Annotated in this window: 70 protein-coding genes, 2 rRNA genes and 2 other annotated features (2 of these 74 only partly in view); all 72 genes read right to left on the bottom strand. The window is 39.7% G+C overall.

What is annotated here, in order from left to right; translation table 11 throughout:
* A protein-coding gene (locus MKX37_RS00855) for an Mrp/NBP35 family ATP-binding protein (RefSeq protein ID WP_002009718.1) crosses the window boundary here: on the bottom strand, positions 1–201 show its beginning. 867 nt of this gene lie to the left of the window's left edge; only the first 201 of its 1,068 coding nucleotides appear in the window; the start codon lies at positions 199–201; the stop codon falls past the left edge of the window.
* A 144-nt stretch (positions 202–345) separates the two neighbouring features.
* The gene (gene cwlD / locus MKX37_RS00850) at positions 346–1,059 is read right to left on the bottom strand and encodes an N-acetylmuramoyl-L-alanine amidase CwlD (protein WP_002009721.1); all 714 of its coding nucleotides are present in this window, start codon (positions 1,057–1,059) and stop codon (positions 346–348) included.
* A gap of 66 nt (positions 1,060–1,125) precedes the next feature.
* Entirely contained in the window at positions 1,126–1,554 is a 429-nt protein-coding gene (locus MKX37_RS00845) for a DUF2521 family protein (RefSeq protein ID WP_002029335.1), read from the bottom strand.
* Positions 1,555–1,716: 162 nt separating this feature from the next.
* On the bottom strand, positions 1,717–2,109 hold the full coding sequence (gene rpsI, locus MKX37_RS00840) for a 30S ribosomal protein S9 (protein WP_002009728.1): 393 nt from the start codon (positions 2,107–2,109) through the stop codon (positions 1,717–1,719).
* A 21-nt stretch (positions 2,110–2,130) separates the two neighbouring features.
* On the bottom strand, positions 2,131–2,568 hold the full coding sequence (gene rplM, locus MKX37_RS00835) for a 50S ribosomal protein L13 (protein WP_002029337.1): 438 nt from the start codon (positions 2,566–2,568) through the stop codon (positions 2,131–2,133).
* A 152-nt stretch (positions 2,569–2,720) separates the two neighbouring features.
* Complete coding sequence (gene truA / locus MKX37_RS00830; RefSeq protein WP_002169325.1) at positions 2,721–3,464, bottom strand: tRNA pseudouridine(38-40) synthase TruA; 744 nt, start codon at positions 3,462–3,464, stop codon at positions 2,721–2,723.
* A 14-nt stretch (positions 3,465–3,478) separates the two neighbouring features.
* A complete protein-coding gene (locus MKX37_RS00825; RefSeq protein ID WP_002124692.1) occupies positions 3,479–4,273 on the bottom strand; it encodes an energy-coupling factor transporter transmembrane component T family protein in 795 nt (264 codons plus the stop codon).
* On the bottom strand, positions 4,261–5,142 hold the full coding sequence (locus tag MKX37_RS00820; RefSeq protein ID WP_002124690.1) for an energy-coupling factor ABC transporter ATP-binding protein: 882 nt from the start codon (positions 5,140–5,142) through the stop codon (positions 4,261–4,263). Before MKX37_RS00820 ends, MKX37_RS00825 begins: the two co-directional genes overlap by 13 nt.
* A complete protein-coding gene (locus MKX37_RS00815) occupies positions 5,118–5,960 on the bottom strand; it encodes an energy-coupling factor ABC transporter ATP-binding protein (RefSeq protein WP_078422334.1) in 843 nt (280 codons plus the stop codon). Before MKX37_RS00815 ends, MKX37_RS00820 begins: the two co-directional genes overlap by 25 nt.
* Positions 5,961–6,064: 104 nt before the next feature.
* Positions 6,065–6,427, bottom strand: a complete 363-nt coding sequence (gene rplQ, locus MKX37_RS00810) for a 50S ribosomal protein L17 (protein WP_000331490.1) — start codon at positions 6,425–6,427, stop codon at positions 6,065–6,067.
* A 35-nt stretch (positions 6,428–6,462) separates the two neighbouring features.
* Positions 6,463–7,407, bottom strand: a complete 945-nt coding sequence (locus tag MKX37_RS00805; RefSeq protein WP_002009743.1) for a DNA-directed RNA polymerase subunit alpha — start codon at positions 7,405–7,407, stop codon at positions 6,463–6,465.
* A 180-nt stretch (positions 7,408–7,587) separates the two neighbouring features.
* Positions 7,588–7,977, bottom strand: coding sequence for a 30S ribosomal protein S11 (gene rpsK / locus MKX37_RS00800; RefSeq protein WP_002009745.1), 390 nt, complete (start codon positions 7,975–7,977; stop codon positions 7,588–7,590).
* Between the two features lie 24 nt (positions 7,978–8,001).
* Positions 8,002–8,367: a 30S ribosomal protein S13 gene (gene rpsM, locus MKX37_RS00795; RefSeq protein ID WP_002009746.1), complete on the bottom strand. Its 366-nt coding sequence runs from the start codon at positions 8,365–8,367 to the stop codon at positions 8,002–8,004.
* 21 nt (positions 8,368–8,388) lie between these two features.
* The gene (rpmJ, locus tag MKX37_RS00790) at positions 8,389–8,502 is read right to left on the bottom strand and encodes a 50S ribosomal protein L36 (protein WP_000868344.1); all 114 of its coding nucleotides are present in this window, start codon (positions 8,500–8,502) and stop codon (positions 8,389–8,391) included.
* A gap of 35 nt (positions 8,503–8,537) precedes the next feature.
* Positions 8,538–8,756 carry a translation initiation factor IF-1 gene (infA, locus tag MKX37_RS00785; protein ID WP_001029884.1) on the bottom strand — a complete coding sequence of 73 codons (219 nt, stop codon included), beginning with the start codon at positions 8,754–8,756 and terminating at the stop codon, positions 8,538–8,540.
* Positions 8,757–8,824: 68 nt separating this feature from the next.
* Positions 8,825–9,571 (bottom strand): type I methionyl aminopeptidase, encoded by a 747-nt coding sequence (gene map / locus MKX37_RS00780; protein ID WP_000582542.1) that lies wholly within the window; start codon positions 9,569–9,571, stop codon positions 8,825–8,827.
* Positions 9,571–10,221, bottom strand: a complete 651-nt coding sequence (locus tag MKX37_RS00775) for an adenylate kinase (RefSeq protein ID WP_002124689.1) — start codon at positions 10,219–10,221, stop codon at positions 9,571–9,573. Before MKX37_RS00775 ends, map begins: the two co-directional genes overlap by 1 nt.
* 54 nt (positions 10,222–10,275) lie before the next feature.
* Entirely contained in the window at positions 10,276–11,577 is a 1,302-nt protein-coding gene (gene secY, locus MKX37_RS00770) for a preprotein translocase subunit SecY (RefSeq protein ID WP_002124688.1), read from the bottom strand.
* Positions 11,577–12,017 (bottom strand): 50S ribosomal protein L15, encoded by a 441-nt coding sequence (gene rplO, locus MKX37_RS00765; protein WP_002009754.1) that lies wholly within the window; start codon positions 12,015–12,017, stop codon positions 11,577–11,579. Before rplO ends, secY begins: the two co-directional genes overlap by 1 nt.
* A gap of 33 nt (positions 12,018–12,050) precedes the next feature.
* Positions 12,051–12,233 carry a 50S ribosomal protein L30 gene (rpmD, locus tag MKX37_RS00760; RefSeq protein WP_002009757.1) on the bottom strand — a complete coding sequence of 61 codons (183 nt, stop codon included), beginning with the start codon at positions 12,231–12,233 and terminating at the stop codon, positions 12,051–12,053.
* A 13-nt stretch (positions 12,234–12,246) separates the two neighbouring features.
* Positions 12,247–12,747 carry a 30S ribosomal protein S5 gene (gene rpsE / locus MKX37_RS00755; RefSeq protein WP_002009759.1) on the bottom strand — a complete coding sequence of 167 codons (501 nt, stop codon included), beginning with the start codon at positions 12,745–12,747 and terminating at the stop codon, positions 12,247–12,249.
* Positions 12,748–12,768: 21 nt separating this feature from the next.
* Positions 12,769–13,131 (bottom strand): 50S ribosomal protein L18, encoded by a 363-nt coding sequence (gene rplR / locus MKX37_RS00750; protein ID WP_002009761.1) that lies wholly within the window; start codon positions 13,129–13,131, stop codon positions 12,769–12,771.
* A 31-nt stretch (positions 13,132–13,162) separates the two neighbouring features.
* Positions 13,163–13,702 (bottom strand): 50S ribosomal protein L6, encoded by a 540-nt coding sequence (gene rplF, locus MKX37_RS00745; protein WP_002009762.1) that lies wholly within the window; start codon positions 13,700–13,702, stop codon positions 13,163–13,165.
* Positions 13,703–13,734: 32 nt separating this feature from the next.
* Positions 13,735–14,133 (bottom strand): 30S ribosomal protein S8, encoded by a 399-nt coding sequence (gene rpsH / locus MKX37_RS00740; RefSeq protein WP_002009764.1) that lies wholly within the window; start codon positions 14,131–14,133, stop codon positions 13,735–13,737.
* Positions 14,134–14,162: 29 nt separating this feature from the next.
* The gene (gene rpsN, locus MKX37_RS00735; RefSeq protein WP_001085700.1) at positions 14,163–14,348 is read right to left on the bottom strand and encodes a 30S ribosomal protein S14; all 186 of its coding nucleotides are present in this window, start codon (positions 14,346–14,348) and stop codon (positions 14,163–14,165) included.
* 33 nt (positions 14,349–14,381) lie between these two features.
* Positions 14,382–14,921, bottom strand: a complete 540-nt coding sequence (gene rplE, locus MKX37_RS00730) for a 50S ribosomal protein L5 (protein ID WP_002091528.1) — start codon at positions 14,919–14,921, stop codon at positions 14,382–14,384.
* A 26-nt stretch (positions 14,922–14,947) separates the two neighbouring features.
* Entirely contained in the window at positions 14,948–15,259 is a 312-nt protein-coding gene (gene rplX / locus MKX37_RS00725) for a 50S ribosomal protein L24 (protein WP_000558201.1), read from the bottom strand.
* A gap of 38 nt (positions 15,260–15,297) precedes the next feature.
* Entirely contained in the window at positions 15,298–15,666 is a 369-nt protein-coding gene (gene rplN / locus MKX37_RS00720; RefSeq protein WP_000615912.1) for a 50S ribosomal protein L14, read from the bottom strand.
* Between the two features lie 43 nt (positions 15,667–15,709).
* Positions 15,710–15,973: a 30S ribosomal protein S17 gene (gene rpsQ, locus MKX37_RS00715; protein WP_002091526.1), complete on the bottom strand. Its 264-nt coding sequence runs from the start codon at positions 15,971–15,973 to the stop codon at positions 15,710–15,712.
* A 20-nt stretch (positions 15,974–15,993) separates the two neighbouring features.
* Positions 15,994–16,194 carry a 50S ribosomal protein L29 gene (gene rpmC / locus MKX37_RS00710; RefSeq protein WP_002091523.1) on the bottom strand — a complete coding sequence of 67 codons (201 nt, stop codon included), beginning with the start codon at positions 16,192–16,194 and terminating at the stop codon, positions 15,994–15,996.
* The gene (gene rplP, locus MKX37_RS00705; protein ID WP_000928969.1) at positions 16,184–16,618 is read right to left on the bottom strand and encodes a 50S ribosomal protein L16; all 435 of its coding nucleotides are present in this window, start codon (positions 16,616–16,618) and stop codon (positions 16,184–16,186) included. Before rplP ends, rpmC begins: the two co-directional genes overlap by 11 nt.
* A gap of 1 nt (position 16,619) precedes the next feature.
* Positions 16,620–17,279: a 30S ribosomal protein S3 gene (rpsC, locus tag MKX37_RS00700; protein ID WP_002009771.1), complete on the bottom strand. Its 660-nt coding sequence runs from the start codon at positions 17,277–17,279 to the stop codon at positions 16,620–16,622.
* Positions 17,280–17,282: 3 nt separating this feature from the next.
* The gene (gene rplV, locus MKX37_RS00695) at positions 17,283–17,624 is read right to left on the bottom strand and encodes a 50S ribosomal protein L22 (RefSeq protein ID WP_002009773.1); all 342 of its coding nucleotides are present in this window, start codon (positions 17,622–17,624) and stop codon (positions 17,283–17,285) included.
* Positions 17,625–17,641: 17 nt separating this feature from the next.
* Positions 17,642–17,920, bottom strand: coding sequence for a 30S ribosomal protein S19 (gene rpsS, locus MKX37_RS00690; RefSeq protein ID WP_000124452.1), 279 nt, complete (start codon positions 17,918–17,920; stop codon positions 17,642–17,644).
* A 60-nt stretch (positions 17,921–17,980) separates the two neighbouring features.
* On the bottom strand, positions 17,981–18,811 hold the full coding sequence (rplB, locus tag MKX37_RS00685; RefSeq protein WP_000511584.1) for a 50S ribosomal protein L2: 831 nt from the start codon (positions 18,809–18,811) through the stop codon (positions 17,981–17,983).
* A gap of 28 nt (positions 18,812–18,839) precedes the next feature.
* Entirely contained in the window at positions 18,840–19,130 is a 291-nt protein-coding gene (gene rplW, locus MKX37_RS00680; RefSeq protein ID WP_001205557.1) for a 50S ribosomal protein L23, read from the bottom strand.
* The gene (gene rplD, locus MKX37_RS00675) at positions 19,130–19,753 is read right to left on the bottom strand and encodes a 50S ribosomal protein L4 (RefSeq protein ID WP_001127261.1); all 624 of its coding nucleotides are present in this window, start codon (positions 19,751–19,753) and stop codon (positions 19,130–19,132) included. The genes rplW and rplD overlap by 1 nt, the downstream gene beginning before the upstream one ends.
* Positions 19,754–19,778: 25 nt before the next feature.
* Complete coding sequence (gene rplC, locus MKX37_RS00670; RefSeq protein WP_000160209.1) at positions 19,779–20,411, bottom strand: 50S ribosomal protein L3; 633 nt, start codon at positions 20,409–20,411, stop codon at positions 19,779–19,781.
* Positions 20,412–20,445: 34 nt separating this feature from the next.
* Positions 20,446–20,754 (bottom strand): 30S ribosomal protein S10, encoded by a 309-nt coding sequence (rpsJ, locus tag MKX37_RS00665; protein WP_001040595.1) that lies wholly within the window; start codon positions 20,752–20,754, stop codon positions 20,446–20,448.
* Between the two features lie 400 nt (positions 20,755–21,154).
* The gene (gene tuf, locus MKX37_RS00660; protein WP_002009778.1) at positions 21,155–22,345 is read right to left on the bottom strand and encodes an elongation factor Tu; all 1,191 of its coding nucleotides are present in this window, start codon (positions 22,343–22,345) and stop codon (positions 21,155–21,157) included.
* A 117-nt stretch (positions 22,346–22,462) separates the two neighbouring features.
* The gene (fusA, locus tag MKX37_RS00655; RefSeq protein ID WP_002113318.1) at positions 22,463–24,541 is read right to left on the bottom strand and encodes an elongation factor G; all 2,079 of its coding nucleotides are present in this window, start codon (positions 24,539–24,541) and stop codon (positions 22,463–22,465) included.
* Between the two features lie 206 nt (positions 24,542–24,747).
* Complete coding sequence (gene rpsG / locus MKX37_RS00650; protein WP_001137492.1) at positions 24,748–25,218, bottom strand: 30S ribosomal protein S7; 471 nt, start codon at positions 25,216–25,218, stop codon at positions 24,748–24,750.
* Between the two features lie 29 nt (positions 25,219–25,247).
* Positions 25,248–25,670 carry a 30S ribosomal protein S12 gene (gene rpsL, locus MKX37_RS00645; RefSeq protein WP_001142341.1) on the bottom strand — a complete coding sequence of 141 codons (423 nt, stop codon included), beginning with the start codon at positions 25,668–25,670 and terminating at the stop codon, positions 25,248–25,250.
* 114 nt (positions 25,671–25,784) lie between these two features.
* A complete protein-coding gene (locus MKX37_RS00640) occupies positions 25,785–26,033 on the bottom strand; it encodes a 50S ribosomal protein L7ae-like protein (RefSeq protein WP_000121833.1) in 249 nt (82 codons plus the stop codon).
* A 113-nt stretch (positions 26,034–26,146) separates the two neighbouring features.
* The gene (gene rpoC, locus MKX37_RS00635) at positions 26,147–29,758 is read right to left on the bottom strand and encodes a DNA-directed RNA polymerase subunit beta' (RefSeq protein WP_002009783.1); all 3,612 of its coding nucleotides are present in this window, start codon (positions 29,756–29,758) and stop codon (positions 26,147–26,149) included.
* 37 nt (positions 29,759–29,795) lie between these two features.
* Positions 29,796–33,329 carry a DNA-directed RNA polymerase subunit beta gene (rpoB, locus tag MKX37_RS00630; protein ID WP_002113316.1) on the bottom strand — a complete coding sequence of 1,178 codons (3,534 nt, stop codon included), beginning with the start codon at positions 33,327–33,329 and terminating at the stop codon, positions 29,796–29,798.
* 291 nt (positions 33,330–33,620) lie between these two features.
* Complete coding sequence (locus tag MKX37_RS00625; RefSeq protein WP_002124684.1) at positions 33,621–34,220, bottom strand: class I SAM-dependent methyltransferase; 600 nt, start codon at positions 34,218–34,220, stop codon at positions 33,621–33,623.
* Positions 34,221–34,296: 76 nt separating this feature from the next.
* The gene (rplL, locus tag MKX37_RS00620) at positions 34,297–34,656 is read right to left on the bottom strand and encodes a 50S ribosomal protein L7/L12 (protein WP_002009788.1); all 360 of its coding nucleotides are present in this window, start codon (positions 34,654–34,656) and stop codon (positions 34,297–34,299) included.
* Positions 34,657–34,723: 67 nt separating this feature from the next.
* The gene (gene rplJ / locus MKX37_RS00615) at positions 34,724–35,224 is read right to left on the bottom strand and encodes a 50S ribosomal protein L10 (protein ID WP_002009790.1); all 501 of its coding nucleotides are present in this window, start codon (positions 35,222–35,224) and stop codon (positions 34,724–34,726) included.
* Positions 35,225–35,263: 39 nt separating this feature from the next.
* Positions 35,264–35,409, bottom strand: a sequence feature (ribosomal protein L10 leader region).
* 49 nt (positions 35,410–35,458) lie between these two features.
* On the bottom strand, positions 35,459–36,151 hold the full coding sequence (rplA, locus tag MKX37_RS00610; RefSeq protein WP_002009792.1) for a 50S ribosomal protein L1: 693 nt from the start codon (positions 36,149–36,151) through the stop codon (positions 35,459–35,461).
* 180 nt (positions 36,152–36,331) lie between these two features.
* On the bottom strand, positions 36,332–36,757 hold the full coding sequence (rplK, locus tag MKX37_RS00605) for a 50S ribosomal protein L11 (protein ID WP_001085872.1): 426 nt from the start codon (positions 36,755–36,757) through the stop codon (positions 36,332–36,334).
* Between the two features lie 168 nt (positions 36,758–36,925).
* Complete coding sequence (nusG, locus tag MKX37_RS00600) at positions 36,926–37,459, bottom strand: transcription termination/antitermination protein NusG (protein ID WP_002009795.1); 534 nt, start codon at positions 37,457–37,459, stop codon at positions 36,926–36,928.
* A 131-nt stretch (positions 37,460–37,590) separates the two neighbouring features.
* The gene (secE, locus tag MKX37_RS00595) at positions 37,591–37,770 is read right to left on the bottom strand and encodes a preprotein translocase subunit SecE (RefSeq protein ID WP_002009797.1); all 180 of its coding nucleotides are present in this window, start codon (positions 37,768–37,770) and stop codon (positions 37,591–37,593) included.
* A 32-nt stretch (positions 37,771–37,802) separates the two neighbouring features.
* The gene (gene rpmG, locus MKX37_RS00590) at positions 37,803–37,949 is read right to left on the bottom strand and encodes a 50S ribosomal protein L33 (RefSeq protein ID WP_012260172.1); all 147 of its coding nucleotides are present in this window, start codon (positions 37,947–37,949) and stop codon (positions 37,803–37,805) included.
* A gap of 128 nt (positions 37,950–38,077) precedes the next feature.
* Positions 38,078–38,737 (bottom strand): RNA polymerase sporulation sigma factor SigH, encoded by a 660-nt coding sequence (locus MKX37_RS00585; protein ID WP_002009799.1) that lies wholly within the window; start codon positions 38,735–38,737, stop codon positions 38,078–38,080.
* A 67-nt stretch (positions 38,738–38,804) separates the two neighbouring features.
* Positions 38,805–39,317, bottom strand: coding sequence for an NYN domain-containing protein (locus MKX37_RS00580; protein WP_002169327.1), 513 nt, complete (start codon positions 39,315–39,317; stop codon positions 38,805–38,807).
* Positions 39,318–39,320: 3 nt separating this feature from the next.
* Positions 39,321–40,064 (bottom strand): 23S rRNA (guanosine(2251)-2'-O)-methyltransferase RlmB, encoded by a 744-nt coding sequence (gene rlmB, locus MKX37_RS00575; RefSeq protein ID WP_002091503.1) that lies wholly within the window; start codon positions 40,062–40,064, stop codon positions 39,321–39,323.
* The gene (locus tag MKX37_RS00570) at positions 40,061–40,468 is read right to left on the bottom strand and encodes a Mini-ribonuclease 3 (RefSeq protein ID WP_002009804.1); all 408 of its coding nucleotides are present in this window, start codon (positions 40,466–40,468) and stop codon (positions 40,061–40,063) included. Before MKX37_RS00570 ends, rlmB begins: the two co-directional genes overlap by 4 nt.
* A 2-nt stretch (positions 40,469–40,470) precedes the next feature.
* Positions 40,471–41,868, bottom strand: a complete 1,398-nt coding sequence (cysS, locus tag MKX37_RS00565) for a cysteine--tRNA ligase (protein ID WP_002091500.1) — start codon at positions 41,866–41,868, stop codon at positions 40,471–40,473.
* The gene (gene cysE, locus MKX37_RS00560; RefSeq protein ID WP_002169329.1) at positions 41,849–42,514 is read right to left on the bottom strand and encodes a serine O-acetyltransferase; all 666 of its coding nucleotides are present in this window, start codon (positions 42,512–42,514) and stop codon (positions 41,849–41,851) included. Before cysE ends, cysS begins: the two co-directional genes overlap by 20 nt.
* A 137-nt stretch (positions 42,515–42,651) precedes the next feature.
* Positions 42,652–42,897 (bottom strand) — a binding site (T-box leader).
* 47 nt (positions 42,898–42,944) lie between these two features.
* Entirely contained in the window at positions 42,945–44,402 is a 1,458-nt protein-coding gene (gene gltX / locus MKX37_RS00555; protein WP_002091496.1) for a glutamate--tRNA ligase, read from the bottom strand.
* Between the two features lie 89 nt (positions 44,403–44,491).
* Positions 44,492–44,968, bottom strand: coding sequence for a 2-C-methyl-D-erythritol 2,4-cyclodiphosphate synthase (ispF, locus tag MKX37_RS00550; RefSeq protein ID WP_000488386.1), 477 nt, complete (start codon positions 44,966–44,968; stop codon positions 44,492–44,494).
* A 113-nt stretch (positions 44,969–45,081) separates the two neighbouring features.
* The gene (gene ispD, locus MKX37_RS00545) at positions 45,082–45,762 is read right to left on the bottom strand and encodes a 2-C-methyl-D-erythritol 4-phosphate cytidylyltransferase (RefSeq protein WP_002009811.1); all 681 of its coding nucleotides are present in this window, start codon (positions 45,760–45,762) and stop codon (positions 45,082–45,084) included.
* A 16-nt stretch (positions 45,763–45,778) separates the two neighbouring features.
* The gene (locus MKX37_RS00540; RefSeq protein ID WP_002063406.1) at positions 45,779–46,882 is read right to left on the bottom strand and encodes a PIN/TRAM domain-containing protein; all 1,104 of its coding nucleotides are present in this window, start codon (positions 46,880–46,882) and stop codon (positions 45,779–45,781) included.
* A 160-nt stretch (positions 46,883–47,042) separates the two neighbouring features.
* Entirely contained in the window at positions 47,043–48,116 is a 1,074-nt protein-coding gene (gene disA, locus MKX37_RS00535; protein ID WP_000392162.1) for a DNA integrity scanning diadenylate cyclase DisA, read from the bottom strand.
* Between the two features lie 3 nt (positions 48,117–48,119).
* A complete protein-coding gene (gene radA / locus MKX37_RS00530) occupies positions 48,120–49,496 on the bottom strand; it encodes a DNA repair protein RadA (protein WP_002169331.1) in 1,377 nt (458 codons plus the stop codon).
* A gap of 94 nt (positions 49,497–49,590) precedes the next feature.
* Positions 49,591–52,026 (bottom strand): ATP-dependent protease ATP-binding subunit ClpC, encoded by a 2,436-nt coding sequence (gene clpC / locus MKX37_RS00525; RefSeq protein WP_002063405.1) that lies wholly within the window; start codon positions 52,024–52,026, stop codon positions 49,591–49,593.
* Positions 52,027–52,048: 22 nt separating this feature from the next.
* Positions 52,049–53,113: a protein arginine kinase gene (locus MKX37_RS00520; RefSeq protein ID WP_078422333.1), complete on the bottom strand. Its 1,065-nt coding sequence runs from the start codon at positions 53,111–53,113 to the stop codon at positions 52,049–52,051.
* 4 nt (positions 53,114–53,117) lie between these two features.
* Positions 53,118–53,666 (bottom strand): UvrB/UvrC motif-containing protein, encoded by a 549-nt coding sequence (locus MKX37_RS00515; protein WP_078422332.1) that lies wholly within the window; start codon positions 53,664–53,666, stop codon positions 53,118–53,120.
* A 169-nt stretch (positions 53,667–53,835) separates the two neighbouring features.
* Positions 53,836–54,297: a transcriptional regulator CtsR gene (gene ctsR, locus MKX37_RS00510; protein ID WP_002029353.1), complete on the bottom strand. Its 462-nt coding sequence runs from the start codon at positions 54,295–54,297 to the stop codon at positions 53,836–53,838.
* Positions 54,298–54,510: 213 nt separating this feature from the next.
* Positions 54,511–54,626: ribosomal RNA gene (gene rrf, locus MKX37_RS00505) — 5S ribosomal RNA — on the bottom strand.
* Between the two features lie 49 nt (positions 54,627–54,675).
* Positions 54,676–57,206, bottom strand: a 23S ribosomal RNA gene (locus tag MKX37_RS00500) (it continues 390 nt past the right edge of the window).

Genomic DNA, 57,206 nt, shown 5'->3' with positions numbered 1-57,206 from the left:
TTTTACTAACTTTACAATTCCAGACTGCAACTGCATTTGTTCCGCTGTACCCGTCTTTACAATTGCAATTTTAACACTTACATGTTCCTTCTCAGGCTTGACTGTCACCTCTTTAATTGCATTTGTTTCTTTTAACGTTTTATGTATAAACGGATCTACAATCCCTTCCAATGCTTCCACTACCTGCTCTTTTGTTACCATAATTAGCCCAGCCCCCTGTATGAAAAATAACGTATTGTTAATTAAATTTATCTCTCTTTATTTTTAAAATAAATGCGTTTACATTTCCAGTATAACATATTTTCGGAAAACTTCGTTAACGAGAGAAACTCGAAAAAATCCTCCTTATTCTGGAGGATTTCCTTTTTCCGTAAAATAACGTAATATACCACGATATATTGCAGCAGCTACTTTTTGTTGGTATTTCTCCGAATTTAACATATATCTTTCATTCACATTCGATAAAAAGCCCGCCTCAATTAAAGCACCTGGTGTTTTGGCATACTTCAATAAATACACGTGAGGAATTGTTTTAGCAGAACGATTCGTATTTTCTAAGCTTGTTCTCAATTCAGCTTGTATAAATTTCGCAGCCCGTTCATTTTCAATCGAAGAACGATAGTAGAACGTTTGTGCGCCTTTAGATCCACTACTAGTTAGGGCATTTAAATGAATACTCGCAAAAAAGTCTACATCAGGCTTATTAATGATCTCAACACGCTTTTTTAAATCCTCTGCTTTACGTCTACTATATGACTTTGTATCTTTATTAGCTAAATCATAATCTCCTTCACGCGTTAAAATAACTAAAGCACCTTGTTCTTGTAAATAATCTTGTACCTTTTTTGTAATCTCAAGTGTAATGTCTTTTTCTACAATATCCTTTCCACCAACAGCCCCTCCGTCTGGCCCACCATGCCCAGCATCTAGTACAATCACTTTCCCTGATAAGGGTAAATTCCAAGCTCGCCACGATTTTGTAATTTGAAATTCTTGTTTAACTAAAAAAAACAAAACAACCGCAGCGAGCGCAAAAGAGATAATTCGAATTCTCTTCATACCTTTCCTCCTCCAGCTAGTCCCTCTAATTACTTATATGGGACAAGAGGAAAGTTTATGCTTGTCTTAGTGTAGCTTTAATCGATATCTTCTTTCGCCTTTTTCATAGCCTTCCTGCCACCACAAGCCGATAAACTGCTGGCAAGATTCAAAAAGCAATTCCTCGTCTTGCAACTTAATTTCACGTATAGTCATACTCGTTAAAAATTGAAATAACGTTTCAGTTAATTGTTGTTCTTCTTCTAAAGCCCTATATTTCACATCAAAGAATGATTCGCCATGATAACCAAATTTACTGTATCTCGCTCCTAATAAATAAGATTCTATCCCTAGTTCAATGCAATAATCTTCATACTGACGATGAAGTTCTTGCATCTGAAAGGCATCACGAATATTTAAACGCAATGTTTTTAATGATAATTCTCGCAGCATCTTCCGCTCGTATTTTAACTGCTTTTCTTTTTGTTTTTCTTGTAAGCTGACAATGACATTCATAGTACTTATAAACCTCCCTAATACGTATTAGTCTAAACTTCTAAAGAAGAAGCATACGTAGGACGGTAGCACTAAAATATTCCAAGCTAAAAAAATTACAAAAGAAGAATTAAACATAAAAAAACCCCAACCAAAATGGTTGGGGTTTGTAGTTCGCAAAAATTAACGTTTTGAGAACTGAGGTGCACGACGTGCGCCTTTAAGACCGTATTTTTTACGCTCTTTCATACGTGCGTCACGAGTTAATAGACCCGCACGTTTTAATGTTAGACGGTATTCTGGATCAGCTTTTAATAAAGCGCGAGAAATACCGTGACGAATAGCACCAGCTTGACCAGTGTATCCACCACCATTTACGTTTACAAGTACATTGTAGTTACCTAAAGTTTCTGTTGCAACTAGAGGTTGTTTCACTACTTCACGTAATGCAGCAAATGGGATATAGTTTTCAAAATCACGACCGTTAATAATAACGCGTCCTTCGCCTGGAACTAGGCGTACGCGCGCTACTGAACTCTTACGACGTCCAGTGCCATAGTATTGAACCTGTGCCAAAGTAAGCCCTCCTTTAATTAATTATCCGCGAAGTTCGTAAACTTCTGGTTGTTGTGCTTGGTGTGGATGCTCTGCTCCAGCATACACGTTTAATTTCTTAGAAACTTGACGTCCTAAACGTCCTTTTGGAAGCATGCCTTTAATTGCAAGCTCTAACATTTGTACAGGGTAGTTTGTACGCATTTCTAGAGCTGTTCTTTGCTTAAGTCCACCTGGGTGGTTAGTGTGACGGTAGTAAATTTTATCGTTTAATTTATTACCTGTTAAATGAATTTTCTCAGCGTTAATAATAATTACATGATCACCCGTGTCAACGTGTGGTGTAAATGTTGGTTTGTGTTTACCACGTAAAATGGATGCTACTTCAGTAGATAGGCGACCTAAAGTTTGACCTTCAGCATCAACCACATACCATTTACGCTCAACTTCGTTAGCTTTTGCCATAAAAGTCGTACGCATGTGTTTCCCTCCTCGTTATCTTTTCCATAGAAAAAATCTATTGTTTATCTTAAACACGATTTCCTTCCGGGGCTAATCGTGGTTTTAGAAACAATACCATATGTTATGATATACTTTTGAGTTTCTAATGTCAAGCAAATGTTACACCAGGATTAGTTGTTATAGTTTACCTGCCATAAGTAAAGTCCATGACCTGGAGCCATCTTTCCAGAAAACTGGCGATTTTGTTTCGCTAAAATCTCTGGAATACTATCCGGATCAAGCTTTCCTTGACCTACGCTAAGTAACGTACCAACAATAATTCTGACCATATTATATAAAAATCCATTACCTACAAAGCGAAAAATTAATTCATCGTCTTGCTCAATTAATTCGATTTCATAAATTGTTCGTACTTTATCTTTTTTGTCAGTTTTTGCCGAACAAAAAGAAGTAAAGTCATGCGTTCCAATAAAATAAGGAATCGCTTTTCTTATAGAGTTTATTTCGAGTGGATATGGATATTGATATACATAATTTCTACGGAATACATCCGCAGTCTTTGATAATAATACACGATAGCGATATTCTTTTTTCTCGACACCGTAACGTGCATGAAATTCTTCTGTTTTCTTCTCTACCTGCCTGATAATAATATCATCCGGCAACATTGTATTTAAAGCATTACTCCATTGCCACTCTTCAAGAGACAAAGGTGTATCAAAGTGTATCACTTGTCCTTTGGCGTGAACGGTAGAATCCGTTCTGCCTGATGCCTGCACACGAACAAGTTCTCCTTTATGCAACTTCTGCAATGCTTTCTCTATTTCTTGTTGAACAGTCCGATGCTGTGGTTGAATTTGGTAACCACAAAAATGAATGCCATCATATGCAACTGTACATTTTATTCTTTCCATTTCTCTATTCTCCATTACGACCGCACCCATGCCAAAATACAAGCTAAACAAAGTAAGCTTACAATTGTTACTGTATCACTTATTTTCCAGCGTAGTTGCCTAAATTTAGTACGTCCTTCGCCACTTTTATATCCACGAGATTCCATCGCAATCGCTAAGTCCTCTGCACGCTTAAAAGCACTGATAAATAATGGAACGAGTAGTGAGATAATAGCTTTCATCCTATCTTTTATCGGTCCCCCGGCGAAATCAATGCCACGTGACGCTTGTGCTTTCATAATTTTACTCGTTTCATCCATTAATGTCGGGATAAAACGTAGTGAAATTGACATCATTAATGCGATTTCATGAACAGGAACTTTTATACGCTTGAACGGCTTTAATAACGTCTCCAACCCATCTGTAATTTCAATAGGTGTCGTCGTTAACGTTAATAATGTCGTCATTAAAATAATAACGAAGAATCGTATAGAAATGTATATTCCTTGCTCTAATCCTTTTTCATGTATCGAAAACCAACCAAGCTGGAATAGTACTTCCCCTTCTTTATTTGTAAAAATATGCAGGAAAAATGTAAAAAGAAAAATCCACAGAATTGGTTTTAAGCCCGAAAGTACATAACGAATCGGCACTTTTGCAAAAAATAAAGCAATGAGTGCATATAAAAATAAAAATCCATATGAAATCGCATTATTTGCTAAGAAAACAACAAATACATATAAAAAGACAATCAACAGCTTCGTACGAGGATCCAGTTGATGAATGAGTGACTGACCTGGAATATATCTCCCAATAATCAACTGCTGCATGATTCATGACCACCTTTTCGTAACACCTGTACAACTTCATGAGTAAGATCCTCTAAAGATAAGGTAGCCTTCGAAATTGAAATACCAAACTTCTCTTCAATTGCACGTTTATACTTTAAAGACATTGGAAGATCCACACCGATTTGTTCTAATTCATCAGCATATGAAAATACTTCCTCTGCTCTTCCTTGCAAAAAGACCGTTCCTTTATGCATGACCACTATTTGATCTGCATACTTAGCGGCATCCTCCATATTATGGGTAACAAGAATGACTGTAAGCCCCTGTTCCTTATGCAAATTGTAAAACATCTCCATGAGCTCGTGCTGTCCTTTTGGATCAAGCCCTGCTGTAGGTTCATCTAATACAAGCACTTCGGGTTCCATCGCAAGTACGCCTGCTATTGCAACACGCCTCATTTGCCCACCGCTTAATTCAAACGGAGAACGTGCTAATAACTCTATGTCCAATCCAACAAGCTGGATTGCATCTTTCGCCTTTTGTTTTGCCTCTTCTTCAGATACACCAAAATTAGTCGGTCCAAAACAAATGTCCTTTTCAACTGTTTCTTCAAATAGTTGATGTTCTGGAAACTGAAAGACAACCCCTACTTTTTTTCGTAGCGGCTTAAGCTTTTTCTCTTTCTTCCCTGCTGAAATTAAATGTTCACCAATTTGAACCGTACCATTTGTCGGCTGCAATAAACCATTTAAATGTTGAATCATCGTCGACTTACCTGAACCAGTATGACCGATAATGGCATAATAGCCCCCACTTGGAAACGACACGTCTACATCATAAAGTGCGCGTCTTTCAAATGGAGTTTTATATTGATAACGATGTTCTACTTTTTGGAATGTAATCTCCAAAGTTCGTTCACCAAGCTTTCCATTGTAAGATGCGTATTTTGCAAGTGAATTTCATTTCTTTTTAATAATTCTGCTATTTTCACCGAAAAAGGTACATCTAATCCAATCTCTTGGAGCATATGAGAGGATTTGAAAATTTGCTCTGGAGTACCTTCCTCTAATATTTCTCCCTTGTTCAAAATAATAATACGGTCTGACTGTGCCGCTTCTTCTAAATCGTGCGTAATCGATAATACCGTAATACCCTTTTGATCAACAAGTTGTCTGACCGTTTCTACTACTTCACGTCTCCCCTGAGGGTCTAACATTGAAGTTGCTTCATCTAGTATTAAAATAGATGGTTGAAGTGCTAGAACACCTGCTATTGCGACTCGCTGCTTTTGTCCACCAGATAACGAATGGGGTTCTTCATTTAAAAAATCTTCCATACGGACAAGTTGCAGAGCTTGTTCTAGTCTTTCTATCATCTGCTCCCTTGGCATTCCGATGTTCTCTAGGCCGAATACAACGTCATCTTGTACTGTCGTTCCAACAAATTGATTATCTGGATTTTGAAATACCATGCCAATTTGCTTTCGAACATCCCATACTGTTTCCTCTGATAAAATCATTGTATCATTTAAAGTAATTTTCCCTGATTCCGGTAAAAATAAGCCATTCAATAATTTTGCAAGTGTAGACTTCCCTGAACCATTTTGTCCAATAACAGATACCCATTCTCCTTCATATAAGGAAAACGAAACATCTTTTAATGCATAAGAGGCTGTCCCAGGATATTGAAATGATATATTTTCTGTCCGAAGTTTCTCTTTTTTCAATACAAGGCACCCTTTCTTTCGTCAAGTTAGCCTATTTTTATACTTAAAAAAAAAGGGCCATGACCAGTTACTTGAAAAGAACTGTCCTGCCCTTTTAATCATCATTATACTAACTCGATAATTACCATTGGTGCTGCGTCTCCGCGACGTGGACCAATTTTTGCAATACGAGTGTATCCGCCTTGGCGCTCAGCATAGCGTGGAGCTACATCAGCGAATAATTTTTGAAGTGCATCTTGACCAGTCTCAGCGTTAGCAACCTCATTACGGATGAAAGCTGCTGCTTGACGACGAGCATGAAGATCTCCGCGTTTACCTAAAGTGATCATTTTTTCCACTACAGAACGAAGTTCTTTTGCACGAGTTTCTGTCGTTTGGATGCGCTCGTTGATAATTAAATCAGTAGCTAAATCACGTAACATAGCTTTACGTTGCGCACTTGTACGGCCTAATTTTCTGTATGCCATTCGTAGTTCCCTCCTTTGTTGATGGGTTTAAATCCTCAGTCGTCTTTACGTAAACCTAAACCTAATTCCTCAAGTTTATGTTTAACTTCTTCTAAGGATTTACGTCCTAAGTTACGAACTTTCATCATATCTTCTTCTGTTTTGTTCGCAAGCTCTTGTACAGTATTAATTCCTGCACGTTTTAGGCAATTATAAGAACGAACAGAAAGATCTAGTTCTTCGATAGTCATCTCAAGAACTTTTTCTTTTTGATCTTCTTCCTTCTCGACCATAATCTCAGCATTTTGTGCTTCGTCAGTTAAACCAACAAAGATATTTAAATGCTCAGTTAAGATTTTGGCACCTAAAGAGATAGCTTCTTTTGGCCCGATGCTTCCATCCGTCCATACATCAAGCGTAAGCTTATCATAATTAGCCACTTGTCCGACACGTGTCTTTTCCACTTGGTAAGTCACACGTGATACTGGAGTATAAATAGAATCAATAGGAATTACTCCTATTGGTTGATCTTCGCTTTTATTTGCATCAGCTGGCGTATACCCACGGCCACGCTTTGCAGTTAAACGCATGCGGAAATGCGCATTTTTTGCTAACGTCGCAATGTGTAAATCTGGATTTAAGATTTCAACATCACTATCGTGAGTAATATCAGCAGCTGTGACAATACCTTCGCCCTGTACATCGATTTCCAACGTCTTCTCTTCTTCAGAGTAGATTTTAAGAGCTAACTTTTTCAAGTTTAAGATCATCGTCGTAACGTCTTCTACTACGCCCTCAACTGTTGAAAATTCGTGTAAAACGCCATCGATTTGGATAGCAGTTACAGCGGCACCAGGGAGTGAGGATAAAAGAATACGACGTAAGGAGTTACCCAAAGTAGTACCATATCCACGCTCAAGCGGTTCAATCACGAATTTGCCATACTTAGCATCTTCGTTAAGTTCAACCGTTTCGATTTTCGGTTTTTCGATTTCAATCATTAACTAAACCCTCCTTCAAAACGTCGAAACCCCGGTTAAACAAAGGAAGAACCTCTGTTTAACCGAAAGTCCCCCTTAGGCAGTTCCCGATTGTGCACAACAAGCGATGTTTCTGTACGAAATTTCTCGATAATGCATCATATCCATTATAGACAAAAGGGAAAATTCTATACAGAAAAATTACACACGACGACGTTTTGGTGGACGACATCCATTATGAGGAACTGGAGTAACATCTCTAATTGCTGTTACTTCTAGACCTGCCGCTTGAAGAGCACGAATTGCAGCTTCACGACCAGCACCAGGACCTTTAACAGTAACCTCTAAAGTTTTTAAACCATGCTCCATTGCAACTTTAGAAGCAGCTTCAGCAGCCATTTGCGCAGCGAATGGAGTAGATTTACGAGATCCACGGAAACCAAGTGCACCAGCACTAGACCAAGAAAGTGCGTTACCATGAGTATCTGTAAGTGTTACGATTGTGTTGTTGAAAGTAGAACGAATATGAGCTATACCAGCTTCAATATTCTTTTTCACACGTTTTTTACGAGTGTTTGTTTTACGTGCCATTGTTAGTTCAACCTCCTTTACTTATTATTTCTTTTTATTTGCTACTGTACGACGTGGACCTTTACGTGTACGAGCATTGTTTTTAGAGTTTTGACCACGAACTGGTAAACCACGACGGTGACGAAGACCACGGTAAGAACCGATCTCCATTAGACGTTTAATGTTAAGAGATACTTCACGACGAAGGTCTCCCTCAACTTTAATACGATCGATGATATCACGGATACGTCCTAATTCATCTTCCGATAAATCACGAACTCGTGTTTCCGAAGAAATACCAGCTTCTGTAAGAATTTTTTCAGCAGTTGTGCGACCAATGCCGAATACGTAAGTTAAAGAAATAACAACGCGCTTGTCACGAGGAATATCTACACCTGCGATACGTGCCATTTTGAATGCACCTCCTTCTGATTAACCTTGTTTTTGTTTATGTTTAGGGTTTTCACAAATAACCATTACTTTTCCACGTCTACGAATAACTTTACATTTTTCGCAGATTGGTTTAACTGACGGTCTTACTTTCATGTCTCGAACCTCCTTAAAGATTACGGAGTGCTATATTATTTAAAACGGTACGTAATACGACCACGATTTAAATCGTACGGAGATAATTCTACCGTAACTTTGTCTCCTGGTAAAATACGAATGAAATTCATACGGATTTTACCAGAAACGTGAGCCAATACGACATGCCCATTCTCTAATTCTACTTTGAACATAGCATTTGGCAACGTTTCAAGAACGGTACCTTCGACTTCAATTACATCATCTTTAGCCATTCAATAGTTCTCCCTTCTTCAAATCAGTAACATTTTACACTGCTCTGAAATCCCGGAGAGCCAGCTACTTATAAAGTGGTAAGGATTTCGTATCCTGCTTCTGTAAGAGCAATCGTGTGCTCAAAATGGGCACACCATTTACCATCTACCGTTACCACTGTCCAGTCATCAGATAGTGTTTTTACATATCGTCTTCCTTGATTCACCATCGGCTCAACACAGATGACCATTCCCGGCTTTAATCTAGGGCCTCTATTTGGTGGACCATAGTGCGGGATTTGAGGGTCCTCATGTAAGTCTTGCCCGATTCCGTGACCAACATACTCCCTAACGATCGAGAACCCATTCTCTTCAGCATGTGTTTGAACCGCATGCGAGATATTTGATAATCTTTCGCCTGGTTTTACTTGTTCTAGACCAAGATACAACGATTTTTCTGTGACATCAAGTAGCTTTTGAACAGATTCAGAAATGTTTCCAACTGGATACGTCCATGCAGAATCACCATGGTACCCATTGTATTTCGCACCAATATCGATACTGATGATATCGCCCTCTTCGAGCTTACGCTTCCCTGGAATCCCGTGTACAAGCTCTTCATTTACAGAAGCACAAATGCTCCCCGGAAATCCGTTGTATCCTTTAAAAGATGGCGTAGCACCATATTTTCGAATCGTCTTTTCCGCTATTTGATCGAGCTCTTTCGTTGTAATTCCTGGAGTAATATGTTGTTTCAACTCTTGATGAGTTAAAGCAACGATCCTGCCAGCTTCTCGCATGATTTCTATCTCGCGAGGAGTTTTGCAGATGATCATTACGCTAAGTCTCCGATGAGAACATCGATATCAGCAAATACTTTATTGATATCTTGCTCACCATTAATGCTTTGTAAGTAGCCAAGCTCCTCGTAGAAATCAAGCAAAGGTTTTGTTTGCTTAATATTTACATCTAAACGATTTGCTACAGTTTCTTCATTGTCATCAGAGCGTTGATATAATTCGCCACCACATTTATCGCACACATCAGCTTTTGCTGGCGGATTGAATTCTAAGTGGTAAGTCGCACCGCATTCTTTACAAATGCGACGGCCTGTAAGGCGTGTTAATAACAACCCTGAATCCACATTAATGTTTAAAACATAGTCGATTTTTTTGCCAAGATCTTTCATAATCTCTTCAAGAGCTGATGCTTGTGCAACAGTTCGTGGGAAACCATCTAATAAGAAGCCTTTAATACAGTCTTCTTGGCTTAAACGTTCACGAACAATTCCAATTGTAACTTCATCTGGAACAAGCGCACCTTTATCAATAAAAGATTTTGCTTGTAAACCAAGTTCAGTTTCAGCCTTCATAGCTGCACGGAACATATCTCCTGTTGAGATGTGAGGGATGTTATACTTGGCAATAATCTGTTCGGCTTGTGTACCTTTACCAGCACCAGGAAGCCCCATTAAAATCAAGTTCATCCTTGTTCCCCCTCAGTACATGAGCATGTAGGGAAGACAGTTCTTCCCACTTACTCACTGCTTGATAAACCCTTTGTAATGGCGTTTTACCAATTGGCTTTCTAGCTGCTTCATTGTTTCTAAAGCAACGCCGACAACGATTAACATACTCGTTCCACCAATCTGTGCAGATGGAGGAAGATTTCCCAATTTCGTAAAGATAACTGGTAAGATTGCAATCGCTGCTAGGAAAATTGATCCCACAAAGGTCAAACGATACAAGATTTTTGTTAGATATTGTTCTGTATTCTTACCCGGACGAATACCTGGAACATATCCACCTTGCTTGTTTAGATTCTCTGACATTTGCTCTGGATTAACCTGAACAAATGCATAGAAATATGTGAAGGCTACAATGAGCGCAACATATATGATCATTCCCACTGGGTGAGAATAGTTAAAGTTTGCAATAATCCACTGCGACACATCATGTTTCGGGAAGAACTGTGCAATAGTTGGAGGCGTAATTAAGAATGAAACAGCAAAAATGACTGGAATAACACCCGCACTATTTACCTTAAGTGGTAAATGAGTGTTTTGTGCTCCAGCATGATTCCCATTCCCTCCTGTTACACGCTTCGCGTATTGAATTGGGATCTTTCTAACAGCCTGTTGAATGAAAATAACACCAACAATAACCGCTAGCACAGCTAGTAAAATCAATGCAACTTTAACGATACTCATGAACAATTGATCTCCGATATTTTGAAACTGTTGTTGATACACTTGAGATATAACACTTGGGATCGCTGCGGCAATACCGCCAAAGATAAGAATGGAAATACCATTACCTACACCTTTAGCTGTAATCTGTTCACCTAACCACATTAAAAATGCAGTACCAGCAGTCAGTACCGTAGCAATGTATAAATAAGTGCTCCAACCTGGATTCAAAATTAATTGCCCACCTACCATACCGTTAAAACCGATTGACATACCAAACCCCTGAATAAACGCAAGAACAATTGTAAAGTAACGCGTGAATTGCGTTAGTTTACGACGGCCCATTTCGCCTTGCTTCGACCATTCCGAAAATTTAGGAACAACATCCATCTGCAATAATTGCACGATGATGGATGCTGTAATATACGGCATGATTCCCATCGCGAAGATGGAGAAGTTTTTCAAGGCGCCACCGCCAAATGTATTTAGGATACCTAAGGCATTTAATTGATCTTGTGCTTTCAGTACGTCTCCATTTGTAAATGGCACTGGGATAAACGTGCCAATCCTGAATACGACTAACATCGCTAAAGTGAATAATATTTTACGTCTTATCTCAGCAACGCGCATAAAGTTGGAGATTGTACGAAACATTAGATCACCTCAACTGATCCGCCAGCTGCTTCAATTGCTTCTTTAGCACTTGAAGAGAACTTGTGCGCTTTAACAGTTAATTTTTTCTCTACTGCTCCGCTTGCAAGAATTTTAACACCGTCGTTTAATTTGCTGATAACGCCAGTTTCCAGCAATAATTCAGGTGTTACTTCTGTACCATCTTCAAAACGATTTAACGTTGATAAGTTTACAATAGTAAACTCTTTACGGTTAATGTTTGTGAAGCCGCGTTTTGGTAAACGACGGAATAGTGGAGTTTGACCACCTTCGAAGCCAAGACGAACACCGCCGCCAGAACGTGCGTTTTGTCCTTTATGACCTCTACCAGCAGTTTTACCGTTACCAGAACCGATACCACGACCGACACGGTTACGTACTTTACGAGAACCTTCTGCAGGTTTTAATTCATGAAGTTTCATTCCCAGGCACCTCCTTATATTAATGAGTTATCCTTAAGCTTCTTTTACAGAGATAAGGTGAGAAACTTTGTTGATCATACCAAGAATAGCAGGAGTTTCTTCCTTAACTACAGTTGAATTCAACTTTTTAAGACCTAAAGCTTCTACCGTCGCACGTTGATCTTGTGGACGACCAATTACACTACGAGTGAGGGTAATTTCTAACTTTTTCGCCATTTGTTTTCCCTCCTTAACCTAGTAGCTCTTCTACAGATTTACCGCGTAATTTTGCAACATCTTCAGCGCGCTTAAGTTCGCTTAATCCGTTCACAGTAGCGCGAATCATGTTGATTGGTGTGTTAGAACCAAGAGATTTCGAAAGAATATCTTGTACACCAGCTAATTCTAGTACCGCACGAACAGGTCCACCAGCAATAACACCAGTACCCTCAGCAGCAGGTTTTAAGAATACTTCACCAGCTCCAAAATGACCGTTGATTGTGTGAGGAATTGTTGTACCAACTAATGGTACAGCGATTAGGTTTTTCTTAGCGTCTTCGATAGCTTTACGGATTGCGTCTGGTACCTCTTGTGCTTTACCAGTACCGAATCCAACATGACCGTTTTTATCGCCAACTACAACTAGTGCAGCAAAGCGGAAACGACGACCACCCTTAACAACTTTCGCGACACGATTTATCGTAACTACACGTTCTTCAAGTTCTAATTTACTTGGGTCAATGCGTTGCATCAATTTTCCCTCCTTTGACCATTAAAATTGTAATCCAGCCTCACGAGCAGCTTCAGCTAGAGCTTTAACACGGCCATGGTATAAGTAACCACCGCGATCAAATACTACTTCTTTAACGCCTTTCTCTACAGCACGCTTAGCAACTGATTCTCCAACTTTCGTAGCAGCTTCAGTATTGCTAGTACCGTTAAGAGCAAGGTCTTTATCAAGAGTAGATGCACTTACTAATGTTACACCATTTACATCATCAATAACTTGAGCGTAAATATGTTGGTTAGAACGGTACACGTTTAAACGTGGACGTTCTGCAGTACCAGTAAGTTTAGCACGTACACGTGCATGTCTTTTCTTACGAGTCGCATTTTTAGCAGCTTTAGTGATCATTCTTGTCACTCCTTTCTTTCACCTAACGGGTTTACTTAGCAGTTTTACCTTCTTTACGACGAACAACTTCGCCTTCGTAACGAATACCTTTACCTTTATATGGTTCAGGAGCACGTACAGCGCGGATGTTAGCAGCAAATTCGCCAACACGTTGCTTGTCGATACCTTTAATTACGATTTTAGTTGGTACAGGTACTTCAACTTCAAGTCCTGCTTCTGGAGTCATTTCTACTGGATGAGAATAACCTACGCTTAAAACAAGTTTATCTCCTTGTTTTTGAGCACGGTAACCAACACCGACTAATTCAAGTCCGCGTACGAAACCTGTAGTTACACCTTCAACCATGTTTCCGATTAAAGCACGAGTTGTACCGTGTAATGCACGGTGTTCCTTCTGTTCAGATGGACGCTCAACTGTTAGTGTATTTTCTTCAATTTTGATAGACATATCAGTTTTGAAAGTACGAGTTAATTCACCTTTAGGGCCTTTTACTGTTACAGTATTGTCTTCTGCAACTGTAATAGTAACACCTGCAGGGATTTCAAGAATCTTTTTACCAATACGAGACATGTGGTCACACCTCCGTTCGTTTTAAATATATATTACCAAACGTATGCTACTACTTCTCCACCAGTTTGTAATTGACGAGCGTCTTTGTCTGTCATTACTCCCTTAGATGTAGAAACAAGAGCGATACCTAATCCGTTAAGTACACGTGGTACTTCATCAGCTTTTGCGTAAACGCGTAAGCCAGGTTTACTGATACGTTTTAATCCAGTGATTACACGTTCATTGTTTGCACCATATTTCAGGAAAATACGAAGGATACCTTGTTTGTTATCCCCAATGTATTCTACATCACGAATGAAACCTTCACGTTTTAAAAGTTCAGCGATCTCTTTTTTGATTTTAGAAGCAGGAACCTCTAATTTCTCATGACGTACCATGTTCGCATTACGGATGCGAGTAAGCATGTCTGCAATTGGATCTGTCATCACCATGTGTTTTACCTCCTTCCCATTTGTGGGTTTTACCAACTAGCTTTTTTAACACCAGGAATTTGACCTTTATATGCAAGTTCACGGAAACAAATACGGCAAAGCTTAAATTTGCGGTATACAGAATGCGGACGACCGCAGCGTTCGCAACGTGTATACTCTTGTACTTTAAACTTAGGAGTACGCTTTTGTTTCGCGATCATAGATTTTTTAGCCACGTTTTCGCCTCCTCTACTTAGCGTTGGCTTCCATTATTTTTGGAATGGCATACCGAATTGTGTTAAAAGTTCACGAGCTTCTTCATCAGTTTTCGCTGTAGTAACGATTACGATGTCCATACCGCGGACTTTACTTACTTTATCATAATCAATCTCAGGGAAAATTAGTTGCTCTTTAACACCTAATGTGTAGTTCCCACGACCATCGAATGATTTCTTAGAAACACCACGGAAATCACGTACACGTGGTAAAGAAACTGATACTAATTTGTCGAAGAACTCATACATTTGTTGTCCGCGTAAAGTTACTTTCGCACCGATTGGCATACCTTCACGAAGACGGAAACCAGCGATTGATTTTTTAGCGCGAGTTACAACAGGTTTTTGACCTGCGATTTGCGTTAATTCTTCTACTGCATTGTCTAAAGCTTTTGAGTTAGATACCGCGTCACCAACACCAGTGTTGATTACGATCTTTTCGATTTTCGGTACTTCCATCACAGATTTATAGTTAAACTTGCTCATTAGAGCAGGAGTAATTTCCTTTTGGAACTTCTCTTTAAGGCGATTCAATGAAGTGACCTCCTTTCTTAAGAAAATTATTTATCTAATAATTCACCAGATTTTTTTGCAATACGAACTTTTTTACCATCTTCTACTTTGAAGCCTACGCGAGTAGGTTCGCCTGTTTTCGGATCTAATACCATAACATTAGAAACGTGAATAGGTGCTTCTTTCGTAATAATTCCACCTTGTGGATTTAATTGAGATGGCTTAGAGTGTTTTTTAACGATGTTAACACCCTCAACGATAACACGGTTTTGCTTTGGGAAAGCCACAAGGATAACGCCTTGTTTTCCTTTGTCTTTACCAGTGATTACCTGAACTTTATCACCTTTTTTTACATGCATCTTAATTCTGCACCTCCTTAGCAAGGCAATACCTTAAATTATAGAACTTCTGGAGCTAAAGAAACGATCTTCATGAAGTTGCTATCACGTAATTCACGAGCTACTGGTCCGAAGATACGAGTACCACGTGGGCTCTTATCGTCTTTGATGATAACCGCTGCGTTTTCATCAAATTTAATATAAGAACCGTCCGGACGACGAGCTCCGCTCTTCGTACGTACCACTACTGCCTTAACAACGTCACCTTTTTTAACAACGCCACCTGGTGTTGCTTGTTTTACCGTAGCAACGATAATATCACCAATATTAGCATATTTACGACCAGAGCCGCCTAATACTTTAATTGTTAAAAGTTCACGTGCACCAGAGTTGTCAGCAACTTTCAAACGAGATTCTTGTTGGATCATGTTATGAAACCTCCCTTCGGACTAAAAATTCCGATTCGTCTATTTAGATAACAACCGCTTCTTCAACGATTTCAACTAAACGGAAACGCTTAGTAGCAGAAAGCGGGCGAGTTTCCATGATTTTAACGATATCGCCAAGTTTTGCTTGGTTTTGCTCATCATGGGCTTTGTACTTTTTAGAATACTTAACACGTTTTCCGTACAAGGAATGAGTTTTGTAAGTTTCAACTAAAACTGTAATCGTTTTGTCCATTTTATCAGACACAACACGACCAGTATAAACTTTGCGTTGGTTACGTTCGCTCACTATGCAAACCTCCCCTCAATTTATCGATTAATTCCGATCTCTCTTTCACAAACTACAGTTTTCATACGAGCAATCGCTTTACGCACTTCACGGATGCGAGTTGGATTCTCTAATTGTCCTGTAGCAAGTTGGAAGCGAAGATTGAACAATTCTTCCTTTAAAGCTTTAACTTTTGTTTCGATTTCGGCAGTGGTTAATTCACGAATATCATTAGTTTTCATTAGATTCACCACCATTTTCTTCACGTTTTACGAACTTACATTTCACAGGTAGTTTGTGAGCTGCAAGACGTAATGCTTCGCGTGCTACCTCTTCAGATACACCCGCGATTTCAAACATAATTTTCCCAGGTTTTACTACTGCTACCCAGCCTTCTGGTGCCCCTTTACCGGAACCCATACGTACTTCTAGAGGTTTTGCAGTGTAAGGTTTAGAAGGGAAAATTTTAATCCATACTTTACCGCCACGTTTCATGTAACGAGTCATTGCACGACGAGCAGCTTCGATTTGACGGTTTGTAATCCATGAAGCAGCTTGTGCTTGTAAACCGAATTCACCGAAAGCAATTTCAGTTCCACCTTTTGCACGACCACGCATTTTACCACGATGCTCTCTACGATATTTTACGCGTTTTGGCATTAACATATTATTTTCCTCCTTCCTCAGAAGCTTTCTTTTTTGTAGGAAGGACTTCTCCACGGTAGATCCATACTTTTACGCCTAATTTACCGTATGTTGTATCAGCTTCAACTGCTGCATAGTCAATATCAGCGCGAAGTGTATGAAGTGGAACAGTTCCTTCACTGTAAGATTCTGCACGAGCGATATCAGCCCCGCCAAGACGACCAGAAACCTGTGTTTTAATACCTTTTGCTCCTGCACGCATAGCACGTTGAATAACTTGCTTTTGTGCACGACGGAATGATACACGGTTTTCTAATTGACGAGCGATGTTTTCGCCCACTAATTTAGCGTTAAGATCAGCTCTCTTAACTTCTAAAATGTTAATGTGTACACGCTTGCCTGTTAATTGGTTAAGAGCTTTACGAAGTGCTTCAACTTCAGTACCACCTTTACCAATTACCATACCAGGTTTTGCAGTGTGAATTGTAACATTTACACGATTTGCTGCACGTTCGATTTCTACTTTAGCAACAGCAGAATCTTTTAAGCGTACAGTAATGTACTCACGGATTTTGATGTCTTCATGTAATAACGTAGCATAATCTTTCTCAGCGAACCAACGAGATTCCCAGTCGCGGATAATACCGACACGAAGACCAATTGGATTAACCTTCTGACCCATCGATTATCCCTCCTTCTTTTCTGATACCACAACTGTGATGTGGCTTGTGCGTTTGTTAATTTGGCTTGCACGACCCATTGCACGTGGACGGAAACGTTTCAACGTTGGACCTTCGTCAACGAAGACTTTTTCAACAACTAGGTTGTTAATATCCATCTCATAATTGTGCTCTGCATTTGCGATTGCAGATTTTAAAACTTTTTCTACAACTGGAGAAGCAGTTTTTGGTGTGTGGTTAAGGATAGCAATCGCTTCACCCACTTGCTTACCTCGGATTAAGTCTACTACTAAACGAACCTTACGAGGAGCAATACGAACTGTTCTCACTACTGCTTTAGCTTGCATTGAAGTGCCTCCTCTCATTATCTTCTAGTTTTCTTATCGTCAGCAAGGTGACCTTTATACGTACGAGTTGGTGCGAATTCACCTAACTTATGGCCAACCATATCCTCAGTGATGTACACAGGTACGTGTTTACGACCATCATATACAGCAATTGTATGTCCGATGAACTGAGGGAAGATTGTTGAACGGCGAGACCAAGTTTTAACAACTTGTTTTTGCTCAGATGCAACTAATTTTTCCATTTTGTTCATTAAGTGATCATCGACAAATGGTCCTTTTTTTAAGCTACGAGCCATTTTGGTGCCTCCCTTCGTGATTGGCGTACGGTTCTTGAAATGAACCGTACTACAATCCCATTATTTTTTACGACGACGAACGATAAATTTATCAGACGCTTTGTTTTTCTTACGAGTCTTGAATCCAAGAGTTGGTTTACCCCATGGAGACATTGGAGACTTACGTCCGATTGGAGAGCGTCCTTCACCACCACCGTGTGGGTGATCAACCGGGTTCATTACAGAACCACGAACTGTTGGGCGCTTACCTAACCAGCGAGAGCGACCTGCTTTACCGATTTTGATAAGTTCGTGTTGTTCGTTACCAACTTGACCGATTGAAGCGCGACAAGCAGATAATACTAAACGTACTTCACCAGAAGTTAAACGTACAAGTACGTATTTTCCTTCTTTACCAAGTACTTGAGCAGATGTACCAGCAGAACGGACTAATTGTCCTCCACGACCAGGCTTAAGCTCGATATTATGAACAACAGTACCTACTGGAATGTTGATTAATGGTAATGCGTTACCGATTTTAATGTCAGCTTCAGGGCCAGACATAACTTCCATACCTACTTCTAAAGTTTTAGGAGCAAGAATGTAACGTTTTTCACCGTCAACGTAGTTAATTAATGCGATATTCGCAGAGCGGTTTGGATCGTATTCGATCGTAGCAACGCGTCCTGGAATTCCATCTTTGTTACGCTTAAAGTCGATGATACGGTATTGACGCTTATGTCCGCCACCTTGATGACGTACAGTAATTTTACCTTGGTTATTACGACCAGCCTTTTTGCTTAAAGGAGCAAGTAAAGACTTTTCTGGTCTGTCAGTCGTGATTTCAGCGAAATCATTCGTAGTCATGTTACGACGACCGTTAGTAGTTGGATTATACTTTTTAATTCCCATCTCAATTTCCCTCCTTCTTTAGTAAGAATTAAACGCCTTGGAAGATTTCGATTTCTTTGCTGTCAGCAGTTAGCTTAACGATTGCTTTACGACGACGGCTAGTAAAACCAGCGTGACGACCAACACGTTTTGCTTTCGGCTTGTAGTTCATGATATTTACTTTGTCTACATTAACACCAAAGATCGCTTCTATAGCGTCTTTAACCTCTGTTTTATTAGATTTAACGTCCACGTCGAACGTGTATTTTTTTTCAGCCATCATTTCCATAGAACGTTCAGTGATAACTGGGCGCTTAATGATATCACGAGGATCTCTCATTATGCAAGCACCTCCTCTACTTTTTCCACTGCCGCTTTTGTCATGATTAGCTTATCATGATGAAGCACATCTAGCACGTTTACGCCATCAGCAGTGATTACTGTTACTCCAGGGATATTGCGAGCAGATAACTCTACAGATTCGTTTGCATCAGCAGTTACGATAAGAGCTTTCTTCTCAACAGTTAATCCTTTAAGTACTGCTACCATGTCTTTTGTTTTTGGTGCATTTAACACTAGGTCCTCAAGAACTACAATGTTGTTCTCAACTACTTTAGTAGCTAATGCAGATTTGATTGCTAAACGACGAACTTTCTTAGGAAGTTTGTACGCATAGCTTCTTGGTGTAGGTCCGAATACCGTACCACCACCACGCCATTGAGGAGAGCGGATAGAACCTTGACGAGCACGTCCAGTTCCTTTTTGACGCCATGGTTTACGACCACCACCACGAACTTCAGAGCGAGTTTTTACTTTGTGTGTACCTTGACGTAAAGATGCACGTTGCATCATTACAGCTTCAAATAGTACAGCTTCATTTGGTTCGATACCGAAAATAGCTTCAGCTAATTCGATTTCACCAACCTGTGAACCAGTTTGGTTATATACAGTAACTTTTGGCATTGGAATTCCTCCTTCCTATTGTGAATTATTTGCTAACCTTCACAGCGCCTTGAACAACTACAAGAGATTTCTTAGCACCTGGAACGTTACCTTTTACTAGTAATAAGTTGCGCTCAGTGTCAACTTGAACGATTTCTAAGTTTTGGATAGTAACTTGGTCTCCACCCATACGTCCAGCAAGTTTTTTGCCTTTGAATACACGGTTCGGAGCAACTGGCCCCATTGAACCTGGACGACGGTGATAGCGAGAACCATGAGACATAGGTCCGCGAGATTGTCCGTGGCGTTTAATAACACCTTGGAAACCTTTACCTTTAGAAATTCCTGTTACGTCAACGATTTCACCTGCAGCGAAAACTTCAACTTTTACCTCTTGACCAACCTCTAATCCGTCCACGTCTGCATCGCGGATTTCGCGAATGAAGCGCTTAGGAGTTGTAGATGCTTTAGCAGTGTGGCCTTGTTCAGGTTTGTTAGTTAACTTTTCACGTTTATCTTCAAATCCTAACTGAATTGCGTTGTAGCCATCAGTTTCAGTTGTTTTCTTTTGAAGAACAACGTTTGGATTAGCAGCGATTACCGTTACTGGGATTAACTCACCGTTCTCAGCAAATACTTGAGTCATACCGATCTTTCTTCCTAAGATTCCTTTGGTCATGAGTTACACCTCCTACATTTTTAAGTTATATGAATTATAGTTTGATTTCGATATCTACACCAGATGGTAAATCTAAACGCATTAATGAATCTACTGTTTGCGGAGTAGGACTCACGATGTCGATTAGACGTTTGTGTGTGCGCATTTCGAATTGTTCACGAGAATCTTTGTACTTATGAACAGCACGAAGAATTGTGTAAATAGTCTTCTCAGTTGGTAATGGGATCGGACCAGAAACTGTTGCCCCAGAACGCTTAGCTGTTTCTACAATTTTCTCAGCTGATTGATCAAGAATACGGTGATCATAAGCTTTTAAACGGATACGAATTTTTTCTTTTGCCATTATTTTCCCTCCTTCGTTCGCCTATTTCTAAAATAGACCTTCTCCATGGAAATTTCCCCACACCATGCCATGGCAAAGCGGCCGGGTGTGTCAGCAACCTTCCACTTCATCGCAGTCAAAGACCAACATTGTCTATTATACAATGTTATTCGTCTAGATGCAAGCATCTTTTTGTTCGCATCTGCTTTTCTCTACTTTTGCTATTATACATGGCACTTTAAAGAATATCAAGTTTTCATCTACTCTTATTCAACTTACAGTTTTTGGGTGTTATTTTCGTTTTATATACTATAGAAGAAACTCATCCAAAAATAGAAAATACATCTCTTTCTTCTATAGTAATAAGCAATAAAAAAACTCAAGGGAGAATCCCTTGAGTTTTTAATAATCTAATTAAAGACTACTCAGCAACGATTGTAGCAACTACACCGTAACCTACTGTACGTCCACCTTCACGAATAGAGAATTTAGTTCCCTCTTCGATAGCGATTGGAGCGATAAGTTCAATAGTCATTTCGATGTTGTCACCAGGCATTACCATTTCAGTACCTTCTGGTAATTGGATGATACCAGTTACGTCAGTTGTACGGAAGTAGAACTGTGGACGGTAGTTAGCGAAGAATGGAGTATGACGTCCACCTTCTTCTTTAGATAATACGAAAACCTCAGCTTTGAATTTAGCGTGTGCTTTTACAGAGCCAGTTTTAGCAAGAACTTGTCCACGTTGGATGTCTTCACGAGCAACCCCACGAAGTAGAGCACCGATGTTGTCTCCAGCTTGAGCTTGGTCAAGAAGCTTACGGAACATTTCTACACCAGTTACAGTTGTAGTAGCATTCTCTTCAGCAAGACCGATGATTTCTACTACGTCACCAACTTTAACGATTCCACGCTCAACACGACCAGTTGCAACTGTACCACGACCTGTGATAGAGAATACATCCTCGATAGGCATTAAGAATGGTTTGTCAGTTTCACGTTCTGGAGTTGGGATGTAAGCATCAACTTCAGTCATTAATTCGATGATTTTTTCTTCCCACTCAGCTTCTCCTTGAAGAGCTTTAAGAGCAGAACCTTTAATTACAGGAATATCGTCGCCTGGGAATCCGTATTCAGATAATAGGTCGCGAACTTCCATTTCTACTAATTCTAATAATTCTTCGTCATCTACCATGTCGCATTTGTTTAAGAATACAACGATGTAAGGAACACCTACTTGACGAGAAAGAAGGATGTGCTCACGTGTTTGAGGCATTGGACCATCAGCAGCAGATACTACTAAGATACCGCCGTCCATTTGAGCAGCACCAGTGATCATGTTTTTAACATAGTCAGCATGACCTGGGCAGTCAACGTGTGCATAGTGACGAGTTTCAGTTTCGTACTCAACGTGTGCAGTTGAGATTGTGATTCCGCGCTCTCTTTCTTCTGGAGCAGCGTCGATTTGATCGTATCCGCGTGCTTCAGCACCACCAGCTTTTGCAAGAACTGTAGTGATCGCAGCAGTTAATGTAGTTTTACCATGGTCAACGTGGCCGATTGTACCGATGTTAACATGGGGTTTAGAACGTTCGAATTTAGCTTTAGCCATTCTAAATTCCTCCTTAGTTTATATGGGTTATTTTATATTTAGACTAGAAAGTGAAACTTGCGTCTCACTTTCTAAGCTTACATAAGTAGTTATACTTGAACAATCGATAAAAATCAATTATTCACCTTTATTTTTTTTAATAATTTCTTCAGAAACAGACTTCGGTACTTCTTCATAATGATCAAATGTCATTGAGAATGTTCCGCGTCCTTGAGTGTTAGAACGTAATGCCGTTGCATAACCGAACATTTCAGAAAGTGGAACCATAGCGCGAACAACTTGAGCGTTACCGCGAGCTTCCATACCTTCTACACGTCCACGACGAGATGTTACGTCGCCCATAATGTCACCCATGTACTCTTCAGGAATTACAACTTCAACTTTCATCATTGGCTCAAGAATTACTGGGCTACATTTAGAAACCGCAGCTTTAAGCGCCATAGATGCAGCGATTTTGAACGCCATCTCAGATGAATCGACATCATGGTAAGATCCGTCAACTAACGCAGCTTTGATGTCAACTAGTGGGTAACCAGCTAGTACACCATTTTTAAGTGAGTCTTCAAGACCCGCTCCAACAGCTGGGATGTATTCACGTGGAACTACACCGCCGACGATTTTGTTTTGGAATTCAAAACCTTTACCTTCTTCATTAGGTTCAAACTCAATCCAAACGTGACCGAATTGTCCACGACCACCAGATTGACGAGCGAACTTACCTTCAACTTTCGCAGCAGCGCGGAAAGTCTCACGGTATGCTACCTGAGGAGCACCAACGTTTGCTTCCACTTTGAATTCACGGCGCATACGGTCAACGATGATATCAAGGTGAAGTTCACCCATACCAGCGATGATTGTTTGGCCAGTTTCTTGGTCAGTGTGAGCACGGAATGTTGGATCTTCTTCAGAAAGCTTAGATAATGCTGTACCCATTTTATCTTGGTCAGCTTTAGATTTTGGTTCGATAGCTACAGAGATAACTGGTTCTGGGAATTCCATAGACTCAAGGATAACAAGGCTCTTCTCGTCACAAAGAGTATCACCAGTAGTAGTATCTTTTAAACCTACAGCAGCAGCGATATCACCAGCGTAAACTGTTGAAATCTCTTCACGGCTGTTAGCGTGCATTTGTAGGATACGACCTACACGCTCACGCTTACCTTTAGTTGAGTTTTTCACGTATGATCCAGAGTTTAACACACCAGAGTACACACGGAAGAACGTTAACTTACCAACATAAGGATCAGTCATGATTTTGAATGCTAAAGCTGCGAATGGTTCTTCATCGCTAGACTTACGCTCGATAGCTTCATCTGTATCCGGAAGAGTACCTTTAATAGCAGGTACATCTAATGGAGATGGTAGGTAGTCGATAACTGCGTCTAACAGAATTTGAACACCTTTATTTTTGAATGCAGAACCACAGATTACTGGGAAGAATTCTACAGAAGTTGTAGCCTTACGGATACCAGCTTTAAGCTCTTCTACAGTGATTTCTTCACCTTCTAGGTACTTCATCATCATTTCTTCATCAAGCTCAGCTACCGCTTCAATAAGTTTTCCACGGTATTCTTCAGCTAATTCTTTATGCTCTTCAGGAATTTCGACACGCTCGATGTCTGTTCCTAAATCGTTAGCGTACATGTAAGCACACTCTTCAACAAGGTCAATGATACCATTGAACTCATCTTCAGCACCGATTGGTAACTGAATTGGATGTGCGTTTGCTTGTAAACGATCGTGGATTGTTCCTACAGAGTATAAGAAATCTGCACCAATCTTATCCATTTTGTTAACGAATACGATACGAGGTACACCATAAGTAGTAGCCTGACGCCAAACAGTTTCTGTTTGTGGTTCTACACCAGATTGTGCATCAAGTACTGCTACTGCGCCATCAAGTACGCGTAAAGAACGTTCTACTTCTACTGTGAAATCTACGTGTCCTGGAGTGTCAATGATATTTACACGGTGACCTTTCCATTGTGCTGTAGTTGCAGCAGAAGTAATTGTGATACCACGTTCTTGCTCTTGCTCCATCCAGTCCATCTGAGATGCACCTTCATGAGTTTCACCGATTTTATGAATACGTCCTGTGTAATACAGAATACGCTCAGTTGCTGTTGTTTTACCAGCATCGATGTGAGCCATGATACCAATATTACGAGTGTTTTCTAAAGAGAACTCTCTAGTCATTTGGTGTCTTGCTCCTTCCATATATGGATTGGATTATTTTATTTTAAGTAGCAAAAAAGCCACTTTATATTGTTACATATGCCAGTGTCCAGTACCCTCATTATGTAAAACGAGCGCCCAACGAAAGGGAGAGGCATTCTCCCTCTCCACACTTCCATAAGCGACAAATAAAGCGGTTTATGCTTACATTTATTTTACGTTGAATCCTACCAACGGTAATGAGCAAATGCTTTGTTAGCTTCTGCCATTTTATGAGTGTCTTCACGTTTCTTAACAGATGCACCAGCGTTGTTAGCTGCATCTAAGATTTCGTAAGCTAGACGCTCTTCCATAGTTTTTTCACCACGAAGACGAGCATAGTTTACTAACCAGCGAAGACCTAAAGTTGTACGGCGTTCTGGACGAACCTCAACTGGAACTTGGTAGTTAGCACCACCAACACGACGAGCGCGTACTTCAAGAACAGGCATGATGTTCTTAAGAGCTTGCTCGAATACTTCCATTGGTTCTTTATCTGAACGTTCACGAACGATATCGAAAGCGTTATAAAGAATTGTTTGAGATTTACCTTTTTTACCGTCAACCATCATTTTGTTGATTAGGCGTGTTACAAGTTTAGAATTGTACATTGGATCTGGTAACACGTCACGTTTCGCAACAGGTCCTTTACGAGGCATATTGAGTTCCTCCTTTCATTATAAGTTTATTATTTTTTAGCAGGTTTTGGTCGCTTAGTACCATATTTAGAACGTCCTTGCATACGTTTGTCAACACCAGCTGTATCAAGCGCACCACGAACGATGTGGTAACGTACCCCTGGTAAATCCTTTACTCGACCACCGCGAATTAATACTACGCTATGCTCTTGTAGGTTATGACCGATACCTGGGATGTAAGCTGTAACTTCAATACCGTTTGTTAAACGTACACGAGCGTATTTACGTAACGCTGAGTTCGGTTTCTTCGGAGTCATTGTACCAACACGAGTACACACACCACGTTTTTGAGGTGCAGAGATATCAGTTGATTTTTTCTTTAAAGAATTAAAACCTTTGTTTAACGCAGGTGATTTAGACTTCCATACTTTATCAGTACGACCATTTCTCACTAATTGGTTAATAGTAGGCATTTGATTATCCTCCCTTCGCATGTTTGTATGACCACATATCCAGGTGGTTCATTATTAGTTGAAAACAAAGTTTTTGCAAGGAAGAGCAAATGCTCTCTCCTCACAAAAACAGTTTTAACTTATTATTCCTATTGCTGAAGCTCCCACTTGAATCCCCGAAACTTTTCCAAGCTTACGAACTGATTCAACTTTGGTTATGGGTATGTTATGTTGCAAGGCAGTACGAATGATAACATGGGTTAACCGCACATCAGCATCTTCCGCAATAACAACTTCTTTAACTATACCATTTTTGATTGCTTCCAATGTTCGTTTATGACCAACGACTACATTTTCAGCATTTGACACTTTTTGATAAGACATTTAAATATCCTCCAAAGCATCATTCAGGAGCAACCTTGATTATAGTAACATTTTGTCTCATACAATGTCAACTAGGATCAGCTGTTTTTATACAAAATTTACGACGGAAAATTTTACTGTTCCACATAAACTTCATCGTTTTCTACATTCATGTTATCTTGTGTTGTTTTTACAAGATCCACTTTGCGATAACGATTCATACCTGTTCCAGCAGGAACAAGCTTACCGATAATAACATTCTCTTTCAATCCTAGAAGCTCATCGCGTTTACCCTTAATTGCTGCATCTGTTAGAACACGAGTTGTTTCTTGGAATGACGCCGCAGATAAGAACGAATCTGTCTCAAGTGAAGCTTTTGTAATACCAAGTAGAACTGGTCTAGCCGTTGCTGGTTGTTTACCTTTCAGTAACACCTTCGCATTCGCATCAGTAAACTGATGGATATCTAGTAATGTTCCTGGTAATACATCTGTTTCACCCGCATCACTTACACGAACTTTACGTAGCATTTGACGTACCATTACTTCTACGTGTTTGTCACCAATTTCTACCCCTTGCATACGGTATACTTTTTGAACTTCACGTAATAAGTATTCTTGAACTGCTGTAATGTCCGTTACTTTTAGTAATTCCTTCGGATCAATAGAACCTTCTGTTAACTCTTTACCGTGGCTAATTGGCTGTCCTAGAGTTACTTTCAGACGAGCACCGTAAGGAATAGCATACGTACGAGCTTCAACTTCACCCTGTACAACTACTTCTTGGCGATCTTTAACATCGTTGATCGCTGCGATAACACCGTCAATTTCACTGATAACTGCCTGACCCTTCGGATTACGAGCTTCGAAGATCTCTTGGATACGAGGTAAACCTTGTGTGATATCATCCCCGGCAACCCCACCTGTATGGAACGTACGCATCGTTAACTGTGTACCTGGCTCACCGATAGATTGAGCTGCGATAATACCTACCGCTTCTCCTACTTCTACGTCTGTACCAGTTGCTAAGTTACGACCGTAACACTTCTTACATACACCATGGCGAGTATTACACGTAAACGCTGAACGAATGTTTACAGTTTCAACACCCGACTTTTCAACGATATGAGCAATATCTTCAGTAATTAATTGATTTTCAACAACTAATACTTCACCTGTTTCAGGATGTTTTACAGTTTTTCTTGCAAAACGTCCAACAAGACGATCATATAGTGACTCAATAACTTCATTACCCTCTTTAATCGCACCAATTAGTAAACCGCGATCTGTTCCACAATCATCTTGACGAACAATTACATCTTGTGCAACGTCTACAAGACGACGTGTTAAGTAACCAGAATCGGCAGTTTTAAGTGCTGTATCGGCAAGACCTTTACGCGCACCATGCGTAGAGATGAAGTACTCAAGTACTGTTAAACCTTCACGGAAACTCGATTTGATCGGAAGCTCAATGATACGACCAGATGGATTGGCCATCAGACCACGCATACCAGCAAGCTGAGTAAAGTTCGATGCGTTACCACGGGCACCGGAATCACTCATCATGAAGATTGGGTTGCGTTTATTCAAGGATTTCATCAGCTTTCCTTGGATAACATCTTTTGCATTACTCCAAATAGAGATAACACGATCGTAACGTTCTTCTTCCGTGATTAAACCGCGACGGAATTGTTTAATTACATTATCTACTTTTGCTTGTGCTTCATGGAGAATTTCATCTTTTTCACCTAATACAAGAATATCTGATACCCCAACTGTAATACCAGCTTTTGTAGAGTATTTAAATCCTAAGTTTTTCATACGGTCAAGCATGCGAGACGTTTCTGTAATTTGGAAACGTTTGAATACTTCCGCAATAATATTACCAAGGATTTTCTTGCTAAATGGTGCCACTTCTTCGCGACTAGCAATAATTTCTTTAATGTTCGCACCTTTTTCAACGAAATATTCCGCTGGTGTTTCTTTTTCAAGGTTTGAGTTTGTCGGTTCATTAATATAAGGGAACGACTCTGGTAAGATTTCGTTAAATATTAATTTACCAACTGTTGTTAATAGAAGCTTACTCTTTTGCTCTTCAGTAAACGTTACATTATTTACCGAACTCGCAGCAACTGCAACACGTGTGTGCAGATGTACATATCCATTTTGGTATGCAAGTATTGCTTCGTTTGCATCTTTGAAGACCATACCTTCACCGATTGCACCCTCGCGCTCAAGTGTTAAGTAATAGTTACCTAATACCATATCCTGAGATGGAGTAACAACTGGTTTTCCGTCTTTTGGATTCAAGATGTTTTGTGCCGCTAACATAAGGATACGAGCTTCTGCTTGTGCCTCTGATGATAACGGAACGTGAACCGCCATTTGGTCACCGTCAAAGTCCGCGTTGTATGCAGTACATACAAGTGGGTGAAGACGGATTGCACGACCTTCTACTAGTGTAGGTTCAAACGCCTGGATACCAAGACGGTGAAGTGTTGGTGCGCGGTTTAGAAGTACTGGATGCTCTTTGATCACAGATTCTAAAACGTCCCAAACTTCAGGGTGTACACGCTCGATTTTACGTTTAGCACTCTTAATGTTGTGTGCTAATCCTTTTCCAACTAACTCTTTCATAACGAAAGGTTTAAACAATTCAAGTGCCATTTCTTTCGGCAATCCACATTGGTACATCTTTAAGTTCGGTCCTACAACGATTACAGAACGGCCAGAGTAGTCAACACGTTTACCTAATAAGTTTTGACGGAAACGTCCTTGTTTACCTTTAAGCATGTGAGATAGTGATTTTAATGGACGGTTACCTGGTCCAGTAACTGGACGGCCACGGCGACCATTATCGATTAATGCGTCTACAGCTTCTTGTAACATACGTTTTTCGTTTTGAACGATAATGCTTGGTGCACCTAAGTCCAATAGACGTTTTAAACGGTTGTTACGGTTAATTACACGACGATATAAGTCGTTTAAGTCAGAAGTAGCAAAACGTCCACCATCTAACTGTACCATCGGGCGTAGTTCTGGTGGGATAACTGGAAGAACCTCTAAGATCATCCAAGATGGGTGATTTCCAGAGTTACGGAATGCTTCTAATACTTCTAGACGTTTAATAGCACGAGTACGGCGTTGTCCTTGTGCTGTTTTTAATTCTTCTTTTAAGAAGTCTACTTCTTTATCTAAATCGATGTCTTGCAGTAATTTTTTAATCGCTTCTGCACCCATAGCAGCATGGAATGTACTGCCATATCGATCACGATATGCACGGTATTCTTTTTCAGAAAGTAATTGCTTCTTATCAAGTGGTGTATCTCCACTTTCTGTTACAACATAAGAAGCGAAATAAATTACTTCTTCAAGCGCGCGAGGGGACATGTCTAAGACAAGTCCCATGCGGCTCGGGATACCTTTGAAATACCAAATATGAGATACAGGAGCAGCTAATTCGATATGACCCATACGTTCACGACGAACTTTTGCACGCGTTACTTCAACGCCACATCGATCACAAACTACACCTTTATAACGTACACGTTTATATTTCCCGCAATGACATTCCCAGTCCTTTTGTGGTCCGAAAATACGCTCACAGAACAAGCCATCTTTTTCAGGCTTTAACGTACGATAGTTAATTGTTTCTGGTTTCTTAACTTCACCGTATGACCAAGAACGAATCTTGTCAGGTGAAGCAAGTCCAATCTTCATATATTCAAAGTTATTTACATCTATCAAGGGGCCTACCTCCCTTTTAGTCTACAGGTTATCCCAATTATTCCTTAGTTGTCTCAACTTCAACATTCAATTTATCTGCTGATTGATGATCATCGTCATCTTCCGTATCACGCATTTCAATTTCTGTATCGTTGATAGACATCATTTTAACGTCCATACCTAAACTTTGCAGTTCTTTAATCAATACTTTGAATGATTCAGGAACGCCTGGTTCTGGAACATTTTCACCTTTAACAATTGCTTCATACGTCTTAACACGTCCAATAACATCATCAGACTTCACTGTTAAGATTTCTTGAAGAGTATAAGCAGCACCATAAGCTTCAAGTGCCCAAACCTCCATCTCACCGAAACGCTGTCCACCGAACTGAGCTTTACCTCCAAGAGGTTGCTGCGTTACAAGTGAGTATGGTCCAGTAGAACGAGCATGAAGTTTATCGTCAACCATGTGCGCAAGTTTGATCATATACATGACACCAACAGATACACGGTTATCGAATGGCTCACCAGTACGTCCGTCATACAGGATTGTTTTCGCGTCATTTGCCATACCAGCTTCTTCAATTGTGCCCCATACATCTTCCTCACGAGCACCATCGAATACCGGTGTTGCAATGTGAATACCAAGGTATCTTGCTGCCATACCAAGATGAAGCTCTAATACCTGACCGATATTCATACGAGATGGTACCCCTAATGGGTTTAACATGATATCGATTGGCGTACCATCTGGTAAGTAAGGCATATCTTCTTCCGGTAAAATACGGGAGATAACACCTTTGTTACCATGACGACCAGCCATTTTGTCACCTTCAGAAATTTTACGCTTTTGAACGATATATGCACGTACAAGTTGATTCACGCCTGGTGGCAATTCATCGCCATCTTCACGGTTAAACACTTTTACGTCTAAGATAATACCGCCACCACCGTGTGGTACACGTAGTGATGTATCACGTACTTCACGTGCTTTTTCACCGAAGATTGCATGTAATAGACGTTCTTCTGCCGTTAATTCTGTTACACCTTTTGGCGTTACTTTACCAACAAGTAGATCTCCATCTTTTACTTCAGCACCGACGCGAATAATACCGCGCTCGTCAAGATTACGAAGTGCATCTTCTCCAACATTCGGGATATCACGTGTAATTTCTTCTGGTCCAAGCTTCGTATCACGAGCTTCTGATTCATATTCTTCAATATGGATAGAAGTGTACACATCATCTTTTACAAGGCGCTCACTCATGATGATCGCATCCTCATAGTTATAACCGTCCCATGTCATAAAGCCAACAAGCACGTTACGTCCAAGCGCCAGTTCACCTAGTTCCATAGAAGGACCATCCGCAAGGATTTCACCTTTTACAACTTGGTCTCCAACACTTACGATTGGACGTTGGTTGTAGCAAGTTCCTTGGTTAGAACGAATGAATTTTTGCATTTTGTAGCGATCTAAGTCGCCTTTTACTGTTTGACCGTCAACGTCTACATAGCGACGTACCCAAACTTCACGTGCTTCTACGCGCTCAACAACACCAGGCTGTTTACAGATTACTGCAGCACCTGAGTCTTTTGCTGATACGTACTCCATACCTGTACCTACAATCGGAGATTCCGGATTTATTAACGGAACCGCCTGACGTTGCATGTTCGCTCCCATAAGTGCGCGGTTAGAGTCATCGTTTTCTAAGAACGGAATACAAGCTGTCGCTGCCGACACTACTTGTTTTGGAGATACATCCATGTAGTCGATGCGTTCTTTATTTGTGACAATGTTTTCACCACGGAAACGAGCTACGATATCTTCATCAAGGAATTCCCCTACTTCAGATAATTTCATATTCGCTTGGGCTACAACATAGTTATCTTCTTCATCTGCTGTTAAATAATCAACCTGCCCTGTTACAAGACCAGTTTCTGGGTCAACACGACGGTATGGCGTTTCAATGAAACCAAACTCATTTACTTTCGCAAACGAAGATAATGAGTTAATCAAACCGATGTTTGGTCCCTCTGGTGTTTCAATTGGACACATACGACCATAGTGAGAGTAGTGAACGTCACGTACTTCAAAGCCTGCGCGCTCACGCGTTAAACCACCGGGTCCTAATGCAGATAGTCTTCGTTTGTGAGTTAACTCTGCTAATGGGTTTGTTTGATCCATGAACTGAGATAACTGAGAACTTCCGAAGAACTCTTTAATAGATGCAATAACCGGGCGAATGTTAATTAACGCTTGTGGTGTAATTGCATTTGTATCTTGAATCGACATTCTCTCACGAACAACACGTTCCATACGAGAAAGACCGATACGGAATTGGTTTTGTAGTAACTCTCCTACAGAACGCAGACGACGATTTCCTAAGTGGTCAATATCATCTGTATCCCCTACTTTATATAGCAAGTTAAAGAAGTAGCTAATAGAAGCAAGAATATCACCTGGTGTGATGTGTTTTATATCACGAGTAATATTTGCATTCCCAATTACGTTTATAGATCGTTCGCCTTCTGATTCTGGAGCATAAATCTTAATAGATTGCAGCTCAACATCGCCTGCTACCACTCCACCCATTGGTTTCGCTGTTTTGAATCCAATGTTTTTCTCTAAGTAAGGTAGAATGCGATCCAGTGTACGACGATCTAAGACTGTTCCTTCTGCCGCTAAAATTTCACCAGTTTCTGGATCCACCAGTGTTTCAGCTAAACGTTGGTTAAACAATCTGTTTTTAATGTGTAGCTTTTTGTTGATCTTATAGCGACCTACATTTGCTAAATCGTAGCGCTTCGGATCAAAGAAACGAGACACAAGTAAGCTCTTTGCATTTTCTACTGTTGGTGGTTCACCAGGGCGTAGACGCTCATAAATTTCAAGCAATGCCTTCTCAGTGCTATCTGTGTTGTCTTTTTCTAACGTATTGCTTAAGTATTCGTTATCACCTAAAAGCTCGGTGATTTCTTGATCAGAGCCAAACCCTAATGCGCGTAACAAAACAGTTACAGGAAGTTTACGCGTACGGTCAATACGCACATATACAACATCCTTAGCATCTGTTTCATACTCTAACCAAGCTCCGCGGTTTGGAATTACAGTAGCAGTAAAACCACGTTTTCCGTTTTTATCCACTTTGCCACTATAGTATACGCTTGGAGAGCGAACTAACTGGGAAACGATAACACGTTCTGCACCGTTAATTACGAATGTTCCAGTCTCTGTCATGAGTGGGAAATCTCCCATGAACACATCTTGTTCTTTTACTTCACCAGTTTCCTTGTTGATTAGACGCACTTTTACACGAAGTGGTGCTGCATACGTCACATCACGCTCTTTGCATTCTTCTACAGAGTATTTAGGTTCACCCAAGCTGTAGTCGATAAATTCAAGCGATAGATTTCCCGTAAAGTCTTCGATCGGAGAAATGTCTTGGAACATTTCTCGCAAACCCTCATCAAGAAACCACTGATAAGAAGAGGTTTGAATTTCGATAAGATTTGGTAACTCTAATACTTCACTAATACGGGCATAACTTCTTCGTTGGCGGTGGCGTCCGTATTGAACTAGTTGACCTGTCAACTGCTTCACCCCTCAAATCATGAGTATTATAAATGCACAAAAAAATTTGTGCAAAATCACAAATAAATACAACTACTGCTATTAGCGTAGTTTTTTTCTCTTAAAGATAGATACGTTGAGTCTTTCTACCTGCTCAAAAAAGAAAAATGGCTTCTATAAGAAAACCATCATTCTGTTTCATAATCTGCTGATTTTACTATCTTTTCCAAGAGAAGCAAAAATATACATCTTTCTCAACGCAGAAAATCATATATTGGCATTGTATAATGTTAACATAGCCAAAAATAACCGTCAACGCTTTTTTGATTTTATGATATAATATCCTTTTTTCTTTTCTACAACTTCAACTTCAGAAAATACTTCTTCTAGTTTTTTCATCGCAGATGGCGCACCTTGTTTCTTTTGAATAACAATCCACAATTCTCCACCTGAAACTAAATACTCCACAGCCTTTTCTAAAATCTCATGCACGATATCTTTACCAGCACGAATTGGAGGATTAGATAGAATAACAGCATACTTGCCATCTACATTTTCATAGACACTACTTTGCAAAATACGTATATTTTCAATTCTGTTATTAGCGGCATTTTCTTTTGCAAGTCCCAAGGCCCTTTCATTCACATCCACCATGTGAATTTCACGATTTTGAAACTCTTTCGCTAACGACAAACCGATTGGACCGTACCCACATCCTACGTCTAACACATTACCTTTAACATCTGGCATTTGAAACGCTTCAATTAAAAGACGAGAACCAAAGTCCACTTCGTTTTTCGAGAACACCCCATGGTCAGATAAAAAAGTAAATCGAGATTCACGAAGTGTAACTTCCCATCGTTTACGATCACTTTTACTAGAAGGGTCGTTAGAAAAATAATGGTCTGCCATATGGCCACCTCTTTTCTTTACAGTTAAAAAAAAAGCTCGCATAAGAGCGAGCTTTTTTTAAAGCACCAAAAGTTAATTACTTAACTTCTACAGCAGCGCCAACTTCTTCAAGTTTAGCTTTCATTTCTTCAGCTTCCTCTTTAGTAACGCCTTCTTTGATTGCTTTTGGAGTGTTGTCAACTAATTCTTTAGCTTCTTTTAAGCCAAGACCAGTGATTTCACGTACAGCTTTGATAACTTTGATTTTTTGAGCGCCAGCACTTGCAAGTACTACGTCAAATTCAGTTTGCTCAGCAGCAGCTTCACCAGCGCCACCAGCTACAGCTACAGGAGCAGCAGCAGTTACGCCGAATTCTTCCTCGATAGCTTTTACTAAGTCGTTAAGTTCTAATACAGTCATAGATTTAACTGCTTCAATGATTTGTTCTTTAGTCATTGTAAATATCCTCCCTTAAATAGGTTTGTATTGTTTTATAGATAACAAGTAATTATCTTTTAAAAAATTAAGCGCCTTGCTCTTCCTTTTGATCTGCAACTGCTTTAGTAGCAAGTGCAAGGTTACGGATTGGAGCTTGAAGAACGCTAAGAAGCATAGAAAGTAAGCCTTCACGTGATGGAAGAGTAGCGATAGCTTTAACCTCATCAAGTGTTACAAGTTTACCTTCGATTACGCCCGCTTTAATTTCTAAAGCTTCATGATTTTTAGCGAAGTCGTTTAATACTTTCGCAGGAGCAACTACATCCTCGTTACTGAACGCGATTGCGTTTGGTCCTGTTAAGAATTCGTTTAACTCAGCCATTTCAGCAGACTCTGCAGCACGACGAGTTAAAGAGTTTTTGTAAACTTTGAACTCAACGCCAGCTTCACGTAAGTTTTTACGTAATTCTGTTGCTTCAGAAACTGTTAAACCACGGTAGTCAACAACAATTGTAGATTTACTCGCGCGAAGTTTTTCAGCGATTTCAGTTACAACTTGTTGTTTAGTTTCGATTACTTTGCTCATGTTATTACACCTCCTGTAGATTATATAGAAGATGTACCGAAAGTGCACTAAAAACCTCCATGCCCAACTTGTAGACATGGAGGCATATAGTCACAGAAAAAAGATTCCGCTTCGTATATTAACACCTAGGTAGGAAATTAAGTCGAATCGACTCCTACTGTCTACGGTACACTATTAAAATTCACAACATAAATGATTATATTAAAACTTCTTTATGAAGTCAACTTCCAATTTTTACGCAAGTGTAGAAACATCTACGCGTACGCCAGGTCCCATTGTAGAAGCAACAGTTGCGTTCTTCATGTAAGTACCTTTTGCAGCAGCTGGCTTAGCTTTTTGTAGCGTGTCAGCAATTGTTTTGAAGTTTTCTACTAATTTAGCATCTTCGAAAGATACTTTACCGATTGGAACGTGGATGTTACCAGCTTTATCAACGCGGTATTCAACTTTACCAGCTTTGATTTCGTTAACAGCTTTAGTTACATCGAAAGTAACTGTTCCAGTTTTAGGGTTTGGCATTAAACCTTTAGGTCCTAATACACGACCAAGTTTACCAACTTCACCCATCATGTCAGGAGTTGCTACTACTACATCGAAATCGAACCAACCTTTTTGGATTTTACCGATGTAATCAGCATCGCCTACGAATTCAGCGCCAGCAGCTTCAGCTTCTTTTGCTTTTTCGCCTTTAGCGAATACTAATACACGTTGTACTTTACCAGTACCGTGTGGAAGAACAACTGCACCACGAATTTGTTGGTCAGCTTTCTTAGGGTCAACACCTAAACGGAATGCAGCTTCTACAGTTGCATCAAATTTAGCTGTGTTTGTTTTCTTTACTAATTCTACTGCTTCTGTTGCAGAGTAAGCAGATGCACGATCAACAAGCTTCGCAGCTTCAACGTACTTTTTACCTCTTTTAGCCATGTTTGTTTCCTCCTTGAATGTGGTTTTAGCGGAATAACCTCCCACGTTTACGCCTTCATTCCGGGAACCCCCGAGGATGTGCGCCCATCCATTTATTTAAAAATGATGATCATTTACGATAATAAAGGTTGCGAATTGGAATTCCAGACCCGCAACCTTTTTTACAAAAAACAAATCGAATTAGTCTTCGATAACGATGCCCATACTGCGCGCAGTACCTTCAACCATACGCATTGCAGCTTCTACGCTAGCAGCGTTTAGGTCAGGCATTTTAGTTTCAGCGATTTCGCGTACTTTATCACGCTTAACAGTTGCCACTTTATTACGGTTTGGTTCACCAGAACCAGACTCAATACCAGCTACTTTCTTAAGAAGAACAGCAGCAGGAGGAGTTTTAGTAATGAAAGTGAATGAACGGTCTTCAAATACCGTAATTTCAACAGGGATGATAAGACCAGCTTGATCAGCTGTACGAGCGTTAAACTCTTTACAGAAGCCCATGATGTTAACACCTGCTTGTCCTAATGCTGGACCAACCGGCGGAGCTGGATTAGCTTTACCTGCAGGAATCTGAAGTTTTACCATTTTAATTACCTTTTTAGCCACGAGACACACCTCCTTAAGTCCGTGATGTGGTCAATTGGGCAGTGATTTGCCCTCCCACTTCATATTTTATCATAATGATAAAATCTTTTTCAAAAAACGTCTCCGTTACCGAAGACGTACTGACTTAAAAGATATTATCACTTTTTACAATTCATTTCAAGTTTCATTTTATAATTTTTCAATTTGATGGAAATCAAGTTCAACCGGAGTCTCGCGACCGAACATGTCTACAAGCACGCTAACTTTTTTCTTTTCCACATCAATTTCTTCAATCGCACCTGTATAATCCGCGAATGGCCCCTCATTTACACGCACTGTTTCATGAAGTTCAAATTCGAAATCAACCACTTCATTGTCCATTCCCATATGCTTCATGATGGTAACAACTTCCTCTTCTAATAGAGGCGATGGTTTAGATCCTGAACCAGAAGAACCGACAAAGCCTGTTACACCTGGCGTATTACGAACAACATACCAAGAATCGTCAGTCATGATTAGTTCTACTAATACGTAACCTGGGAACACTTTTCTTTTCGTTATTTTTTCTTTACCATTTTTCATTTCTACTTCTACTTCTTCCGGGACAACAACACGGAAAATTTTATCTTGCATACCCATTGATTCTACACGTTTCTCTAGGTTTGCTTTTACTTTATTTTCATATCCAGAATAAGTATGGACAACATACCAACTTTTTTCCATTCATTTAGGACGAGCGTCCTTCCCTCCCTGACGTACATTTTTTTGCGCAAATGAAAAAACCCGTTCACCGGGCTTTTACACAGTTCTTATAAATAACATTATATCATGGATAAGTGCTTCTTATTCAAGAATTAACCAAGAATTAACCGAATTAAAGAAGAAATGCCCATATCAACCACTGCGAAGAAAATCGCAAAGAACACAACTGTCGCGATAACAGTCGTTGTTGATCGGAGTAATTCATCTTTTTTAGGCCAACTTACTTTTTTCATTTCGCGACCTACATCGCCGAAAAAGTTCGTTAAACGCATCTACGGGACCTCCAGTTTATTATTTCAATTATTTATTTTGTTTCTTTGTGAACTGTATGCTTATTACATGTTTTACAAAACTTCTTTATCTCAAGTCGCTCTACTGAGCTCGTATCTTTCATCGTAGAGTAGTTTCGATTTTTACACTCTTCACATGAGAGTACAACTTTTTTCCTCATTAGTTACACCAACCTTGTAACATTGTCCCTAAAAATGTATCATACAACAAAAGACAATGTCAATGTCATGACTTTCACTCTCTTAACAAAAAGAAAACAGGTGAATTATTTTACACCTGCGGCACTTGCTATGAATTTAAAGTTGTGCTCTCTCTCATCTCCATATATCTTTCTAATTTCCTTTTTACACGCTGCAATGCGTTATCAATAGATTTCACGTGCCTGTTTAACTGTTCTGAAATTTCTTGATAGGAACGACCATCTAAGTATAAAGAGAGCACTTTTCTTTCTAAATCGCTTAATAATTCAGATATTTTAGATTCTATGTCTGTATATTCTTCCTGACTTATAATCATCTCTTCTGGATCAGTTACTTTCGATTCCGAAATAACATCTAATAATGTTCGATCAGATTCCTCATCGTAAATTGGCTTGTCTAAAGACACATACGAATTTAACGGAATATGTTTTTGCCTTGTTGCTGTTTTAATAGCGGTAATAATTTGTCGAGTGATACACAGTTCAGCAAATGCTTTGAACGAAGACAGCTTGTCCCCTTTATAATCACGAATAGCTTTAAACAATCCAATCATGCCTTCTTGAACAATATCTTCTCGATCGGCACCCACTAAGAAATAAGATCTTGATTTCGCGCGAACAAAGTTCTTATATTTGTGAATTAAATATTCTAGAGCGTCAGTATTACCTTTTCGAACTAACTCAACGATTGCCTCATCCTCTAAATCACGAAATGTAACGTCGCCTACACTTACGAAGCCTGCTTCCACCCTGATCCCTCCGACCGCTATATATTTAGCAATATTATACAGTAAAAAGATAAAGAGCGTCAATGCTTCAACGCTCTCCTCTTCTTAATTTTTCTAATTTTTCTGTAATATCTTCACTAAATATCTTTCGCATGGCGGGTTGCTTTTCTTTCGTGTCTTTTGTACACCTTCTTACTTGTTGTTCCATCGCTTGCACTTCTAACTCTAATTCACGCGCAGATTTTCGAAGTGCACCTTGCGCAAATATAATCCATTGCTCCGTATAATCCGAAGTTGCAACGTATATTTGTGTATTTACATTTCTAAGCTCAATCGCAAGTTGTTCTATCTTTTCATCTGCAGTTTGATTTTTTCTCGTGAATATTACTTCCACCCGTGATTGTTTCATCTTTTTTTCAATACCATAGACTGTATAGGCATCAAAGACAATCATTACCTTTGTGCCTGTATAGCCTTGATAATCCGCCATCTTATCAATAAGTGCGTCTCTTGATGACTGTAAATCTACATCCCGCAGTTTCTTCAAGTCTCCCCAAGCCCCGATAATGTTGTAACCGTCAACGATTAAAATATCGTTCATTTTTTATTTACCAATTTCGTGACGTTTACGATATACCTCATACATTAACAAACTTGCGGCTACTGAAGCATTTAAGGATGTAACTTTACCGACCATCGGTAAAGTAATTAGGAAATCACACTTTTCACCAATAATACGACTCATACCTTTTCCTTCACTACCAATTACTAGTCCGATTGGCATATTACCATCTAAATTACGGTAATCTGTTTTCCCTTTGGCATCTGTACCAGCAATCCAAAGTCCACGTTCTTTTAATTCATCAATTGTACGCGATAAGTTTGTTACACGTGCAACAGGAATATATTCAATTGCCCCAGTCGACGCTTTCGCAACTGACGCTGTAAGCCCCACCGCTCTTCTTTTTGGAATAATAACCCCATGAGCCCCTGTTGCATCCGCAGTACGCATAATAGAGCCTAAGTTATGTGGGTCTTCAATTTCATCTAAAATTAAGAAAAACGGATCTTCATTGCGTTTTTCTGCTAATTTAAACAAATCCTCTAACTCAGCATATTGATATGCAGCTACTTGAGCAATTACACCTTGATGATTACCCTCAACCAATTGATCTAATTTCTTCTTTGGTGCGTGTTGCAAGATAACCTTATTCTCTTTTGCTAATGCTAGTACAATTTGCACTTGTCCTTTGGCAGCACCTTCCGCTACCAAAATTTTATTAATATCTCGCCCCGCTCTTAAAGCTTCAATTACAGGGTTACGTCCGATAATATATTCACTACTCATGATGATGTGCTCCCTTCCTTTTCTTCCAAAACGTCAATCGCCTTATATACAATCTCGTCCAATCTTTCACGATTATTCAACAAGTGATGATAACCGATTAGCGCTTCAAAGGCTGTACTGTGTCGATATGTTTGTACATCTGTATTTTTTGGAACAGTACCCGAATTCGCATTACGCCCTCTTCTTAATACCGCCTCTTCCTCTTCTGTCAAAAATGCCGTTTCTAATAAATGATAAACAACTTTCGCCTGTGCTTTTGCCGAAACAAAGCCCGTCCCTAAGCGATGTAATTGATTAGGGCGAACTGTCCCCTTTTGAAGGAGGTGATAGCGGATATATTGCTCATATACCGCATCACCCATATATGCTAAAGCTAAGCTGTTCAATTGCTTTGCATCAATCATTCTTATCCTCTTTTCCATCTTGTACCTTGAGCGGTATCTTCTAAAATAATATTACGTCCTTTTAAATCATCGCGAATTTGATCAGATAGTGCGAAGTCACGATTTTGACGAGCTTCAATACGCTTTTGGATTAGTGCTTCAATTTCTTCATCAAGCAACTCTTCTTGTGCTAATTCTAATCCTAAAATACTAAATAATGTTTCAAGTTGTTTTACATAAGCTTCAATTACAACTTTAGAAGTATGTTCTTCTAACAAATATTGATTTGCGTGATTTGCTACGTTATATAATTCAGTAATCGCATTAGCCGTATTGAAATCATCATCCATCGCTTCTTCGAATGCAACCTGGAACTTTTCCATTTCAGCTAACCATTTTTCATTATGGTCCGTTAAATCCGTACTACTTTCCATACGATGCTTTAAGTTACCGTAAGCTGTTTTAATTCTTTCTAGTCCATTATTAGTACTTTGCAATAAATCCTCGCTAAAGTTAATTGGGTGACGGTAATGTACCGATAGCATAAAGAACCTGATTAACTGTGGATCATATTGTTTAATGATATCGTGAACTAAAATGAAGTTTCCAAGCGACTTAGACATCTTCTCGTTATTAATATTAATATATCCGTTATGCATCCAATAACGTGCAAATGTTTTTCCTGTCAACGCCTCAGACTGCGCAATTTCATTTTCATGATGAGGAAACGCTAAATCTTGACCACCAGCATGAATATCAATTGTATCCCCTAAATATTTACGCGCCATTGCTGAGCATTCAATATGCCACCCTGGGCGTCCTTTCCCCCAAGGGCTTTCCCAGAAGATTTCCCCTTCTTTCGCAGCTTTCCATAAAGCAAAATCAAGAGGGTCTTGTTTCTTTTCTCCTACTTCAATACGTGCACCGTGACGTAAGTCTGCAATCGGTTGATGTGATAATTTACCGTAACCTTCGAATTCTTTCGTTTTAAAGTACACATCACCTTCTGATTCATATGCATACCCTTTATTCACAAGTTCTTGAATAAATTCAATAATGATATCCATATTTTCCGTTACACGTGGATGAACCGTTGCATGTTTGCAACCTAGTGCCGTTACATCTTCAAAGTAAGCTTCAACAAAACGATCTGCAATTGTTGGCACATCTTCACCTAATTCGTTTGCCGCCTTAATTAATTTATCATCCACGTCAGTAAAGTTAGATACATACTGCACATCATATCCTTTATATTCTAAGTAACGGCGTACTGTATCAAACACCATAGGTGGTCTTGCATTCCCAATGTGAATGTAGTTATACACTGTAGGTCCGCACACATACATCTTTACCTTATTTTCTTCTAATGGCATAAACTCTTCTTTTTGACGCGTTAACGTATTATAAATGTGAATAGTCATTTTTATCCTTCCTTCCTACCTTTACTTCGAGTTGCTTTCTCAATTTATCAAGTTCTACTTCCATAACCTTTAATTTATCAAAAATCGGATCCGGAAGATCAGAATGATTTAATTCTTGACCAATCTTTACTCCATTTTGAATAACGACTCGGCCAGGTATACCTACAACTGTAGAATGCGCAGGAACTTCCTTTAACACGACAGATCCTGCTCCAATTTTAGAATTCTCTCCAATAGTAATAGATCCTAGTACTTTAGCACCTGTTGCAATTAATACATTATCCTGAATTGTAGGGTGCCTCTTTCCTTTTTCTTTACCTGTACCACCTAATGTGACACCTTGATAAATTGTTACGTTTTCGCCAATTTCACACGTTTCTCCAATTACAACCCCCATTCCATGATCAATGAAAAAACGACGACCAATAGTTGCTCCTGGATGAATCTCAATGCCAGTAAAAAAACGACTAACTTGCGAAATCCAACGTGCCATAAAGAAAAAATCCCTTTTATAAAAAGCATGTGCAATTCGATGGGCCCAAACTGCATGTAATCCAGAGTAAGTTAAAATGACTTCGAAATAACTTCTTGCCGCTGGATCCTGTTCAAAAACGACTTCAATATCTTCCCGAAGCCTCTTAAACATCGATGTTCCCTCCCCTTTATGGGCTGCTTTTTTCGAGTGAACTAACTCCCCACTTCCCCCTAAATCTTTATACAAGGGGATAAAACTTATACTCACACCATTTACATGGTATAAAAAAAAGACGCCTCTGTCATATAGACAGAGACGCCTTTTAAGCGCGGTTCCACTCTGTTTAGGCTAAAGAAGCCTCAAACTCATCCATGATAACGGTTTACACCGCTTCTGTTTACTTTGCGCCCTAAGACGTTCCGCGAAATACTTCGCTGTTCAACAGAAGACTCGAAGGGGCATTTCAAAAATCCGCTTATAAACCACTTCCAGCCTAAGGGTGGTTCTCTCTGTAAAAAGCCTGATTTTCTACTTCTCCTTCTCGTCGCTTTTCCTTATTAGATTTTAGATATACTTATTATATTGCTAAACCTAGAAAATGTTAACCAATTACTTTTTGAATACGATTTAAAACTTTTTCTTTTCCAAGAAGAGCAATAGCGTTAGGAAGCTCTGGACCATGTGTTTGTCCAGTAGTAGCAACACGGATTGGCATAAATAGGTTTTTACCTTTATGTCCTGTTTCTTTTTGAACTGCTTTAATAGCCGCCTTAACTGCCGCTGGCTCCATTGCTTCTAAAGCTTCTAATTGATCGGCAAATGCACGAAGTACTTCAGGTACTTGTTCACCTTTCAATACTTCTTGTCCCTCTTCTTCATGATCAACATGATCTTTAAAGAACATTTCAGAAAGCTCTACAATTTCAGCTCCAAAGCTCATTTGGTCATGATATAAAGCAATTACATCACGAACCCACGCTTGTTCTTGTTCGCTTAAGTTTTCACCTACGCGACCCGCCTTCACTAAATGCGGTAAGCTTAGTTCAACAACCGTATCTAAATCTTGTTTTTTCATATATTGGTTGTTCATCCATTTTAGTTTTTGGGAATCAAATAATGCAGGTGATTTTGATAAACGAGCTGCATCAAACATTTTGATAAACTCATCTTGAGAGAAGACTTCTTCTTCACCTACTGGTGACCAACCTAGTAATGCAATAAAGTTAAAGATTGCTTCTGGAAGATATCCAAGCTCTTTATATTGCTCAATAAATTGAATAATAGATTCGTCACGCTTACTTAGCTTTTTACGGCTTTCGTTTACAATTAAAGTCATATGACCGAACTTCGGGATATCCCAACCGAAAGCTTCATAAATCATCATTTGTTTTGGCGTGTTTGAAATATGATCATCACCACGAAGTACGTGTGTAATCTCCATTAAGTGATCATCTACCGCTACCGCAAAGTTATAAGTTGGAATTCCATCTTTTTTCACGATAACGAAATCACCAAAATCATTTGAATGGAATGCAACTTCATCTTTTACGAGATCTTTAAACGTGTAGTCGCTATCAGCCGGCACACGGAAGCGAATACTTGGAATACGGCCTTCAGCCTCAAATCCTTTAATTTGCTCCTCAGTTAAATCACGGTGGTTTCCTGCATAACGCGGTGTTTCACCACGAGCGATTTGACCTTCACGCTCTGCTTCTAGCTCTTCTTCTGTCATATAACATTTGTAAGCTAAATCACGCTCTAATAAATCTTTATATAATTTTTTATAAATATCTAAACGCTCTGTTTGACGATATGGTCCAAATTCACCACCAACATCAACACCTTCATCCCAGTCCATACCGAGCCATTTCAAGTATTTTAATTGGCTTTCTTCTCCACCAGCAACATTACGTTTCACATCAGTATCTTCAATACGAATAATAAACTTACCATCTTGATGACGAGCAAATAAATAATTAAATAATGCCGTACGCGCATTTCCGATATGTAAGTGTCCTGTTGGACTTGGCGCATAGCGCACTCTCACTTGCTTTTCCATAGTTGGTACACCTTCCAATCTTAATGTCAACACATTCTATAATTGTACACCAAAAAAACGTGATTATCCATCTTACGAATTAAAAACCACTATTTTTTCTGTAATAAAACAACCGCTTGAGAAGCAATCCCTTCTTCTCTACCTGTAAATCCTAATTTTTCTGTTGTTGTTGCCTTTACATTAATATTATCAATAGACGTTTCTAATAGTTCACTAATGCGTTTACGCATGCTTTCAATATGCGGTGCCATTTTTGGCTTTTGGGCAATAATTGTACAATCTAGGTTCCCTAGCTCATAACCTTGTTCACGCACAAATTCCCAAACCTTTTGTAACAATACAGCTGAATCCGCATCTTTAAAGGCAGGATCTGTATCGGGAAAATGTTTTCCAATATCTCCTGCTGCAATTGCTCCTAGACATGCGTCAGCAATCGTATGTAACAATACATCTGCATCCGAGTGACCGATTAATCCTTTTTCATGAGGAATTGTAATTCCACCGATAATTAACGGTCTACCTTCCGCAAATTCATGTACATCAAAACCTTGTCCAATTCGAAACATTCTTTACATCCTCCTCAATCTAAACTACTTTATGAATTCTATATTATATTGCTATCTCTATAAAGAAAAGCCCGGCAACTGCCGAGCTTTTCTTTACTATAATACCATCACTTCTATTTTTTCTGAACATGAAGGAAACTTTCAGCAATTAGTAAATCCTCTGGAGTCGTCACTTTAATATTATAGTAACTCCCCTCTACTACGCCTACTTTCTTCCCTACACGTTCTACGAGACTCGCGTCATCTGTACCAAGAAAACAACTTTGCTTTGCACTTCTATGAGCTTCTAATAAAAGAGGAACAGAAAATCCTTGCGGTGTTTGAACCGCTTTAAGCTGAGAACGTTCTACCGTTTCAACAACAACACCCTGTTCTACTTTCTTAATGGTATCCTTCACTGGCACCGCACAAATGGAAGCACCATATTTCTCTGCTGCAGTTAATACATCTTGCATCATCTTATTCGTTACGAACGGGCGCGCACCATCGTGTACGAGAACATATTCAACACCACTCACATACTGAAGCGCATTATACACACTATCTTGTCTTTCGGCCCCGCCTTGAATAAATTGCACCTGCTTTTCAACCGGGTACTTCTGCATTAACTCCTCAAAATAAGGGCGTTCCTCTTCGTTAATTGCCATGATAATACGTTTACATGCTTTATCTTTTTCAAAAGCACGTAATGTATGCACAATGATAGGTACTCCATTTATAAGTAAGAACAACTTGTTTTTGCCAGCACCCATCCGTTTCCCTTGACCCGCTGCTGGAATAATTAACGTATACATATTAATAATCCTCTACTTATAATGCTTTTTCTAATAATTTACGTTTTGCGAAAATCATACGACCTGCCGATGTTTGCAACACACTTGTAACTAGTACATTAAGTTGCGAACCGACATATTCTCTACCGTCTTCTACTACAATCATCGTGCCATCATCTAAATATGCCACACCTTGATTTTGTTCTTTACCATCTTTCACAACATAAACACTTAATTCTTCGCCAGGGAGTACGACTGGTTTAATTGCATTTGCTAAATCGTTAATGTTTAATACTGTTACTCCTTGTAATTCAGAAACTTTGTTTAAGTTGAAATCATTTGTTACAACAGTTCCACCAGTGATTTTAGCTAACTTTACAAGCTTGCTATCCACCTCTTGGATATCCTCAAAATCGCCTTCATAAATTTCCACCGGAATTGGTAGCTCTTTTTGAATACGATTTAAAATGTCTAATCCTCTGCGACCACGATTACGCTTTAAAGCATCAGAAGAATCGGCAATATGCTGAAGCTCTTCTAATACGAATTGTGGAATCACAATTGTTCCTTCTAAAAACTTCGTTTGGCAAATATCCGCAATACGTCCATCAATAATTACGCTTGTATCGAGAATTTTCCAATGAGTTGTAGATTTTTCTACCTCTACCTCTTCGTTCTCGCTATTGTTTTTCTTCTTACCTCCACGCTGGGGTAATGTAAATAATCCTAGCAATTCATTTCTCTTTTTAAATCCTACTTGGAATCCTAAATAACCAAGTAAAAGAGTAAAGAACACTTGTAATACTGTACTAATGACTGGAATCGTAAATTCACGAATTGGTATCAAAATTAAATATGCAACAATAAGACCAGAGATCAACCCTAATGTACCAAATAAAACATCCGCTACCGGTGCCTTTACAAGGGCTTCTTCGATATGTTTAATAAGTTGAACAATATAATCCACAAGCCAAAATGTTGTTAAAAATAAAATAATTGCACCAATAATTGCACGAACGTACGATCCCTCAAGCAAAGGAACAGCACCAACGTCCAATACATTAATAACTTTTGGGATTAGAAAAATCCCTAACGCTCCCCCGATCACTAAAAAGAAGAGCTGTACGATCCTTTTTAACATCCAACCACCTCCTACTCATTATTAACCATTGTTTTGCTAATCAAAACGCCGAATGCAAAAGCGGACGTGTTTTTTTGTAAATAGTTTTATTTACCAATATACCATATCATATAACAAAAATGTTCTAGTGTCGTTATATTATGGAATCAATGTAATATTCTTAATTGTGTCTACTCATATAGAGATGCTCTTGAATTCTTTTTAGGCCCTCTCGTATTTTCTTCGCCCTAACTTCCCCAATTCCTTCCACATCATCCAATTCATTAATAGTTGCACGACAAACACCTTGCAATGTTTTAAATCGATTAATTAAATTTTCAATGATAAGTGGTGGAACACGAGAAATTTTGCTTGCGATTCGGTATCCCCTCGGTGTCACGCTTTCTTCTAAGCTCATTTGCCCTGGATAGCCGAGCAATTTAACTAAATCGCTATCCTCTAAAAGCTGTGTATTTGCAAGATCTTGTAACTTTTTCAAAATTTGATGGTGATCCTGCGTTTTTTCTTGATAATAATCCTTAATTAATAACGCTGCCTCTGCTTCTAAGTCGGCTAGTAATTCTGTAAGTTGTAAACGAATTAATCTTCCTTCCGTTCCTAACTCATGAATGTAGCTCACTATTTCATTTTTAATACGCAGTACCATTTCAACACTATGTAAAACGTGAACTACCTCGGACATTGTAACGACCTCTTCAAATTCTAGAATGCCCAAATTCGTAATCCCATCATTCCATACAGCTTTATATTTTTCTAACGTTTGAATAGCTTGGTTTGCCTTTGTTAAAATTACACCTATATCTTTTAGTGTATAACGTAAGTTCCCTTGATATAGTGTAATTACGTTACGTCTTTGTGAAATAGCCACAACAAGGCTAGCCGTCTGCTTTGCTACACGCTCTGCCGTTCGGTGACGCATACCTGTTTCAATAGAATCAATGGATGGATCTGGAACTAATTGTGCATTTGCAATTAAAATTTTGCTCCCAGTTTCATTTAAAATAAGTGCCCCATCCATTTTTGCTAATTCATATAAACTAGCCGGCGAGAATGCACAATTAATGTGAAATCCTCCATCAACAATACTTTTAATCTGCTCATTATACCCAAGAACAATTAGCCCTCCAGTTTGCGCACGAAGTACGTTATCTATCCCTTCGCGTAGTGGTGTTCCTGGGGCAACAAGCTGTAGAATATTAATCATACTTTTGACACGTTGCTTGTTTTCCTCCATAGCCTAGCCTCCTAATGTCAAACGAAGCGCTTCTCCTAAATTAGAAACACCTACTACCTCAATCCCATCTGGAATTGTCCATCCTCCCAAATTTTTTCTAGGAATAATAGCACGTTGAAATCCTAATTTCGCTGCTTCTTGTACACGTTGTTCAATTCTTGATACTCTTCTTATTTCTCCAGTTAGGCCTACTTCTCCTATTACCGCATCGGCTGGTGCAGTAGCTTTATCTCTGAAACTTGAAGCAATACTTAAGGCGACAGCTAAATCGATTGCTGGTTCATCTAATTTCAAGCCACCCGCAACTTTTAAATATGCGTCTTGATTTTGCAACAATAAACCTGTTCTTTTTTCTAGCACTGCCATAATAAGTGAAACGCGGTTATGATCAATTCCCGTCGCCATTCTTCGAGGATTTCCAAAACTAGTAGGGGAGATTAATGCTTGTATTTCTACTAAAACCGGCCTTGTTCCTTCCATTGAAGCAACCACTGTGGATCCTGCAACTCCAACTGGACGTTCCTCAAGGAAAATTTCAGAAGGATTTAGTACTTCTGCAAGACCTAGTTCCTTCATTTCAAAGATACCCATTTCATTTGTGGAACCAAAACGGTTCTTCACAGCTCGCAAAATACGATATGTATGGTGACGATCTCCTTCAAAGTAAAGAACTGCATCAACCATATGTTCTAGCATACGTGGTCCTGCAATTGCCCCTTCTTTTGTCACATGTCCGACGATAAAAATAGGAATCCCTTTCGTCTTTGCAAGTTTCATTAATTCCGCTGTACATTCACGTACTTGCGTTACACTCCCTGGGGCTGACGTCACTTCAGGTAAATGTATCGTCTGGATGGAGTCAATAACAACAAAAGCTGGATTCATCTCCTCAATGTGCGCTGCAATTCTCTGTAAATCAGTCTCTGCTACAACAAATAGATTACTACCCTTTACATGCAAACGATCTGCACGAAGTTTGATCTGCTTTGCTGACTCCTCACCTGATATGTATAGTACATCATATAAAGAATCTGCTAATTGCGATGAAATTTGTAATAACAATGTTGATTTCCCAATCCCAGGGTCTCCACCAATAAGTACTAAAGATCCATCTACAATCCCGCCACCAAGTACACGGTTAAACTCTTGAAATTTCGTTTCAATACGCGCCTCAGACTTTGTTTCTACCTCTGTTAAGCGTCTTGGTTTTGTTACTTCTGATTGAATTGCATTGGCATAATTAAGGCGTCTTGATGATACAACTGGTTCCATCTCTTCAACAAGCGTATTCCATTGACCACATCCAGGACATTTCCCCATATATTTTGGCGACTGATAACCACATTCTTGACATGTAAATTTTGTTTTCTTTTTAGCCATATCTTTTATAGTTCACTTCACTTTCATCTACAAACGTTTATCCTTCTCGTACAAGAAAGAGGGCTATCGCGTAGCCCTCTTTGTTTGTCTATACTTATTTTACCTTTTCCGCACTATGAATGACAAATGATTCTCCTTCTATATCAAAGATAACTTTTTGTCCTTTCTCAATAGCACCTTTTAACAGTTCTTCTGATAGTCTATCTTCTACATGTTTTTGAATTGCTCTACGAAGCGGACGAGCACCGTACTCTCGATCAAATCCTTTATCAGCAATTGCTGAAATTGCTCCTTCTGTTAAGTGCAATTCAATCTCTTGTTCTTTTAAGCGATTCACTAACTGATTCACCATAAGAGTTACAATTTCTTGAATATGTTTTTTCTCAAGCATATGGAACACGATAATTTCATCAATACGGTTTAAGAATTCTGGACGAAATGCTTTTTTCAATTCATCCATTACTTTACCTTTCATATCTGAATAATCGCGGCTCTCATCTTGTACGTTAAATCCAAGATGTTTATTACGTTTTAATGCGTCTGCACCAACATTAGACGTCATAATAACAATTGTATTACGGAAATCAACTGTACGTCCTTTAGAATCTGTTAAACGGCCATCTTCTAATACTTGTAGTAAAATATTAAACACATCAGGATGAGCTTTCTCTACTTCATCTAATAAGACAACTGAATATGGCTTACGACGAACTTTCTCTGTTAATTGTCCACCTTCTTCATATCCAACATATCCTGGAGGAGATCCAACTAAACGAGAAGTAGAATGCTTTTCCATGTACTCAGACATATCGATGCGGATCATTGCATCCTCATCACCGAACATAGATTCTGCTAATGCCCTTGCTAGTTCTGTTTTACCTACACCAGTAGGTCCTAGGAAAATAAATGAGCCAATTGGACGTTTCGGATCTTTTAATCCCGCTCTCGCACGACGAACAGCTTTTGCCACAGCTACAACTGCTTCATCCTGCCCAATTAAACGATCATGTAAAATTGATTCCAAGTTTAATAATTTATCTGTCTCTGTTTGTGCAAGTTTAGAAACTGGAATACGTGTCCATGTGGAAACGACATTTGCAATATCTTCTACTGTTACTTCTGAGTTTTCTTGTCCTTGTTTCTCTTTCCACTGACGCTTTGTATCTTCTAACTTTTCACGTAAACGTTGTTCCATATCACGTAAGGAAGCAGCTTTTTCAAATTCTTGGCTTTGTACAGCTGCATCTTTTTCTTTTCTAATTTCCTCAAGCTTCACTTCAAGCTCTTTTAAGTTTGGCGGTGTTGTATAAGAACGTAAGCGCACTTTTGATGCAGCCTCATCAATTAAATCGATTGCTTTATCAGGTAAAAAACGGTCTGTAATGTAACGATCTGAAAGTTTTACAGCCGCATCGATTGCATCATCTGTAATAGATACGCGGTGATGCGCCTCATAACGATCACGTAAACCTTTTAAAATTTGAACTGATTCTTCTAAGTTTGGTTCATCAACATGAATTGGTTGGAAACGTCTTTCTAATGCCGCATCCTTTTCAATATATTTACGATATTCGTCTAAAGTTGTTGCACCAATACATTGTAATTCACCACGTGCTAAAGATGGTTTTAAAATATTCGATGCATCAATTGCACCTTCCGCCCCTCCTGCACCAATTAACGTATGAAGCTCATCAATAAATAGAATGATGTTACCAGCTTGGCGAATCTCATCCATCACTTTCTTTAAACGATCCTCAAATTCACCACGATATTTTGTTCCAGCAACAACTGTACCCATATCTAATGTCATAACACGCTTATCTCTTAAAGTTTCAGGAACTTCATTATTTACAATTTGCTGTGCTAATCCTTCCGCAATTGCTGTCTTACCTACACCAGGTTCTCCAATTAATACTGGATTGTTTTTTGTTCTACGGCTTAACACTTCAATTACACGTTGAATTTCTTTACTACGTCCAATAACAGGATCTAAACGATTTTCACGTGCAACAACTGTTAAATCACGTGCTAGACTGTCAAGTGTAGGTGTATTCGCATTTGTTGATGAACCACCCTGGTGACCTGAACTAGCTTCATTACTTCCAAGGAGTTGTAACACTTGTTGTCTTGCTTTATTTAGGCTTACACCTAAATTATTTAAAACGCGTGCTGCTACACCTTCACCTTCACGGATTAAACCAAGTAAAATATGTTCTGTTCCAACGTAGGAATGGCCTAGCTTACGAGCCTCGTCCATAGACAACTCAATAACTTTTTTAGCACGAGGTGTGTAATGTACTGTTTGAGAAGCTTCCGTTCCACGTCCAATTAATGCTTCTACCTCTTTTTGAACTTTCTCTGGACTTAATCCAAGAGCAATTAACGCTTTTGCTGCAATTCCTTCACCTTCGCGTACAAGCCCAAGTAAAATATGTTCTGTTCCAATATTATTATGCCCAATGCGAATTGCTTCCTCTTGAGATAAAGCTAATACTTTCTGTGCTCGTTCTGTAAATCTTCCAAACATCATAGAAATCGCCTCCTACTTGCGCTTAATTTTGTTCAATTCGTAATCGCTCACGGATTAAGGTTGCTCTTCGATAATCTCTTTCTTCTGGTCCTAAAGGTCCTCCTGCATATTGTTGCAAAATGCCTGGCTGAGTAAGAACCATTAACTCAGTTAAAATATTTCTCGATATACCTTGTATATATCCTAAGTCAATACCAAGCCGTACATCTGATAAGCAAGTGGCTGCTTCTGCAGATTGAATTAAACGACTGTTAGCTAGTATTCCGTAAGAACGATATACCTTATCTTCAAGCTCAATGCTTGAATTTTGTACAATTAATTCTCTAGCCGTTTTTTCTTGATGGATGATTTGTTGAATGACACTCTTTAAATCTGCAATAATATCTTCTTCTGATTTCCCTAGTGTCATTTGATTTGACACTTGAAATATATTACCTAACGCTTCGCTACCTTCACCGTATATTCCTCTTACTACTAACCCTAATTTTTGAATTACTTGTATAATACGGTAAATTCTTTTCGTTAAAACCAGTCCCGGCAAATGAATCATTACCGAAGCCCTTAATCCTGTACCGACGTTAGTGGGACAACTCGTAATATATCCAAGCGATTCATCAAAAGCATATTCAACCTGCTCCTCGATCCAATTATCTATTTGATTGGCACTTTGAAGCGCCTCTGATAACTGTAAACCTGAAAATAGGCACTGAATCCTAACATGATCCTCTTCATTAAGCATGATACTTATATGTTCACTTTCTGATAGTAGGCATGCTCCGTATTCTGTTCCTGCAAGATTTGGACTAATTAAATGCTTCTCAACTAAAACTCTCCTTTGAAGAGGATTTAATTCATTCATTTTTAATAGTTCAAACTCCCCAAAAGGTTCTACAGGTTTTTTTATAAACTTCTTCTTAAATAACTCATGAATCTGCTTAGCTTCTTCCTCGTTTTGCATAGTAGAGAATTGATATTTTTTAAAATTACGAGCCAAACGAATTCGACTACTTAAAACAATATCAGAATCAGGGCCATCTCCCTTCATCCATGGACTAATCGCTTCATTCATGATTCTGTCCAGTGACATAGAACTATTCCCCCTCTCTATGCTCACTAAGCTGATTTACAAGACCTCGAATTTTATCTCGTACTTCAGCCGCTTTCTCAAATTCCTCTTTCTGTACATATTGTTTCAGATTGAGTTTTAGTTCATCTAATTCTTTCTTTAAGTAGATATTTCCTTCTATACGTTCAGGAATTTTTCCACAATGATCCGTATGCCCACCGTGAAGACGTTTTAACAATGGTTTTAAATGCCCCTTAAATGTATCGTAACAAGAAGCACATCCAAAGCGTCCCACTTTTGTAAATTGTTCATATGTCATCTTACAATTCGGACATCTTGATATATTTGTATTTGAAAATGCATCTTGCCCTTCTTCAAGCATTACTGGTTCACTATGCAATAATCCGGCTAATAGGTCATGGAATGAAAAATTAGACTGCGGTGATTGAAAGAAAGACGTATAGCCACTTTGTTCTGCACATTGCTCGCAAAGATGAACTTCCGCCTTTTTTCCGTTGATTACTTTTGTATAATGTAAAGTTGCTGGTCTTATATTACAGTTTTGACAAGTCATCGCTATCCCCCACCTTTACAACAGGAACGATCTATCTCATGATACTTTTCATACATTACTAGATTGTTCTCTTTCCTTAATCCATTTAGTAAAAGCACATGTCATCTTTCAAAATCCCTACAATATTAAACTGCATTATCTTAGCTATCATTCTTAACAAAAGTTATATTTATTTATATTTCAGTGTTCTTAACATTGCGCATAATATTCGAGCCCTAAGTTCATCTCGAGAAGGAACATCCATTAATAATACAGAACGATCTAGTACGCTTAACATAAGTTTAGCTTCACGATTTGTTATAATTCCTTCTTCTATTAAACGTATAATCATACTTTCAGCATTTCCTTGTGCAACGCTATGATCAATCATATGAAGCATTTGATCAATAATGTCTATATCATCATGCAGTTTGACTTTTATAATGCGAATGTAACCTCCTCCACCTCGTTTACTTTCTACTACAAATCCTCTTTCTAACGTAAAACGGGTATTGATTACATAGTTGATTTGAGACGGCACACAATCGAATCGATCAGCGACCTCATTCCTCTTGATTTCAATCGCATTATTATTGCTTAAGTCAATAACTTGCTTTAGATATTTCTCAATGATATCAGATATATTTCTCATTTATCCGCCACCTTTATTGACTTTGACTATCTTTGACTTTAATTATATACGTATTAAAAAAATTTGCAACTCTTTTGCTTATTCACTATCCTAGCCACATTTCCCTGTCTTTAATCAAAAGGACGATTCTTTAAGTAAAGATTTTTTAAATTACTATGAATTGTAAAAAGAAACACAAAAAAACACAAGTCAAAAGACTTGTGTTTTTATCTTGCTTGGCGACGTCCTACTCTCACAGGGACAAGGTCCCAACTACCATCGGCGCTAGAGAGCTTAACTTCCGTGTTCGGTATGGGAACGGGTGTGACCTCTCTGCCATCATCACCAAACTATGAAGGTATATTCCTTCAAAACTAGATAACATTTGCTTCATATTATATGGTTAAGTCCTCGATCTATTAGTATTCGTCAGCTCCACATGTCACCATGCTTCCACCTCGAACCTATCAACCTGATCATCTTTCAGGGATCTTACTAGCTTACGCTATGGGAAATCTCATCTTGAGGGGGCTTCATGCTTAGATGCTTTCAGCACTTATCCCTTCCGCACATAGCTACCCAGCTATGCCCTTGGCAGAACAACTGGTACACCAGCGGTGCGTCCATCCCGGTCCTCTCGTACTAAGGACAGCTCCTCTCAAATTTCCTGCGCCCACGACGGATAGGGACCGAACTGTCTCACGACGTTCTGAACCCAGCTCGCGTACCGCTTTAATGGGCGAACAGCCCAACCCTTGGGACCGACTACAGCCCCAGGATGCGATGAGCCGACATCGAGGTGCCAAACCTCCCCGTCGATGTGGACTCTTGGGGGAGATAAGCCTGTTATCCCCGGGGTAGCTTTTATCCGTTGAGCGATGGCCCTTCCATGCGGAACCACCGGATCACTAAGCCCGACTTTCGTCCCTGCTCGACTTGTAGGTCTCGCAGTCAAGCTCCCTTATGCCTTTGCACTCTACGAATGATTTCCAACCATTCTGAGGGAACCTTTGGGCGCCTCCGTTACACTTTAGGAGGCGACCGCCCCAGTCAAACTGCCCACCTGACACTGTCTCCCGGGTCGATAAGACCCGTAGGTTAGAATTTCAATACAGTCAGGGCGGTATCCCACCAGCGCCTCCACCGAAGCTAGCGCTCCGGTTTCAATGGCTCCCGCCTATCCTGTACAAACTGTACCAAAATTCAATATCAGGCTACAGTAAAGCTCCACGGGGTCTTTCCGTCCTGTCGCGGGTAACCTGCATCTTCACAGGTACTATAATTTCACCGAGTCTCTGGTTGAGACAGTGCCCAAATCGTTACACCTTTCGTGCGGGTCGGAACTTACCCGACAAGGAATTTCGCTACCTTAGGACCGTTATAGTTACGGCCGCCGTTTACTGGGGCTTCAGTTCAGAGCTTCGCTTACGCTAACCCCTCTCCTTAACCTTCCAGCACCGGGCAGGTGTCAGCCCCTATACTTCGCCTTACGGCTTCGCAGAGACCTGTGTTTTTGCTAAACAGTCGCTTGGGCCTATTCACTGCGGCTTTCCGTTAAGAAAGCACCCCTTCTCCCGAAGTTACGGGGTCATTTTGCCGAGTTCCTTAACCAGAGTTCTCTCGCACACCTTAGGATTCTCTCCTCGCCTACCTGTGTCGGTTTGCGGTACAGGCACCTTTTATCTCGCTAGAAGCTTTTCTTGGCAGCGGGGAATCAAAGACTTCGCTCCATAAGGAGCTTCCCCATCACAGCTCAGCCTTCACGATAAGCGGATTTGCCTACTTATCAGCCTAACTGCTTGGACGTGCACAACCAATCGCACGCTTCTTCTATCCTTCTGCGTCCCTCCATTGCTCAAACGATAAAGAGGTGGTACAGGAATATCAACCTGTTGTCCATCGCCTACGCCTGTCGGCCTCGGCTTAGGTCCTGACTAACCCTGAGCGGACGAGCCTTCCTCAGGAAACCTTAGGCATTCGGTGGACGGGATTCTCACCCGTCTTTCGCTACTCATACCGGCATTCTCACTTCTAAGCGCTCCACCAGTCCTTCCGGTCTGACTTCACTGCACTTAGAACGCTCCCCTACCACTGATACCATTGGTATCAATTCGCAGCTTCGGTGGTGTATTTAGCCCCGGTACATTTTCGGCGCAGAGTCACTCGACTAGTGAGCTATTACGCACTCTTTAAATGGTGGCTGCTTCTGAGCCAACATCCTAGTTGTCTAAGCAACTCCACATCCTTTTCCACTTAATACACACTTTGGGACCTTAGCTGGCGATCTGGGCTGTTTCCCTCTTGACTACGGATCTTATCACTCGCAGTCTGACTCCTAAGGATAAGTCATTGGCATTCGGAGTTTGACTGAATTCGGTAATCCGATGAGGACCCCTAGTTCAATCAGTGCTCTACCTCCAAGACTCTTACACTTAAGGCTAGCCCTAAAGCTATTTCGGGGAGAACCAGCTATCTCCAGGTTCGATTGGAATTTCTCCGCTACCCACACCTCATCCCCGCACTTTTCAACGTGCGTGGGTTCGGGCCTCCATTCAGTGTTACCTGAACTTCACCCTGGACATGGGTAGATCACCTGGTTTCGGGTCTACGACCACGTACTAAACGCCCTATTCAGACTCGCTTTCGCTGCGGCTCCGCCTCTTCAGCTTAACCTCGCACGGGATCGTAACTCGCCGGTTCATTCTACAAAAGGCACGCCATCACCCATTAACGGGCTCTGACTATTTGTAGGCACACGGTTTCAGGATCTCTTTCACTCCCCTTCCGGGGTGCTTTTCACCTTTCCCTCACGGTACTGGTTCACTATCGATCACTAGGGAGTATTTAGCCTTGGGAGATGGTCCTCCCAGATTCCGACGGAATTTCACGTGTTCCGCCGTACTCAGGATACATTCAAGAGAGAACGAAGT

The sequence above is a fragment of the Bacillus sp. FSL R5-0709 genome (assembly GCF_038004785.1).
Taxonomy (GTDB): Bacteria; Bacillota; Bacilli; order Bacillales; family Bacillaceae_G; genus Bacillus_A; species Bacillus_A mycoides.
This window is presented reverse-complemented; position numbering and strand designations above follow the sequence as displayed.

Bases quoted from the DNA above. Each gene is read 5' to 3' on its own strand.
- MKX37_RS00540 (WP_002063406.1), bottom strand. From the start codon at position 46,882: ATGTTAAAAAGGATCGTACAGCTCTTCTTTTTAGTGATCGGGGGAGCG.
- rpmG (WP_012260172.1), bottom strand. From the start codon at position 37,949: ATGAGGAAAAAAGTTGTACTCTCATGTGAAGAGTGTAAAAATCGAAAC.
- truA (WP_002169325.1), bottom strand. From the start codon at position 3,464: ATGGAAAGAATAAAATGTACAGTTGCATATGATGGCATTCATTTTTGT.
- secY (WP_002124688.1), bottom strand. From the start codon at position 11,577: ATGTTTCGTACAATCTCCAACTTTATGCGCGTTGCTGAGATAAGACGT.
- rpmJ (WP_000868344.1), bottom strand. From the start codon at position 8,502: ATGAAAGTAAGACCGTCAGTTAAACCAATCTGCGAAAAATGTAAAGTT.
- rplJ (WP_002009790.1), bottom strand. From the start codon at position 35,224: ATGAGCAAAGTAATCGAAACTAAACAACAAGTTGTAACTGAAATCGCT.
- map (WP_000582542.1), bottom strand. From the start codon at position 9,571: ATGATCATCTGCAAAACTCCTCGCGAGATAGAAATCATGCGAGAAGCT.
- MKX37_RS00805 (WP_002009743.1), bottom strand. From the start codon at position 7,407: ATGATTGAAATCGAAAAACCGAAAATCGAAACGGTTGAACTTAACGAA.
- rplX (WP_000558201.1), bottom strand. From the start codon at position 15,259: ATGCATGTAAAAAAAGGTGATAAAGTTCAGGTAATCACTGGTAAAGAC.
- rlmB (WP_002091503.1), bottom strand. From the start codon at position 40,064: ATGAGTAGTGAATATATTATCGGACGTAACCCTGTAATTGAAGCTTTA.
- rplO (WP_002009754.1), bottom strand. From the start codon at position 12,017: ATGAAACTTCATGAATTAAAACCTGCAGAAGGTTCTCGTAAAGTACGT.
- cysS (WP_002091500.1), bottom strand. From the start codon at position 41,868: ATGACTATTCACATTTATAATACGTTAACGCGTCAAAAAGAAGAGTTT.
- rplL (WP_002009788.1), bottom strand. From the start codon at position 34,656: ATGACTAAAGAACAAATCATTGAAGCAGTTAAATCTATGACTGTATTA.
- rplN (WP_000615912.1), bottom strand. From the start codon at position 15,666: ATGATCCAACAAGAATCTCGTTTGAAAGTTGCTGACAACTCTGGTGCA.
- radA (WP_002169331.1), bottom strand. From the start codon at position 49,496: ATGGCTAAAAAGAAAACAAAATTTACATGTCAAGAATGTGGTTATCAG.
- rplW (WP_001205557.1), bottom strand. From the start codon at position 19,130: ATGAGAGATCCTCGTGATATCATTAAGCGCCCAGTTATCACTGAACGT.
- rpsC (WP_002009771.1), bottom strand. From the start codon at position 17,279: ATGGGTCAGAAGGTTAATCCAATTGGTCTTCGTGTCGGTATTATCCGC.
- infA (WP_001029884.1), bottom strand. From the start codon at position 8,756: ATGGCTAAAGATGATGTAATTGAAGTCGAAGGTACCGTTCTTGAAACG.
- MKX37_RS00825 (WP_002124692.1), bottom strand. From the start codon at position 4,273: ATGCAGCAGTTGATTATTGGGAGATATATTCCAGGTCAGTCACTCATT.
- tuf (WP_002009778.1), bottom strand. From the start codon at position 22,345: ATGGCTAAAGCTAAATTCGAACGTTCTAAACCCCATGTTAACATCGGT.
- fusA (WP_002113318.1), bottom strand. From the start codon at position 24,541: ATGACTAGAGAGTTCTCTTTAGAAAACACTCGTAATATTGGTATCATG.
- rpsS (WP_000124452.1), bottom strand. From the start codon at position 17,920: ATGGCTCGTAGCTTAAAAAAAGGACCATTTGTCGATGATCACTTAATG.
- rplC (WP_000160209.1), bottom strand. From the start codon at position 20,411: ATGACCAAAGGAATCTTAGGAAGAAAGATCGGTATGACTCAAGTATTT.
- rpsH (WP_002009764.1), bottom strand. From the start codon at position 14,133: ATGGTGATGACAGATCCAATTGCAGACATGCTTACTCGCATCCGTAAT.
- rpmD (WP_002009757.1), bottom strand. From the start codon at position 12,233: ATGGCGAAAAAGTTAGAAATTACCCTCACTCGTAGTGTAATTGGTCGT.
- rpsL (WP_001142341.1), bottom strand. From the start codon at position 25,670: ATGCCTACTATTAACCAATTAGTGAGAAATGGTCGTACTGATAAAGTA.
- rpmC (WP_002091523.1), bottom strand. From the start codon at position 16,194: ATGAAAACTAATGATATTCGTGAATTAACCACTGCCGAAATCGAAACA.
- rpsK (WP_002009745.1), bottom strand. From the start codon at position 7,977: ATGGCACGTAAAACAAACACTCGTAAAAAACGTGTGAAAAAGAATATT.
- rplF (WP_002009762.1), bottom strand. From the start codon at position 13,702: ATGTCTCGTATTGGTAAAAAGATTCTTGAAATCCCTGCAGGTGTTACT.
- cysE (WP_002169329.1), bottom strand. From the start codon at position 42,514: ATGTTTAAGAGGCTTCGGGAAGATATTGAAGTCGTTTTTGAACAGGAT.
- ctsR (WP_002029353.1), bottom strand. From the start codon at position 54,297: ATGAGAAATATATCTGATATCATTGAGAAATATCTAAAGCAAGTTATT.
- rpsJ (WP_001040595.1), bottom strand. From the start codon at position 20,754: ATGGCAAAAGAAAAAATTCGTATCCGTTTAAAAGCTTATGATCACCGT.
- rplQ (WP_000331490.1), bottom strand. From the start codon at position 6,427: ATGGCATACAGAAAATTAGGCCGTACAAGTGCGCAACGTAAAGCTATG.
- rplA (WP_002009792.1), bottom strand. From the start codon at position 36,151: ATGGCTAAAAGAGGTAAAAAGTACGTTGAAGCTGCGAAGCTTGTTGAT.
- rplM (WP_002029337.1), bottom strand. From the start codon at position 2,568: ATGCGTACGACTTTTATGGCAAAAGCTAACGAAGTTGAGCGTAAATGG.
- rpsE (WP_002009759.1), bottom strand. From the start codon at position 12,747: ATGCAACGCATTGACCCAAGTAAATTAGAACTTGAAGAACGTGTAGTT.
- MKX37_RS00775 (WP_002124689.1), bottom strand. From the start codon at position 10,221: ATGAACTTGATTTTAATGGGGCTTCCTGGTGCTGGTAAAGGTACACAA.
- MKX37_RS00580 (WP_002169327.1), bottom strand. From the start codon at position 39,317: ATGAACGATATTTTAATCGTTGACGGTTACAACATTATCGGGGCTTGG.
- rpsM (WP_002009746.1), bottom strand. From the start codon at position 8,367: ATGGCACGTATCGCAGGTGTAGATATTCCTCGTGACAAGCGCGTTGTT.
- rplP (WP_000928969.1), bottom strand. From the start codon at position 16,618: ATGTTAATGCCAAAACGCGTAAAATATCGTAGAGAGCATCGTGGTAAA.
- MKX37_RS00570 (WP_002009804.1), bottom strand. From the start codon at position 40,468: ATGATTGATGCAAAGCAATTGAACAGCTTAGCTTTAGCATATATGGGT.
- disA (WP_000392162.1), bottom strand. From the start codon at position 48,116: ATGGAGGAAAACAAGCAACGTGTCAAAAGTATGATTAATATTCTACAG.
- rpsG (WP_001137492.1), bottom strand. From the start codon at position 25,218: ATGCCTCGTAAAGGACCTGTTGCGAAACGTGACGTGTTACCAGATCCA.
- MKX37_RS00640 (WP_000121833.1), bottom strand. From the start codon at position 26,033: ATGTCTTATCAAAAAGTGTCAAATGCTGAAAATGTAGTCGTTGGTCAT.
- MKX37_RS00515 (WP_078422332.1), bottom strand. From the start codon at position 53,666: ATGACTTGTCAAAACTGTAATATAAGACCAGCAACTTTACATTATACA.
- rplR (WP_002009761.1), bottom strand. From the start codon at position 13,131: ATGATCACTAAAGCTGCTAAAAATGCGACTCGTAAGAAAAGACATGCA.
- rplB (WP_000511584.1), bottom strand. From the start codon at position 18,811: ATGGGAATTAAAAAGTATAATCCAACTACTAACGGTCGTCGTAACATG.
- cwlD (WP_002009721.1), bottom strand. From the start codon at position 1,059: ATGAAGAGAATTCGAATTATCTCTTTTGCGCTCGCTGCGGTTGTTTTG.
- clpC (WP_002063405.1), bottom strand. From the start codon at position 52,026: ATGATGTTTGGAAGATTTACAGAACGAGCACAGAAAGTATTAGCTTTA.
- ispD (WP_002009811.1), bottom strand. From the start codon at position 45,762: ATGTATACGTTAATTATTCCAGCAGCGGGTCAAGGGAAACGGATGGGT.
- nusG (WP_002009795.1), bottom strand. From the start codon at position 37,459: ATGGAAAAAAGTTGGTATGTTGTCCATACTTATTCTGGATATGAAAAT.
- MKX37_RS00845 (WP_002029335.1), bottom strand. From the start codon at position 1,554: ATGAATGTCATTGTCAGCTTACAAGAAAAACAAAAAGAAAAGCAGTTA.
- rplV (WP_002009773.1), bottom strand. From the start codon at position 17,624: ATGCAAGCTAAAGCAGTAGTGAGAACAGTTCGTATTGCTCCTCGTAAG.
- secE (WP_002009797.1), bottom strand. From the start codon at position 37,770: ATGCGTTTAACGAACTTTTTCGGCGATGTAGGTCGCGAAATGAAAAAA.
- rplD (WP_001127261.1), bottom strand. From the start codon at position 19,753: ATGCCAAAAGTTACTGTATATAACCAAACTGGTTCACAGGTTGGTGAA.
- gltX (WP_002091496.1), bottom strand. From the start codon at position 44,402: ATGGAAAAGCAAGTGAGAGTGCGCTATGCGCCAAGTCCAACAGGACAC.
- MKX37_RS00520 (WP_078422333.1), bottom strand. From the start codon at position 53,113: ATGTCACTGGACAGAATCATGAATGAAGCGATTAGTCCATGGATGAAG.
- ispF (WP_000488386.1), bottom strand. From the start codon at position 44,968: ATGTTTCGAATTGGACAAGGTTTTGATGTACATGAATTTGCGGAAGGT.
- MKX37_RS00625 (WP_002124684.1), bottom strand. From the start codon at position 34,220: ATGGCAGACCATTATTTTTCTAACGACCCTTCTAGTAAAAGTGATCGT.